The sequence below is a fragment of the Jannaschia sp. GRR-S6-38 genome, from assembly GCF_029853695.1.
GTDB classification, from domain to species: Bacteria; Pseudomonadota; Alphaproteobacteria; order Rhodobacterales; family Rhodobacteraceae; genus Jannaschia; species Jannaschia ovalis.
This window is the reverse complement of record NZ_CP122537.1, coordinates 445,935-498,256: the sequence shown is the minus strand read 5'-3', so window position 1 is coordinate 498,256 and position 52,322 is coordinate 445,935. Positions and strand designations below refer to the sequence as shown.

Sequence of the window (52,322 nt, the reverse complement as noted above, 5' to 3'; positions counted from 1 at the left end):
GCCGTGGGCGACCGCGTCGTGGCCAGTCAGAAGGCCGACATCAAGCCCGGCAACGCGATGCCCTTCCAGGGCATGCCGATCGGCACGATCGTCCACAACATCGAGCTCAAGCCCGGCAAGGGCGGCCAGATCGCGCGCGCCGCGGGCACCTATGCCCAGTTCGTCGGCCGTGACGGCGGCTACGCCCAGATCCGGCTTTCCTCGGGCGAGCTGCGGCTCGTGCGGCAGGAATGCATGGCGACGGTCGGTGCGGTCTCGAATCCGGACAACTCGAACCAGAACCTCGGCAAGGCCGGCCGCAACCGCCACAAGGGCATCCGCCCGAGCGTCCGCGGCGTGGTGATGAACCCGATCGACCACCCGCATGGCGGCGGCGAAGGCCGCACCTCGGGCGGCCGTCACCCGGTCACGCCCTGGGGCAAGCCCACCAAGGGCGCCCGCACCCGCAACAAGAACAAGGCGTCGCAGAAGCTGATCGTTCGCTCGCGTCACGCCCGCAAGAAAGGACGCTAATCCATGAGCCGTTCCGTCTGGAAAGGCCCCTTCGTGGACGCCTACGTCCTCAAGAAGGCCGAGAAGGCCCGCGACAGCGGGCGCAACGACGTGATCAAGATCTGGTCGCGCCGCTCCACCATCCTGCCCCAGTTCGTGGGCCTCACCTTCGGCGTCTACAACGGGCACAAGCACATCCCCGTCAACGTCTCCGAAGACATGATCGGTCAGAAGTTCGGTGAATACGCGCCGACGCGTACCTATTACGGGCACGCCGCCGACAAGAAAGCCAAGAGGAAGTAAGTCATGGGCAAGGACAAGAATCCCCGCCGCGTGGCTGACAACGAAGCCATGGCGAAGCTGCGGATGCTGCGCACCAGCCCGCAGAAGCTGAACCTCGTCGCCGCGATGATCCGCGGCAAGAAGGTCGATAAGGCGCTGGCCGACCTGACCTTCTCGAAGAAGCGGATCGCGATCGACGTGCGCAAATGCCTGCAATCGGCGATCGCGAATGCCGAGAACAACCACAGCCTGGATGTCGACGAGCTCGTCGTCGCCGAGGCCTGGGTGGGCAAGAACCTGACGATGAAGCGTGGCCGTCCGCGGGCGCGTGGACGGTTCGGCCGCATCATCAAGCCGTTCTCGGAACTCACGATCAAAGTGCGGCAGGTAGAGGAGCAAGCCTGATGGGACATAAGGTCAACCCGATCGGCATGCGGCTCCAGGTGAACCGCACCTGGGACAGCCGCTGGTACGCCGACACGAAGGACTACGGCAATCTGCTGCTCGAGGACCTGCGCATGCGCGAGTTCATCGAGGAGGAGTGCAAGCAGGCCGGCGTCAGCCGCGTGATCATCGAGCGTCCGCACAAGAAGTGCCGCGTCACGATCCACACCGCGCGTCCGGGCGTCATCATCGGCAAGAAGGGCGCCGATATCGAGGTGCTGCGCAAGAAGCTGGCCAAGATGACGGATAGCGAGCTGCATCTCAACATCGTGGAGGTCCGCAAGCCGGAGCTCGACGCCCAGCTGGTCGGCGAGAGCATCGCCCAGCAGCTCGAGCGTCGTGTCTCGTTCCGCCGCGCCATGAAGCGCTCGGTGCAGAACGCGATGCGCATGGGCGCCCAGGGCATCCGGATCAACATGGCCGGCCGCCTGGGCGGCGCCGAGATCGCGCGGACCGAGTGGTACCGCGAGGGTCGGGTTCCGCTGCACACGCTGCGCGCCGATATCGACTACGCCCATTCCGAGGCGAAGACGCCCTACGGCATCATCGGCATCAAGGTCTGGATCTTCAAAGGCGAGATCATGGAGCATGATCCCTCCGCCCGCGACCGCAAGGCCCAGGAACTGCAGGACGGCCCGGCCCCCCGTGGCGCCGGCGGCCGTCGCGACGACCGCGGTCCCCGCGGCCCGCGCCGGTAAGGAGTAGACGCAATGCTGCAACCGAAACGGACGAAGTTCCGCAAGCAACACAAGGGCCGCATCCACGGCGAGGCGAAGGGCGGGTCCGACCTGAACTTCGGCACCTACGGTCTGAAGGCCACCCAGCCCGAGCGGGTCACCGCCCGCCAGATCGAGGCCGCGCGCCGCGCCATGACGCGTCACATGAAGCGTCAGGGCCGCGTCTGGATCCGGATCTTCCCGGATCTGCCCGTGACCTCGAAGCCCACCGAAGTGCGGATGGGCAAGGGCAAGGGCTCGGTCGATTTCTGGGCCTGCAAGGTCAAGCCCGGCCGCGTGATGTTCGAGATCGACGGCGTCTCGGAGGAGGTCGCCCGCGAAGCGCTGCGCCTCGCCGCGATGAAGCTGCCGATCAAGACCCGCACCGTGGTGCGCGAGGACTGGTAAGCCCGGCCCTTCGGGGTTGGACAGGTTCGGAAAGGGCGGGGGCGACCCCGCCCTTTTCGCGTTTCCGGGCCCCGGGGGGAGAGGCCTACCGAAGCACGCCCGAGTAATGCAGCAGCCCCCAGGGCAGGAACGCCGCCTCGACCTTGGCCCAGAGCGCGCCGAAGCCCAGCGGGTCGAGCCCCGCGGCCGCCGCGATCTGCGTGAGCGAATGGCGGCCGTCTATGCCCGCGATCAGCGGCGCCGTCGAGGGCGGCAGGGAAAGCGGCATGGTCTCGCCCGCGATCGTCAGCGGGATCGGTTTCTCGCGCCGGACGGCCTCGGCCAGCGCCCGGGCTTTCACGCCCGACAGGTGCGGGATCAGCCCCATCGCCGTGCCGCGCGCCGGCCGGCGCGCCTGGCCCGCGGGGGCGGCATAGCCGACATGGGTCTTGATCGTGCCGCGCAGCTTCTCGGCCACGGCCATCGCCGCGAGCGGCGGCAGGTCATGGGCGGTGCCGGTGATCCGCTCGGGCTCGTAGAGGCCCGGCTGGCAGAAGGACACCAGGTCCCAGCCCGTCGCCGCCAGCACCTCCGACAGCGCGTTCACGTCGAAGGCCCGGTCCTGCCCGTGCAGCAACAGGTCGTAGAAGCCCGCATCGCCCGCCTCGTGATCGACGAGGTTGGGGTTGCGCTTGAACGGGTGGCCCTCCGGCACGCGGTCGAGGATGGCGCGCGCCCGCGCCAGCCGCTCCCGCGGCGGCAGCCCGTCGAGCAGCGCGCCGAACGCCTCCTGCAGCGGGTAGACGCCCGACCGGCCGTAGGGCGCGTAGACCATGAAGCCCATCCCGCCCTCCGGCGCGACGGCCTGGGCCAGGGCCGCGAAGCCCGCGGCGGGATCGGGCAGGTGGTGCAATACGCCGCAGCAATCGATGTAGTCGAAGGGGCCGTATTCGGCCGCGTCCAGCAGGCTGCCCGTCCGGAAGGTGATGCCGTCCAGCCCGCGCGCCGCGACCCGCGCCTCCGCCACCCTTCGCGCGCCCGGCGACAGGTCCAGATAGGTGATCGCATAGGGCCGCCCCGCCGCGGTCAGCAGCTGTGCCAGTTGCACGAGCCCGTCCCCCGAGCCGCCGCCCGCGACCAGCGCCTTCAGCGGCTTCGACCAGTCGTGCCGCCCGCCCCAGAGGAAATGGTCCATCTCGACGGGCCGCGAGGGCGAGCCGACGATCAGGCGCCGGGCCTCGTCGGCCGGATCGCGTTCGGGGTAGGGGTAGGTGTCGTAGTGATCCGTGATCGAGACCATGCCGCCATCCCGGCCGCGCCGGGCGCGGTTGCCCGGCCGTCGAGCGGCCTCTATCAGGCGAGTATGGCCATCCGTTCCCTCTTCGTCACCCGCCTCTATCGCGCCGCGCTCTCCGCGCACGGCCCTGCCATCGACCCGGGCGAGCTGGAGGCGTCCTGCCTCTCCGTCGCCGAGGATGACGAAGCGGGGCAGGACTGGTGCGAGGCGAACGCCTTTCCCGGCTACACCTCCTACGCTTCGCTGACGGACTTGCCCTGGCGGTTCCCGATCTTTGCGGATCTGGTGAAATCGCTCGACGCCCATGTCGCGGCCTTCGCCGGGGACCTCGCTTTCGATCTGGGCGAGCGGAAGCTGGAGCTCGAGGATCTTTGGATCAACATCCTGCCCGAGGGCGGGACGCATTCGGGGCACCTGCACCCGCATTCGGTGATCTCGGGCACGACCTATGTCGCCATGCCCGAAGGCACTTCGGCCATCCGCTTCGAGGATCCGCGCCTGCCGATGATGATGGCCGCGCCGACCCGCCGCAAGGACGCCCCCGAGGAGCTGCGGACCTTCCATTACGAGACCCCGGCGGTGGGCGACGTGGTGCTCTGGGAGAGCTGGCTGCGCCACGAGGTTCCGATGAACATGACCGAGGAGGACCGGATCTCGGTCAGCTTCAACTACCGGTGGGGATAGTCCCCGCGCGGGATCTCGGGCAGCGGCGGGCCGCCGGGCGATGCCGGCACGACCTCCGGGACGCGGGCGCGGCGGCGGCCGATCAGGATGGCCGACACGATCATGGCGTAGAGGGCGATCAGGTAGAGCGGATAGGCCTGGAGCACAGGCTCGGCCTCGCGGACGGAGGCCAGCCCGAACAGCGAGGCGGCAAGGAAGATCATCCAGACACCCACCGGCTCCGAACGGGGGCGGATCAGGGCCTTCACGGCGGTGAGCACGCCGCCGAGCAGGCTGATCGAGATTGTGATCGCGAGCGCATAGGCCGCGTTCGCCGTGGCCTGCCAGAGCGCCAGCCCGAGCGCGGCCGCGACCAGGACGAGCCAGTCGCCACGGCGCAGATAGGCGCCCCGCCCGAAAAGGGCGGCGAGACCGAACACGAAGATCGTGCCCCCGACCTGCGCGGCCGCGAAGACCAGCGACGTGGTCGCGCCCTCGCTGACCAGCGAGCTCAGCGCGATCGTTCCGAGGACGGACCAGATCAGCCAGCTGGCCCGGCAGGGCGCGATGCGACGGCGCAGCGTCTCGCGGATATAGGCGAGGTAGCCGAGGACGCTCAGACCGGCCGCGAGAAGGCCGACCGACGACACGAAACCCGACCCACCGTCACCCATCGCCGCACACCATCGAACTCGTTAAAATCGGGCAGCTGACCCTAGGTCAGGGTGGGGCGGGCGGGGCGCGTGCGGCAAGTCCGGGAAACCTTACCTCGCGGGCCGCGGGGGCAGCGCGCGTCAGATCGGCGGCGCCCCCGCCCGATTTTTCCGCCGATGGCACGGGCCGGCCTTGCGCTCGGGGCCCAACCCGTCTATGCGGCGCGCTCACCCGTTGATCTCCACCGGAATCGACCGTGACCCGCCCGCCGCGCGAGCGAGGGGCAGAGCGGCCCGGTGATGTTGAAAGGACAAAGGCGATGAACGCCGCAGAACTGCGTGACAAAACCCCGGATCAGCTCCGGGACCAGCTGACCCAGCTGAAGAAAGAGGCCTTCAACCTCCGCTTCCAGCAGGCCACCAGCCAGCTCGAGAACACCGCGCGCATGCGCGCCGTCAAGCGCGACACCGCGCGCGTGATGACGATCCTGAACGAAAAGGCGGCCGAAGCCGCTGCTCCGGAGGCCTGAGCCCATGCCGAAGCGTATCCTCCAGGGCGTCGTGACGTCCGACACGAACGCCCAGACGGTCACCGTCTCGATCGAACGCCGCTTCAAGCACCCGCTGCTGAAGAAGACGGTCCGGAAGTCGAAGAAGTACCGCGCCCATGACGAGGCCAACCAGTTCAAGGTCGGCGACGTCGTGCGCATCCAGGAATGCCCGCCCAAGTCCAAGACGAAGCGGTGGGAGGTGATCGCGGAATAAGCTGCGGTCGCCGGTCGCGCCCCGCCGGGGCGCGACGCCAGACGTAATGTCGAAACCCTGGGGACACGGGCACGCATCGCCCCCCCAAAGGTCGGGAGAAACCAATGATCCAGATGCAGACCAACCTGGATGTTGCTGACAACAGCGGCGCGCGCCGCGTTCAGTGCATCAAGGTCCTGGGCGGGTCCAAGCGGAAATACGCCTCCGTGGGCGACATCATCGTGGTGTCGGTCAAGGAAGCGATCCCGCGCGGACGCGTCAAGAAGGGCGACGTGCGCAAGGCCGTCGTCGTGCGCACCGCCAAGGAAGTGCGCCGCGAGGACGGCACCGCGATCCGCTTCGATCGCAACGCCGCCGTGATCCTCAACAACAACAACGAGCCGATCGGCACCCGCATCTTCGGGCCGGTGGTTCGCGAATTGCGCGCGAAGAACTTCATGAAGATCATCTCGCTCGCGCCGGAGGTGCTGTGATGGCTGCCAAACTCCGCAAGGGTGACAAGGTCGTCGTGCTGTCCGGCCGCGACAAGGGCAAGGAAGGCGAGATCGTCTCCGTCGATCCCAAGGCCGGCAAGGCCGTGGTCGAGGGCATTAACATGGCCATCCGCCACACCCGCCAGAGCCAGGCGTCGCAGGGCGGCCGCATCCCCAAGGCGCTGCCGATCGACCTGTCGAACCTCGCCATGATCGACGGAAACGGTCGCGCGACCCGTGTCGGCTTCCGCATGGAAGGCGACAAGAAGGTCCGCTTCGCCAAGACCACGGGAGACGTGATCTGATGCTCGACCAAGCCAACTACACGCCGCGGCTCCGCGCGCTTTATGACGAGACCGTCAAGAGCGCCCTGAAGGAGCAGTTCGGCTACGCCAACGACATGATGATCCCGCGCCTGGACAAGATCGTCCTGAATATCGGCGCCGGCGCCGAGGCGGTTCGCGACAGCAAGAAGGCCAAGAGCGCGCAGGACGACCTTAGCGCCATCGCCGGCCAGAAGGCCGTCGTGACCAAGGCCAAGAAGTCGATCGCCGGCTTCCGCGTCCGCGAGGGCATGCCGCTCGGTGCCAAGGTGACCCTGCGCGGCGCCCGGATGTACGAGTTTCTCGACCGCCTGGTGACCATCGCGCTGCCCCGCGTCCGCGACTTCCGCGGCGTGAACGGCAAGAGCTTCGACGGCCGCGGCAACTACGCCATGGGCCTCAAGGAGCACATCGTCTTCCCCGAGATCAATTTCGACAAGGTCGACGAAGTCTGGGGCATGGACATCATCATCTGCACCACCGCCAAGACGGACGCGGAGGCGAAGGCTCTTCTCAAGGGCTTCAACCTTCCGTTCAACAGCTGAGGACAAGACATGGCAAAAGTTTCCATGATCGAACGCCAGAAGAAGCGCGAGCGGCTGGTGAAGAAGTACGCCGACAAGCGCGCCTCTCTGAAAGAGATCGCGAATGACGAGTCGAAGGAGATGGAGGAGCGGTTCAAGGCCCGGCTCAAGCTGGCCCAGCTGCCCCGCAACTCCTCGCCCACCCGTCTCAACAACCGTTGCCAGCTGACCGGGCGTCCGCGTGCGTATTATCGCAAGCTGAAGCTGTCCCGCATCATGCTGCGCGAACTGGCCAGCCAGGGGAAGATCCCCGGCATGGTCAAGTCCAGCTGGTAAGGAGATCAGGATATGAATGATCCCATCGGCGATATGCTGACCCGCATCCGCAACGCGCAGATGCGCGGCAAGTCCACCGTCCTCACCCCGGCCTCGAAGCTGCGCGCCCGCGTGCTCGACGTGCTGGCCGACGAGGGCTATATCCGCGGCTACGAGGAAGGGCGCGACGAGCGCGGCCATCCGCAGATCGAGATCTCCCTCAAGTACTACGAGGGCACCCCGGTCATTCGCGAACTCAAGCGCGTCTCCAAGCCCGGCCGCCGTGTCTACATGGCCGTCAAGGATGTGCCCTCGGTCCGTCAGGGCCTGGGCGTGTCCATCGTCTCCACGTCGCGCGGCGTCATGTCCGACGCGGCCGCTCGCTCGGCCAATGTCGGCGGCGAAGTGCTCTGCACCGTATTCTGAGGAGGGTTGAAATGTCTCGTATCGGCAAGAAACCCGTCGACCTGCCCTCGGGCGTCGAAGCCTCTGTCTCGGGTCAGACGATCTCGGTGAAGGGGCCCAAGGGCACCCGCACGTTCACCGCGACCGACGACGTCACGCTCAGCGTGGCCGACAACACCGTGTCGGTCACGCCGCGCGGCAAGTCCAAGCGCGCCCGGCAGCAGTGGGGCATGTCGCGCACCATGGTCCAGAACCTGGTGACCGGCGTGACCACCGGCTTCAAGAAGGAGCTGGAGATCTCGGGCGTCGGCTACCGCGCGCAGATGCAGGGCAATACCCTGAAGCTGGCGCTGGGCTACAGCCACGACGTCAATTTCGAGGTGCCCGCGGGCGTCACCGTCACCGCGCCGAAGCAGACCGAAGTGGTCATCGAAGGCTCGGATGAACAGCTCGTCGGCCAGGTCGCGGCCAATATCCGCGAATGGCGTGCGCCGGAGCCCTACAAGGGAAAGGGCATCAAGTACAAAGACGAGTACATCTTCCGCAAGGAAGGCAAGAAGAAGTAAGGACCAGTCAGATGGCAAACAGCAAACGGGATCTGTTCCTCAAGCGCCGCCTGCGCGTCCGGAACAAGCTTCGCAAGATGGCCGCCGGGCGTCCGCGCCTGTCGGTGCACCGCTCGAACAAGAATATCTCCGTCCAGGTGATCGACGACGTGAACGGGGTGACCCTCGCCTCGGCGTCGACCATGGACAAGGATATCGGTCTGGCGGGCAAGAACAACGTCGAGGCGGCCGCCAAGATCGGCGCCGCCATCGCCGAGAAGGCCAAGAAGGCCGGCGTGGAAGAAGTCTATTTCGACCGCGGCGGCTTCCTCTTCCACGGGCGCGTGAAGGCTCTGGCCGACGCGGCGCGCGAGGGCGGCCTGAAGTTCTGAAGACGTGAAGGGCAGGGGGCGCGCGCCGCCCCCTCGATGATCAGGGGCCGGGTGACCCCAATTCGTGAGACCCCGGCCACCAGGATCGTACCAATTGGGGCGAGCCCCCGAAGACAGGAGATGCCGCATGGCAGGACGTGACGACAGCCGTGGACGGGGCCGAGGCCGCGATCGCGACGAAACCCCGGAATTCGCCGATCGCCTCGTGGCGATCAACCGCGTGTCCAAGACCGTCAAGGGCGGCAAGCGCTTCGGCTTCGCGGCGCTCGTCGTCGTGGGCGACCAGAAGGGCCGCGTGGGCTTCGGCAAGGGCAAGGCCAAGGAAGTGCCCGAGGCCATCCGCAAGGCCACCGAGCAGGCCAAGCGCCAGATGATCCGCGTGCCGCTGCGCGACGGCCGCACGCTGCACCACGACATCGCCGGCCGCCATGGCGCGGGCCGCGTCGTGATGCGCACTGCGCCCGAAGGCACCGGCATCATCGCCGGCGGCCCGATGCGCGCCGTGTTCGAGATGCTGGGCGTCAAGGACGTGGTGTCGAAGTCGATCGGCTCGCAGAACCCCTACAACATGATCCGTGCCACGCTGGACGGGCTGCGAAAGGAAAGCTCGCCCCGCTCGGTCGCGCAGCGCCGCGGCAAGAAGGTCGCGGACATCCTGCCCAAGCGGGACGAGGCCCCGGCCGAGTCCAGCCAAGTGTCCGAGGAGGCCTGACCCATGGCGAAGACCATCGTCGTCAAGCAGATCGGCTCGCCGATCCGCCGCCCCGCCGACCAGCGCGCGACGCTAATCGGGCTGGGCCTGAACAAGATGCACAAGACCCGCGAGCTGGAGGACACCCCCTCCGTCCGCGGCATGGTCGCGAAGATCCCCCACATGGTGGAGATCATCGAGGAGAAGGGCTGAACCGCCCCTTCCGCGACGTCGGAGATCAGAACGCGCCCCAGTCGGAAACGGCCGGGGCGTTTTCCGTTTTCGGGGGTCAGTCGTCGCCGGCTTCGGGCGAGGGAGCGGGAACGGGATCCGCGACGCCGCCGGGCGCGTCGTCCACGAACACCACCTGGCCTAGTTTCGTGTTGAGCAGCCGGTCGCGGTGCAGAAGCGTGCCATCGGCGATGTAGAGGTTGCGGACCTCGTAGGTCCCGACCGCTTCGGGCGTCGCGGGGTCGCGCAGCACGAGGGTCAGCTCGCCCGTCGCCTCGGGCGTGACCAGGGCGAAGCGGTCGGGATCGGCCCCGGCTTCCATATTGCGCAGGATGGCCTCGACCCGATCGCGGTCGGTGACGCGTTCGACCGCGAAATAGCAGGCGCCCTCGTAGCCGCCGAGCGCCACCGCCGTGACCGAGCCCGCGACGATGGTGACGGGCGCGGTGACGACCGCCGCCGCGCCGGCGAGGAGGCCCGACACGCCCGCAGCGAGCCCCGAGGCCGCCGCGCCGGCGCTGGAGGCGGCGGTCAGCAGGTTGCTGCCCTCCGGCCCGATCAGCGTGTAGCGCCCCGCCTGGACCGCCGCAGTGCCCACCGTGCCCGCGGCCTCCGAGGCGGCCATCGCCGAGATCAGGCGGCTGGGCTTGTAGTCGCAGAGCGAAGCCTGCGCGGGGCCGGCCGCAGTGAGAAGGGCTGTAACGAGGAGGAGGCGAGAGGGCATGGATGGGCTCCCTTTGGATCGGGGCAGAGGCACCACGCGCGCGGGCGGCTGTCCAGAGCGGGGGCGGCGGGGCGGCGGGCCCTTGCCGGTCGTCAGAGCGCGGTGCGCTCCACCCGCGTGAAGAACCGCTCCGTGTCGCCGCGCTGGCAGAGGCGCGTGCCCTCCTCCTGCACGGCGGAGGCGGCCGCGGCGGTGCCCCAGCAGCAGGCGGTCACCGCGTCCTCGCCGCGCGCGATGGACATGGCGAAGGCCGCGACGAAGCTGTCGCCCGCGCCGATCTTGGAATGCGGGATGACGACCGGCGGGCGCGTCAGGCCGCGCCAGTCGGGGCTCGCGATGACGGTACCCTGCGCGCCGGCGGCGATCATCACGATCTCGGCGGCCTGCGCCGCGCGCAGCTTCTCGGCCAGCGCGGCCATGTCGTCGAGACTGTTGAGGGTGCGGCCCGACAGCTCCTCCGCCTCGACCGTGTCCATGCGCAGCACGTAGAGCCCGGCGCGGGCCTCGGCCGCGCGTTCGAGCGCGGGACCCGAGGTGTCGATGATCATCCGCGCGCCGCGGCGCGCCAGCGCGGGCGCGAGGTCGAGGAAGAAATCGACCGGCAGGCCCGGCGGCAGCGAGCCCGAGGGGATCACCAGCGCGCCCTCGGTCACCGCGGCGAGGATCGCGGCGCGCGCGGCCGTCGCGTCCGCCTCGGTCCAGTCCGGGCCGGGCAGCATGAAGCGGTATTGCAGCCCGGTGGCGCGGTCGCGGACCGAGATGGATTGCCGGGTCGGATGCGTGACGCCCAGGGGCTCGGGCGTCAGGCCCTCGGCGCGGATCCGGGCGACCAGTTCGTCGCCCGTGGTGCCGCCATAGGCCACCAGCGCGCGCGACGTCCCGCCCAATCCGGCCACAGCGCGGCTGATATTCACACCGCCGCCACCGGGATGGATCAGCGGCGCGGTGCAGCGCAGCTTGCGGTCGGGGATGACGGCCTGCGCCTCGGTCGACAGGTCCAGCGCGGGGTTCGCGGTGACGGTGATGATATCGGTCATGAGCGTCTCCGGGGGTCGGTCGCGGGGGCGGCGCCGATCAGCGCGCAGCCCAGGGTCGCGCGCAGCGCCTCGACCAGCTCGTCCACGGTGTCGGTCGGCACGAACAGCCCGCCGGTCCAGTCGGACAGGCACTTGGCCACCGTGTCGCCCGCATATTCCTGCTGGTCGGGATTGTCCCAGGCGAAGAAGTCGCGCGTGGCCTTGAAGCCCACGACATGGATGGTGAGGTCGGCGGCCTCGGCCGAGAGCCGCCGGCCCAGCGCGCAGGGGCGCCCGCCGCAGGTCTCGTTGCCGTCGGTGACGAGCACAACGATGGCCTTCCGCTCGCGGAAGGCCAGAAGCTCGGCGGCGGCCTCGACGGAGGCGGCGAGCGGGGTCAGGCCTTCGGGACGCAGCGCCTCGATCTCGGCGGTGACGCGGGCGGCGGCGCGGTCGATGGGCGGGAAGCGTAGCGAGATGCCGGTGCAGGCATCCGCGCCGCCCGGACCGTAGGTCAGAAGGCCGATGCGGCGGTAGAGCTCGACCTCGGGCATGGCGCGGGCCATGGCGCGGCGCGCGTCCTCAATGCGGGTGGCGTCCTGGATATCGAAGCCGATCTCGGACATCGAGGCCGAGCCGTCGAAGACCAGCATCGCGTCGGTGGCGCAGGGCCCCTGCGCCTGCGCGGGCAGGGCGAGGGCGCAGATCAGGGCGGCGGAGGCGAGGCGCATGTGCCTGTCTCGCGCGGCTGCGCGGGAAGGGCAAGCCGCCGGGCCGCCCCGGGCGGGGGGCGGCACCTTGCGCGCGGGGCGCGGCCCTCCTATACGCGCCGGGTCCGTCCGCGGACACGAATCGAAACGCCGCGTTCGCTCCACATCGCTTCGGGGGCGCTTCCGGCAAGAGGAGAAGCGACATGAAACTCAACGATCTGCGCGACAAACCCGGCGCCACCCACAAGCCTAAGCGCGTCGGCCGGGGCCCCGGTTCGGGCATCGGCAAGACCGGCGGCCGCGGCATCAAGGGCCAGAAATCCCGCTCGGGCGTGGCGATCAACGGCTACGAGGGCGGCCAGATGCCGCTCTACCAGCGGCTGCCCAAGCGCGGCTTCAACAAGCCCAACCGCAAGTCCTTCGCCGTCGTGAACCTGGGCAAGCTCCAGGCCTTCATCGACGCGGGCAAGCTGGACGCGGCCAATGTCACCGAGGACGCGATGGTCGAGTCGGGCCTCGTGCGCCGCAAGCTCGACGGCATCCGGCTGCTGGGCAAGGGCGAGCTGACCGCGAAGGCCGCGATCACCTGCACCGGCGCCTCGAAGGGCGCGGTCGAGGCGGTCGAGAAGGCCGGCGGTTCGGTCACGGTTCCGCAAGCGGCCGAGTGAGCCGTCGCGGATCGGTTGTGGGCGGGCGCGGCGCCGCTTACATGGTCTGAAGTTTTCCCTGACGCCGCCCGCGGGAAAGCCCGCAGGGCGGCGTTTCAGCATCGAGAGGGGCTCTCATGGCATCAGCCGCAGAGCAGATGGCCGCAAACATGAGCTGGGGCGCGTTCGGCAAGGCCAAAGAGCTGCGCCAGCGCATCCTGTTCACGATCGGCCTGCTGATCATCTACCGCTTCGGCACCTATATCCCCGTGCCCGGGATCGACGCGGGCGCGCTGCGCGACTTCGTCGAGCAGGCGAGCGCGGGGCTGGGCGGTGTGCTGAACATGTTCACCGGCGGCGCGATCGGGCGCATGGGCGTCTTCGCGCTGGGGATCATGCCCTACATCTCGGCCAGCATCATCGTGCAGCTGATGACCGCGATGGTCCCGCAGCTCGAGCAGTTGAAGAAGGAAGGCGAGCAGGGCCGCAAGAAGATCAACCAGTACACGCGTTACGGCACCGTGGCGCTGGCGACGCTGCAGGCCTACGGGCTGGCCGTCTCGCTGGAATCGGGCGGTCTGGTCACCGATCCGGGCTGGTTCTTCCGCGCCGCCTGCGTGGTGACGCTGGTCGGCGGCACGATGTTCCTGATGTGGCTGGGCGAGCAGATCACCGCGCGCGGCATCGGCAACGGCATCTCGCTGATCATCTTCGTGGGCATCGTGGCCGAGCTGCCTGCCGCGCTGGCGCAGTTCTTCGAGAGCGGCCGCACCGGCGCGCTGTCGACGCCGGTCATCCTGGGCGTGGTGCTGATGCTGCTGGTGACGCTGCTCTTCGTGGTGTTCATGGAGCGGTCCCTGCGCAAGATCCACATCCAGTACCCGCGCCGCCAGGTCGGGATGAAGGTCTATGACGGCGGCTCCAGCCACCTGCCGATCAAGGTGAACCCGGCTGGCGTGATCCCGGCGATCTTCGCCTCGTCGCTGCTGCTGCTGCCGACGACGATCAGCACCTTCTCGGGCCAGAACTCGGGCCCGATCATGTCGACGATCCTGGCGTATTTCGGCCCCGGGCAGCCGCTTTACCTTCTGTTCTTCGCGGGCATGATCATCTTCTTCACGTATTTCTACACCCACAACGTCGCCTTCAAGACGGATGACGTGGCCGACAACCTGAAGAACCAGAACGGCTTCATCCCGGGCATCCGCCCCGGCAAGCGGACGTCGGAATACCTCGAATACGTCACCAACCGCATCCTCGTCCTCGGCGCGGGCTACCTGGCGCTGGTCTGCCTGATCCCCGAGATGGTGCGGCAGGAACTGGCCATCACGGCCTATTTCGGCGGCACCTCGATCCTGATCATCGTCTCGGTCGGGATGGACACGATCCAGCAGGTGCAGTCGCATCTGCTCGCCCATCAATACGAGGGCCTGATCGAGAAATCGCAACTGCGCGGCAAACGGCGCGGGCGGAACAAGGGGACAGCCAGACGATGAACATCATCCTGTTGGGACCGCCGGGCGCGGGCAAGGGAACCCAGGCGCGGCGGCTCGAGGCGGAGCGGGGCATGATCCAGCTCTCGACCGGCGACATGCTGCGCGAGGCGCGGTCCTCGGGCACGGCGATGGGCAACAAGGTCGCCGCCATCATGGATGCGGGCGAGCTGGTCACCGACGAGATCGTCATCGGGCTGATCGAGGAGAAGCTGCAGGGCGAGCATGGCGGCGGGTTCATCTTTGACGGCTTCCCGCGCACGCTGGGGCAGGCCGACGCGCTGGACGCGATCCTGGCCAAGCACGGCACCGGGCTCGACGCGGTGGTAGAGATGCGCGTCAACGACGCCGCGCTGGTCGAGCGGATCGTGGCGCGGTCGACCTGCGGCAGCTGCGGCGAGGTCTATAACGACATCACCAAGCCGATCCCCGAGAGCGGCGAGTGCAGCAACTGCGGCGGCACCGAGTTCAAGCGCCGGGCCGACGACAATGCCGAGGCGCTGAACACACGGCTGATGGAATACTACAAGAAGACCTCGCCCCTGATCGGCTATTACTACCACGCCGGAAAGCTGCGCCCCGTGGACGGGCTGGGCGAGATCGACGGGGTCGCGCGGGCGATTTCCGACGCCTTGTTCGAAAAGGCTTGACAGGCCGCCCCCGAGCGCTTGACGCGCCCGCCCGAAGCCCTTAGGTCGCAGGCTCCGCCGGGAATCGAACGGGTTCCCGGCCATCCGTATTTGCCCCCGTCGCACCGGCGCGGGCGTTGTGAAAAAAGGTTCTGGAACTACGGAACCGCAACGAAGAAGGAAGCTCCATTTGGCTCGTATCGCAGGCGTCAACATCCCCACGGGGAAGCGCGTTCCCGTCGCGCTGACTTACATCACGGGGATCGGTCCCTCGAAGGCGAAGGAAATTATCGACGCCGTGGGCATCGATAGCAGCCGCCGCATCAACGAACTCTCCGACCAGGAAGTGCTGTCGATCCGTGAATATATCGACGCCAACCTGACGGTCGAGGGCGACCTGCGCCGCGAGACGCAAATGAACGTCAAGCGCCTGATGGATCTCGGTTGCTACCGTGGCCTGCGCCACCGCCGCAACCTGCCGGTTCGCGGTCAGCGCACCCATACCAACGCACGCACGCGCAAGGGCCCCGCGAAGGCCATTGCCGGCAAGAAGAAGTAAGGGAGGGCAGGACCAATGGCACGTGATACCCGTCGTGGCGCGCCCAAGCGCAAGGAACGCAAGAACATCGCCGCCGGCGTTGCGCATGTGAACTCCTCGTTCAACAACACCAAGATCCTGATCTCGGACGTGCAGGGCAACGCGATCTCGTGGTCGTCGGCCGGCACCATGGGCTTCAAGGGCTCGCGCAAGTCGACCCCCTACGCCGCTCAGATGGCTGCCGAAGACGCCGCCAAGAAGGCGCAGGAGCACGGGCTCAAGACCCTCGAGGTCGAGGTCCAGGGCCCCGGTTCGGGCCGTGAGAGCGCCCTGCGCGCGCTGGCCGCGGTCGGCCTGCAGATCACCGCGATCCGCGACGTGACCCCGATCGCGCATAACGGCGTCCGCCCGCCGAAGCGCCGCCGCGTCTGACGATATTTCGACGACAGGGCAGGGGCCGCGACGCGCGGTCCCTGCCCACGCCGTTTCAACCTCGAGTGTCCACCCAACCGCCCCGGGGTGCGACGAGAATGGAGGGATTGGGCCCATGATCCACAAGAATTGGCAGGAACTCATCAAGCCGCAACAGCTTGACGTTCGTCCGGGGAACAACCCCGCCCGCCAGGCCACCGTCGTGGCCGAACCGCTGGAGCGGGGCTTCGGCCTGACGCTCGGCAACGCGCTGCGCCGCGTGCTGATGTCCTCGCTGCAGGGCGCGGCCATCACCAGCGTCCAGATCGACAACGTCCTGCACGAGTTCAGCTCGGTCTCGGGCGTGCGCGAGGACGTGACCGACATCATCCTCAACCTCAAGGGCGTCAGCCTGAAGATGGAAGTGGAAGGGCCCAAGCGCCTGTCGATCTCGGCCAAGGGTCCGATGGTCGTCACAGCCGGCGACATTTCCGAGTCTAACGGCATCGAGGTTCTGAACCGCGACCACGTCATCTGCCACCTCGACGACGGGGCCGAGCTCTACATGGAGCTGACGGTCAGCACCGGGAAGGGCTACGTCTCGGCCGACAAGAACAAGCCCGAGGATGCGCCCATCGGCCTGATCCCGATCGACGCGATTTACTCGCCGGTCAAGAAGGTCTCCTACGAGGTGCAGCCGACCCGCGAGGGCCAGGTGCTCGACTACGACAAGCTGACGCTGAAGCTGGAAACCGACGGCAGCCTCGCGCCCGACGACGCCGTGGCCTATGCCGCGCGCATTCTGCAGGACCAGCTTCAGGTCTTCGTCAACTTCGACGAGCCGGAAGCCGCCCGCGCCGATGGCGATGCCGACGATCTCGAGTTCAACCCGCTTCTGCTGAAGAAGGTTGACGAGCTGGAGCTGTCGGTGCGTTCGGCCAACTGCCTGAAGAACGACAACATCGTCTATATCGGCGACCTGATCCAGAAGACCGAAGCCGAGATGCTGCGCACCCCGAACTTCGGCCGCAAATCCCTCAACGAGATCAAGGAAGTGCTCTCGGGCATGGGCCTGCATCTGGGGATGGATATCGTCGACTGGCCGCCCGAGAACATCGAGGACCTGGCCAAGAAGTTCGAGGACAACTTCTGATCGCTTTCCCGCCCCGGGCCACGGTCCGGGGCGGGGCAATGCCCGCCTGATGCGGGGAATACTCGGGCCTAACGGCCCCAAGGTGAGGGTCCCGCCACGCATGGGACCCCGGACAAAGCATAAGCATACGGAGATAGACCCATGCGTCACGCCCGCGGATACCGCCGCCTGAACCGGACCCACGAACACCGCAAGTCGCTGTTCAAGAACATGGCCGCCTCGCTGATCGAGCACGAGCAGATCAAGACGACGCTGCCCAAGGCGAAGGAGCTTCGGCCCATCGTCGAGAAGATGATCACGCTCGCCAAGCGCGGCGATCTGCACGCCCGCCGCCTGCTGGCCTCGCGCCTGCATGACGAGGCCGCGGTACAGAAGCTGATCGACGTCCTGGCCCCGCGCTACACGGACCGCCAGGGCGGCTATGCGCGCGTGCTCAAGGCGGGCTTCCGCTACGGCGACATGGCGCCCATGGCCATCATCGAGCTGGTCGACCGCGATGTCGACGCCAAGGGCGCGGGCGACCGTGCACGGCTCGAGGCCGAGGACGCGCTGGAGGGCTGAGCCTCCCGCCGCCAGGCACCCGACGATCCGAAAGCCCCGCCCCCTCGGCGGGGCTTTTTTCGTTGACACCTCAGGGGCTTCCGGGCGGCACCGTTTAGGCTTTGTTAACCCCCCGGGGCGTCTAGTCTGGTTAACCCTCCTTCGTTGAGCAGATCGACACCCATGCCCGAGAGACGCCGCCTCATGGTTCGCTACCTGCAGCGTCTCGATGACCTCGGGCCGGCGGGCTACACGGTCGGGGCGCATATTCGCTTCGCCACGCCCCTGTTCATGCGCAGCACCTACCCGGCCGATTGGCAGGAGCTCTACCGGTCGCGCTCCTTCGCGCTGCGCGATCCGCTGGTCTTCTGGGGCATCAGCCGCACTGGCGCGATCCGCTGGTCCGAGATCGACCTGCCCGACCCGTTCGGCATCATGCGCCAGGCGGCGGAGCACGGGCTGCGCTTCGGTGCGGTCGCCGCGGCGGGCAAGATCACCTCCCGCACCATCGTGGGCGTCGCCCGCCGCGACCGCGAGCTGACCGATCCCGAGATCGAGGCGCTGGCCGAGATCGCCGAGGGGCTGCACGAGGTCGCGGGGCTTCCGCCGCGCCTGACGCAGGACGAGCTCGACGCCCTGCGGCTGATCGATGCGGGCGCGGAGAAGCCGGACGCGGCGCTCGAACTGGGAATTACGGAGGCCGCGCTCGAAGCGCGGCTTTCGACCGTCCGGGCCAGCCTGGGCGCAGAAACCACGGCCGAGGCACTGAGAATGGCAAGAGAATACGGGCTGATCTGAACCCGACCCCACATCGCGAGCAACCCCGGTCCCCTGGTGTCATCGACAACCCGGCAGAGGAAGAATTGCCCCATGCAAGTCACGACCCTTTCCATCCAGAACATCCACAACCATGGCGAGCTGTTCGCCGAGCTGCTGCGCGCGCGCCACCGGACCTTCATCGAGCAGGCGCAGTGGGACCTGCCGCAGGCGGACGGGATGGAATTCGACCAGTACGACACGCCCGCCAGCCGGTGGGTCGCCGTGCACGAATTCGGCCGCGTCCTGGCGGGCGTCCGGCTGACGCCCACGACGCATCGCTGCGGCATCTACAGCTACATGATCCGCGACGCGCAGCGCTGCCTGCTCGACGACATTCCCCCGGGGATCATCGACCGGCCCGCCCCTGTGGCGCCGCATATCTGGGAGTCGAGCCGCGTCTTCGTCAGCGACGAGGTGCCCGCGAAGATGCGGATGCGGGTGCAGATGCAGCTGATCGGCGAGATGGTGAAATCGGCGCGCGCCCTGGGCGCGACCTCGGTCCTGGGCCTGATCCCGGCCAGCTCGCCCCGCCTCGCGCGGCGCGTGGGGCTCGATTGCCGGCCCGCGGGCCCGGTCACCTGGATCGGGGGCGCGAACGCGGTCTGCGTCGATATCCCGATGGCGACGAAGATGCACTGACCCCCCGGCGCCGCCGCAAGCCGGGCGTGTCTTCCCGCGCGGCGGCGCCGCCTCTATATCGGGGGGATGGCCGATCTCTTCGACATGGGCGCGCAGGCGCCGCGCAGCGAAACGCCCGCGCGCCCCGGCCCGCTGGCCGACCGGCTGCGCCCGGCGACGCTGGACCAGGTGGTCGGGCAGGGGCACCTGCTGGGCCCGGACGGGGCGCTGACGGCGATGCTCTCGGGCACCCTTCCGAGCCTGATCCTCTGGGGGCCGCCGGGCGTGGGCAAGACCACCATCGCGCGGCTTCTGGCGGACCGGGCCGACCTGCATTTCGTGCAGATCAGCGCGATCTTCACCGGCGTGGCCGACCTGCGGAAGGTGTTCGAGACGGCGCGCAACCGGCGGGCCAACGGCACCGGCACGCTGCTCTTCGTCGACGAGATCCACCGCTTCAACAAGGCGCAGCAGGACGGCTTCCTGCCGCATATGGAGGACGGGACCATCACGCTGGTGGGCGCCACGACCGAGAACCCCTCCTTCGAGCTCAACGCGGCGCTGATGAGCCGCGCGCAGGTCCTGACGCTGAAGCGGCTGGAGCTGCGGGACATGGAGCTGCTGACCCAGCGGGCCGAGAAAGAGCTGGGCGCGAAGTTGCCCCTCGACGGGCCCGCCCGCGCGGCCCTGCAGGAGATGGCCGATGGTGACGGCCGGGCGCTCCTGAACCTCGTCGAGCAGGTCCATGGCTGGGGGGCGACGGACCGGATCGACCGCGAGACGCTGGCCGCGCGGCTGCAGAAGCGTGCGGCGCAATACGACAAGTCGGGGGACGCGCATTACAACCTGATCTCGGCGCTGCACAAATCGGTGCGCGGCTCGGACCCGGACGCGGCGCTCTACTGGCTGGCGCGGATGTTGAAGGGCGGCGAGGACCCGCGCTACCTGGCCCGCCGGGTGACCCGCATGGCGGTCGAGGATATCGGCCTGGCCGATCCGCAGGCGCAGACGGTCTGCCTGCAGGCCTGGGAGACCTATGAGCGGCTGGGCTCGCCCGAGGGCGAGCTCGCCATCGCCAACGCGGTCGTCTACCTCGCGCTCGCGCCGAAATCGAATGCCGGCTACGCGGCCTACAAGGCGGCGATGAAGGGCGCGGGCCAGACCGGGTCCGAGCCGCCGCCCAAGCATATCCTGAACGCGCCCACCAAGTTCATGAAGGGCGAGGGCTACGGCGAGGGCTACGCCTACGATCACGACCAGGCGGACGGCTTCTCGGGGCAGAATTACTTCCCCGACGGGATGAAGCGGCCGGTCTACTACGTGCCCGTCGATCGCGGCTTCGAGCGCGAGCTGGGCCGCCGCCTCGACTGGTTCGTCGAGCAGCGCGCCAAGCGGGCCAAGGGTTGACAGTCTCGCGCCGCGGGTGGAGACGCCCGCGATGATTTCGACAACGCTTCAAGTCGCTTTGGGCGGCGCGCTGGGTGCGGCGCTGCGCTTCCTCCTGGGCACGGCGCTGCTGCGGCCCGGTTTCCCGATTGGCATCCTCAGCGTCAACGTGATCGGCTCGTTCCTGATGGGGCTGCTGGTCGTGTGGCTGCACCAGCGGGGGCTGGCCGGCTGGCAGCCTTTCCTGATGACCGGAGTGCTGGGCGGCTTCACCACCTTCTCGGCCTTCTCGCTCGAAACGATGACGCTGATCGAACGCGGGGCGGCGGCGCAGGCGCTGGCCTATGTCGCGCTCTCGGTCGGGCTGGCGGTGGGTGCGCTGGCGCTGGGCGTCTGGCTGGCGCGGGCCACGGCATGAGCGGCGTGCAGACGATCACCGTAGGCGCGGGCGAGGGCGATCAGCGCCTGGACCGCTGGCTCAAGCGGCGCTTTCCGCAGGTCACGCAGGGCTTCGTCGAGAAGGGCTGCCGCAAGGGCGAGATCCGCGTCGATGGCGGCCGGGTGAAGGCCAGCACCCGCGTGGGCGAGGGCCAGGCCGTGCGCGTGCCGCCGATGCCCGAGGGGCAGGCGCCGGCAGCGCCGCGCCGCGACAAGGTCGCCCGCGCCGATGCCGAGATGATCCGGTCCTGCGTGATCTATCGCGACGACCATATCCTGGCCCTCAACAAGCCGCCGGGGCTGGCTTCGCAGGGCGGGTCGGGCCAGACGCGCCATGTCGACGGGCTGGGCGACGCGCTGCGCTTCGACGCCGAGGAGCAGCCACGGCTGGTGCACCGTCTGGACAAGGACACGTCGGGCATCCTGATCATGGCGCGCAACCGGCTGACGGCGGCGGCCCTGTCCGAGGCGTTCCGCGACCGTGACACGCGCAAGATCTACTGGGCCGTCGTCGCGGGCGTGCCGCATCCGCGCATGGGAACCATCCGCTACGGGCTGGTGAAGGCCGGCGGCGGCGGGGACGGGGGCGAGAAGATGCGCGCCATTCATCCCTCCGAGGTGCCGGAGGTGAAGGGCGCGAAGAACGCGACCACCGATTACGCGGTGCTCGAGGCGCTGGGCACGCGCGCGGCCTGGGTGGCGCTGGTGCCGGTGACGGGCCGCACCCATCAGTTGCGCGCGCATATGGCCGAGCTGGGCCACCCGATCGTGGGCGACGGCAAATATGGCGGCTCGGGGCAGGAGAACCTGGGCGACGGCTGGGGCGCGCAGCTGGGCGGCGAGGTCAGCCGCAAGCTGCATCTGCACGCCCGCTCGCTCAGCCTGACGCATCCGGTCACGGGCGCGCGGCTGCAGCTGGCCGCGCCGCTGCCCAAGCACATGGCCGAGACCTGGGCGATGCTGGGCTGGGATGCCGCCGAGGTGCCCGACGACCCCTTCGCCGAGGAGGACGCGTCATGAGCGAGTGGAAGGCCCGCCGCTTCTGGACCGCCGCCACCGTCGAGGAGGTCGCGGGCGGCTACACTGTCCGCCTGGACGGCCGCCCGGTGAAGAGCCCGTCCAAGACCGAACTCATCATGCCGTCGCGCGCGCTGGCCGGGGGCGTCGCCGCGGAATGGGACGCCCAGGCGGAGGTGATCGACCCGCTGTCGATGCCGCTCACGCGGGCGGTGAACAGCACGCTCGACAAGGTCATGCCGCAGGCGGAGGCCGTCGCCGCGCATCTGGCGGAATATGGCGGCTCGGACCTCTTGTCCTACCGCGCCGCCGGCCCGGCCGAGCTGGTCGCGCGCCAGTGCGCGGCCTGGGACCCGATGCTCGACTGGGCCGCCGAGGCGCTGGGCGCGCGGCTGGCGGTGACCGAAGGCGTCATGCCGGCCGCCCAGCCCGCCAACGCGACCGAGGCGCTCCACGCGCGGGTCGCGGCGCTGTCGGCCTGGGAGCTGACGGCGCTGAGCGAATTCGTCACGCTTTCGGGCAGCCTCGTCCTCGGGCTGGCCGCGATGGCGGAGCAGGATATCGAGACGCTCTGGCGGGCCTCGCGCATCGACGAGGATTGGCAAATCGAGCAATGGGGCCCCGACGAGGAGGAGCAGAAGCTGACCGCCTCGCGCCGGGCCGCCTTCCTGCAGGCCGCGCGCTACCTCGAGCTTCTGCGCGCGGGCTGATGCGCCGGCCGCCGCCTTGGCAGGCAGCACCGGGGGCAGGCTGACGCTTTCCGAGGCGTCTGCCCCTTAATGCGGCATCGTCCCTTGACCTTCCCAGCCCCATCTGGCCTCTTTCGCGGCAGTGAGGGGGATGAACATCCTCACGTCAGAACTGCCGGTCCCGATGCATCGGGGGTCGGCGCCGCGCCTTCGGGGAGAGGGCGCGGTCCATCAGGAAGAGGTAACTAATGAAGAAATCCGTATTTCTCGGCACCGTGGCCTTCGCCGGTCTGGCTGCCGCGGCCGCCTCGGCTGCGACTCTGGACGACGTCAAGGCCCGCGGGACGCTGAACTGCGGCGTGACGACCGGTGTCCCGGGCTTCGCCGAGCCCGACGCCAATGGCGAATGGCAGGGCTTCGACGTGGCCGTCTGCCGCGCCGTCGCCGCCGCGGTCCTGGGCGACGCGACCGCCGTGACCTTCGTGCCGACCACCGGCAAAACGCGCTTCACGTCGCTCGCCTCGGGCGAAATCGACATGCTGGCCCGGAACACCACCTGGACCTTCTCGCGCGACACCGACCTGAAGTTCGACTTCACCGGCATCAACTACTATGACGGCCAGGGCTTCATGGTCCCGGCCGCGCTGGGCGTGTCCTCGGCCACCGAGCTCGACGGCGCGACGGTCTGCATCCAGACCGGCACGACGACCGAGCTGAACCTCGCGGACTACTTCCGCGTGAACGGCATGTCCTACGAGCCCGTTCCGATCGAGACCGGCGCCGAGGCCGTTCAGCAGTACCTGGCCGGTGCCTGCGACGTCTACACCACCGACCGCTCGGCCCTGGCCGCGCAGCGCGCGGGCTTCGAGAACCCCGCCGACAGCGTGATCCTGCCCGAGGTCGTTTCCAAGGAGCCGCTGGGCCCGCTGGTCCGTCACGGCGACTCGGAGTGGTTCGACATCGTCAAGTGGACGCTCAACGCCCTGATCGCCGCCGAAGAGTACGGCGTGACCAGTGAGAACGTCGAGGAGCTGGCCGCCGCGCCGGGCGACAACCCCGAGGTGAACCGCCTGCTGGGCACCGAGGGCGAGCTGGGCGCCATGATGGGTCTCGACAATGAGTGGGCCCGTCGCGCCATCGCCGCCGTCGGCAACTACGGCGAGGTCTTCTCGACCAATATCGGCGAGGAAACGGCGATCGGCCTCTCGCGCGGCCTGAACGCGCAGTACACCGAGGGCGGGCTGCTCTACTCGCCGCCCTTCCGGTAAGACGATTTCGGTCAGGGGCGCGGTCATGCCGCGCCCCTTTCCACAGCTGAAACGATAATCTCTCGGGGATCCGAGGGGCGGCAAACGTCCCCGGCATCGGCGGCCCAAGCGGCCGCTCCGCCCGACGGGAACACGGGGAAAACAGATGACGATCATGACCGATCCGCCGCGGGACGACGGATTCCGCCTCGGCAAGCTGATCAGCGACACGCGCTATCGTTCGATCACCTTCCAGGTCATCACGCTGGTGCTTCTCGTGCTCGGGATCGGGTATCTGATCTCGAACCTGCTCGCGAACCTCGCCGATCTGGGCCAGGACCTGAGCTACGACTTCCTCGCGGCGCCTTCGGGCTACGACATCAACCAGCAGCCCATTCCCTATGACAGCCAGTCGACGCATCTGCGGGCGACCATCGTGGGGGCGCTGAACACGCTGATCGTGGCCTTCCTGGCCTGCGTGACCGCGACGGTGCTGGGCGTGATCGCGGGCGTGCTGCGCCTGTCGAAGAACTGGATCATCTCCAAGCTGATGGCCGTCTATGTCGAGGCCTTCCGCAACATTCCGGTCCTCATCTGGATCATCATCATCTTCACCGTCGTCGCGAACGTCTTCCCGCAGCCGCGGGACTTCCGGGGCGAGGAGGCGACGGCCTCGCCGCTCTTCGGGGTGATCGCGGCGACGAACCGCGGCGTCTACGTGCCGCGCCCCTATTTCACCAACGGCTTCGGCCTGACCGACGAAGAGGCGCTGTCGCAGGGCGCCACCGACGCGGATGCGTTCGAGCTGGCCGCAACGCAGGGGGCGCTGCTGGACTGGCTGGTGATCCTGGCCGTCCTGGCCGGGTCCTTCTTCGCGGCGCGCGCGATCCTGAACTGGGCCAACCGCACGCAGGAGGCGACCGGCAAACGGCCGGCGACGTTCTGGCCGACGCTGGCCGTCTGGATCGTGCCGATCACCTTGGTCTGCTGGTTCATGGGCCTGTCCTGGGAGGTCCCGGAACTGCGCGGCTTCAACTTCCAGGGCGGCATCCTGATGCGCGGATCGCTGATCGCGCTGTGGTTGGCGCTGTCGATCTACACCGGCGCCTTCATCGCCGAGAACGTGCGCGCGGGCATCCTGGCCATCTCGAAGGGCCAGACCGAGGCCGCGGCCGCTCTGGGCCTGCGCCCGCGGCGGATCATGAACCTGGTGGTTCTGCCGCAAGCGCTGCGAGTCATCATCCCGCCGCTGATCTCGCAATATCTCAACATCACGAAGAACTCCTCGCTGGCCATCGCCGTGGGCTACATGGACCTGACGGCGACCCTGGGGGGCATTACGCTGAACCAGACGGGGCGGGCGATCGAGTCCATCCTGCTCTTGATGCTCTTCTACCTGACGATCAGCCTGCTGATCTCGTTCTTCATGAACATCTACAACAACTCCGTCCGGCTGAAGGAGCGCTGAGATGAGCGATACGCACGCCCAATCCGTCGCCTTCGTCCGCGAGACCGAGATCCCGCCCGCGCCGCCCCCGGTCACCGAGACCGGCGCGGTGAAATGGGTTCGCGAGAACCTATTCTCGGGCCCGTTCAACACGATCATGACGCTGCTGGGGCTCTACGTGGTCTACTGGCTGCTGTCGGGCCTGATCCCCTGGATCGTCAACGGCACCTGGGAGGGCTCGTCGATCCGCGATTGCCGTGAGATTATCGGCGACACCGGCGGCGGCTGCTTCGCGGTGCTGGGCGAGCGCTGGAACCAGCTTCTCTTCGGGTTCGAATACCCGTCCGAGCTCTACTGGCGGCCGACGCTGGCCTTCGTGCTGCTCTTCATCGCGGTGCCGCAGGTCCTGTTCATCAATCTGCCGCGCAAGCTGCTGATCCTGACCGCGCTCTATCCGTTCCTGGCCTATTGGCTGATCTGGGGCGGCTCGCTGCTGATCCCGACCTTCGCGCTCTTGGGACTGGCCGTCGGCTACCTGGCCTTCCAGCGCGGCGAGCACGTGAACTTCGCCGCGGGCCTCGCCGCCTTCGTGGTGGGCGCCGCCGCGACCTGGTGGCTGGGCGGCTTCGTCACCGCGGCCTTCCCGAACCTGCTGGCGCTCGAGCCGGTGGAGAGCCGGAACATGGGCGGCTTCATGCTGAACCTGATCCTCGGCATCGTCTGCGTGTCCCTGTCGCTGCCCATCGGCATCCTCCTGGCGCTGGGCCGGCAGTCGCGCATGCCGCTTATCAAATATGTCTGCGTGATCTTCATCGAGTTCGTGCGCGGCGTGCCGCTGATCACGCTGCTCTTCGTGGCGAACGTGGTGCTGGCCTACTTCCTGCCGCCGGGGACGAATTTCGACCTGATCCTGCGGGTGATCATCATGATCACGCTCTTCGCATCGGCCTATATCGCCGAGGTGATCCGCGGCGGCCTGGCCGCGCTACCGAAGGGTCAGTACGAGGCCGCCGACAGCCTCGGGCTCGACTATGCGCAGGCGATGCAGCTCGTGATCCTGCCGCAGGCGCTGAAGATCTCGATCCCGGGCATCGTCAACGTGGCGGTGGGTCTGTTCAAGGACACCACGCTGGTCTCGATCATTTCGATGTTCGACCTCGTGGGGATGATCCGCGGACCGATCCTGTCCTCGACCGACTGGGTGGGCGTCTACTGGGAGCTGTGGGCCGCGGCCTGCGTTCTGTTCTTCGTCGTCTGCTACGGCATTTCGCAATACTCGCAGTGGCTCGAACGCCAGCTGCAGACCGACCATCACTGAGGGGGCCTGAACCATGGCTATGGCTGACACCAATCCGCAGGGCATGACCGTCTCCGACGAGGTGGCCATCGAAATCAAGAACATGAACAAGTGGTACGGGTCGTTCCACGTGCTGCGCGATATCGACCTGACCGTGCAGCGGGGCGAGCGGATCGTGATCTGCGGGCCCTCGGGCTCGGGCAAGTCGACGCTGATCCGCTGCATCAACGCGCTCGAGGAGCACCAGCAGGGGTCGATCGTCGTCGACGGCACCCCGCTATCGTCGGATCTCAAGAACATCGACCGGATCCGCTCCGAAGTCGGGATGTGCTTCCAGCACTTCAACCTCTTCCCGCACCTGACGATCATGGAGAACTGCACGCTGGCCCCGATCTGGGTCCGCAAGATCCCTAAGCGGGAGGCGGAAGAGACGGCGATGCACTTCCTCGAGAAGGTCAAGATCCCCGAGCAGGCTGACAAGTATCCCGGCCAACTCTCGGGCGGTCAGCAGCAGCGGGTCGCCATCGCGCGAAGCCTCTGCATGCGGCCCCGCATCATGCTGTTCGACGAGCCGACCTCGGCCCTCGACCCCGAGATGATCAAGGAGGTGCTGGATACGATGATCCAGCTCGCCGAGGAGGGGATGACGATGCTCTGCGTGACCCACGAGATGGGCTTCGCGCGCCAGGTCGCCAACCGCGTCATCTTCATGGATGCCGGCCAGATCGTCGAACAGAACGAGCCGGAATCCTTCTTCAAGAACCCGCAGAACGAGCGCACCAAGCTGTTCCTGAGCCAGATCCTCGGACACTGAGGCGCACGGGCTTCGCCACGGCGTCGGGGCGGTCCTTCGGGGCCGCCCCGCTGCGTTCCGGGGCCTCGCAACAATGATGCGCGCTTTATGACATCCTTTCCCCTAGGGTAACTTAGGGGCCGGTCGAATCCGGTCTCCAACAGCCTCCGCCGCCTCTCGAAGGGGCGAAAGCGGACAGGAGAGAGGACAGTCATGACAACAAAGCTCGTGGTGGGCCTGGACGGCCACGCATCGGGAGAACGGGCGCTGGCGCATGCCAGGCACCTGGCCGAGTTGATCGGCGACTGCGAATTGATCGTGGTCTATGTCGTCGAATGGTCGCCGTTTTCGTTCCAGACCCCGGAGGAGAATGCCGAGCGTCACAAGCGCCGGGAGGAGGAGCTGAAGCTCGCCCATGACCGGATCATCGACCCGGCGGTCAAGAAGCTCACCGATGGCGGCATGAAAGCCGAAGGGATCGTGCGGCACGGCGACGTGGCGCAGACCCTCAATCGCGTCTGCAAGGACAAGGGCGCCTCGCAAATCGTCGTCGCCCGCTCCTCCGAAGGCGGCTTCGCGCAGCGCGTCTTCGGCAGCTCCACTTCCAACCTGGTCATGAGCGCTTCGGTGCCCGTGACCGTCGTGGCGTGAAGGAACATCGCATGGACATCTTCAAGAAACTCGCGGGCGCACCGCTCGCATTGACGCTCATGACCGCTGCCGCCCGCGCGCAGGAGGCGACGACCCCGTCGGAGGCTCTGACGCTGGACCAGCAGGTCAACGAGATCTTCGCCAGCGCGACGGGCCCCTTCGTCAGCCTGATCTTCGCACCCTTCCCGGGTACGGAATTCCCGTGGATCGTGATGTGGCTGGTGGTCGCGGCGACGGTCTTCACGCTCTATTTCGGCTTCGTGCAGTTCCGCTTCTTCGGCCATTCCATCGCGCTGGTGAAGGGCGACTACTCCGATCCCGACGACGCGGGCGAGGTCAGCCACTTCCAAGCGCTTGCGACCGCCCTGTCGGGCACCGTGGGCTTGGGCAACATCGCGGGCGTCGCGGTGGCCGTCGGCATCGGCGGGCCGGGGGCCACGTTCTGGATGATCCTCGCAGGCCTGCTGGGCATGGCGTCGAAATTCACCGAGTGCACGCTGGGCGTGAAATACCGCAACGAGTATCCCGACGGCACCGTCTCGGGCGGGCCGATGTATTACATGCAGAAGGGCTTCGACGAGCTGGGCCTGCCGGGCGGCCGGATCCTCGCGATCCTGTTCTCGGTCTTCTGCATCCTGGGCGCGCTGGGCGGGGGCAACATGTTCCAGGCCAACCAGGCGCATGCGCAGATCTCGGGGATCGTGGGCGATTTTCCGGGCTGGATCACCGGCCTTGTCTTCGCCGCGGTGGTCTTCGCGGTGATCGTCGGCGGCATCAAGTCCATCGCCAAGGTGACCGAGAAGGTCGTGCCGTTCATGGGCATCATGTATGTCGGCGCGGCCCTCATCATCCTGATCGTGAACTACGACATGATCGGCGCGGCCTTCGGCCAGATCTTCGCGGGCGCCTTCACCGGCCTCGGCGTGGCAGGCGGCTTCGTCGGCGCGCTGATCCAGGGCTTCAAGCGGGCGGCCTTCTCGAACGAGGCGGGCGTCGGCTCGGCGGCCATCGCCCACTCGGCGGTGCGCACCAAGGAGCCGATCACCGAGGGCTTCGTCTCGCTGCTCGAGCCGCTGATCGACACGGTCGTCATCTGCACGATGACGGCGCTTGTCATCACCATCTCGGGCCAGCTCATCATGGACGAGGCGACGGGCAACTTCCTGCTCAACGAGGCGGGCACGGCCATCGCGACGGTGGGCGACACGTCCGGCGTGGCGCTGACCTCGGCGGCCTTCGGGTCCTCGATCTCGTGGTTCCCCTACGTGCTGGCCATTGCGGTGATCCTCTTCGCCTTCTCGACGATGATCTCGTGGAGCTATTATGGGCTGAAGGCTTGGACCTATCTCTTCGGCGAGGGGAAGACGACGGAGCTTGTCTTCAAGCTGATCTTCTGCGTCTTCATCGTGATCGGCGCGGCGGCGAGCCTCGGGCCGGTGATCGACTTCTCGGACGCGGCGATCTTCGCCATGGCCGTGGTCAACATCTTCGCGCTCTACTTCCTGATGAAGCTGGTTCGCATCGAGCTGACCTCCTACGGCGCGCGGCTGAAGGCCGGAGAGATCCGCAAATACGCCACCGCCTGAGAGCGGCGGCCTCGGCAGACAGGAAGGGCGCCTCGCGGGGCGCCCTTTCGCTTTTGGGACGGGTCTGGTTAGTCCTCGGCCTCGGCCAGCAGCGCCTCGACGTCGAGCCAGTCATTGACCATCTCGAGTTCGCCATCGGCGTCGCGCGGCCAGTCCCCGGGCGCGCGGTCGCGGTAGAGCTCGACCCCGTTGCCGTCCGGATCGTCGAGATAGACCGCCTCGCTGACGCCGTGATCGGCGGCGCCGGTCAGCGCCACCCCGGCCGCCTTCGCCCGCTTGACCGCCGCGCCGAGCGCCGCGCGGTCGGGATAGAGGAAGGCCGTGTGGTAGAGACCGGGATGGCCCTTCGGGCCGGGTTCGGCGCCGCGGCTTTCCCAGACGTTGAGGCCCAGGTGATGGTGGTAGCCGTCCCCCGAGAGGAAGGCCGCGCCGCGCCCGTAGCGCTGCGTCACCTGCAGGCCGACCACGTCGCGGTAGAAGGCGATCGACCGGTCGAGATCGGCGACCTTCAGATGCACGTGCCCGAGGGTCGGGGCGGTCATCGCCGCACGCCCATCAGCGCCGCGGCGCGCTCCTCCCGGCTGAGCACGGTGGGGTCGACGACCGGGTTGCCATCCGCGTCGAAGAAGGGCGTCTCGCGCCATTTGCCCGACAGGTTATGCGCCGCGACGCGCTTGGCCATGCGCGCGATCATGCGGCCCGCGCCCTTGTGGCGCTGCTTTCCATTGTCGCCGGGGATGAAGGCCTCGGCCTGCACGGGGCCGGCGGCGGTCGGGTCTTCCAGCCGGTCGGTATTCACCCCGACATGCACGAGGCGGGGCTTGAGCGGCGTATAGAACAGCGGCGTGTCGCAGCAGGTCGCGTACCAGCGCAGCGCACCGCGCGGGCTGTGGCGGAAGACCCGCAGATTCTCGCCGCCCTGCGTGATGCGGATGCGGTCCTGCGCGGTCTGCAGGATGCCCACCTTCTCAGGATCGGCGAGGCCGAGATGCGTGTAGGCCGCGCGGCAATCATGGCAGTGGCAGACGATATTCGTCATGTCCGCGGGCGACACGTCCGCGATTTCGCCCCGAAGGGTTCCACAGCGGCAGGCGAAGCCCAGCGTGGCCATCAGACAGGCAGGTGGCCGGTCTCGTCCGGCTGCGCGAGATGCACGGGCGTGGGCGTCTTGCGCGTCTTGCGGCGCGGCTTGGGCCCTTCGCTGTTCGCGTCGATGAAGTCGAGCACCAGCGGGCGGATGTTGCGCCGCCACGAGCCGCCGGCGAAGATGCCGTAATGGCCGGCCTCCGGCTCGATATAGCTCGCCTTCTTCTCGTCGGGCAGGCCGGTCAGCAGTGCCAGCGCGGCAACGCATTGGCCGGGCGCCGAGATGTCGTCCTTGCCGCCTTCGACCGTCTTCACGGCGACGTTGGTGATCTTGCCGAAATCGACTTGGTGGCCGTCGACGACGAACTCGTTCTTCGCGATCTCGAGTCCCTTGAAGATCCGCTCGACCGTCGAGAGGTAGAACTCGGCGGTCATGTCCATCACGGCGAGGTATTCGTCGTAGAACTTGTTGTGCTTGTCGTGGTCGGAGGCCGTGCCCTCGGCCACGCGGAGCATCTGGCTCCAGAAGGCGCGGCTGTGGGTCTCGGCGTTCATCGACACGAAGGACGCGAGCTGCAGCAGGCCCGGATAGACCATCCGGCCGGCGCCCTCGTATTTGAAGCCCACGCGCTGGATCATCGACTGCTCGAGCTGGCCCATCGTCACACGGCGTCCGAAATCGGTCACGTCGGTGGCGGCGGCGTCGGGGTCGATCGGCCCGCCGATCAGCGTCAGCGTGCGCGGCTGCGCCTCGGGCTCCTGCTCGGCCAGCAGCGCGGTGGCGGCAAGGGTGAGCGGCGCGGGCTGGCAGATGGCGATGACGTTCAGGTCGGGACCGAGCTTGCGCATGAAATCGGTCAGGTAGAGCGTGTAATCCTCGATATCGAACTTGCCGGCGCTGACCGGAATGTCGCGCGCATTGTGCCAATCGGTCACGAAGACGTCGGCATCGGGCAGCAGCGAGACCACGGTGGAGCGCAGAAGCGTCGCGTAATGCCCCGACATCGGCGCCACCAGCAGGATGCGGCGGGCCTGCGGCGGCCGGCCCTGCACGTTGAAGCGGACGAGGTCGCCGAAGGGCTTCTCGACGACGGTCTCGGGGGTGACGATCATGTCGCGCCCGTTCTCGTCGGCGATGGGCAGGATGTTCCAGTCGGGCTTGACGATCATCCGGTCGAAGCTGCGCTCGGTCACCTCGCCCCAGGCCGCCATCATCGAGATGGCGGGGTTCGGGATCAGCGAAAAGGCCGGGTATCCCGCCATGGTGCGGGCGGTCGCCCCCAGCCAGGCATTGGTGTTCCGGGCGGCTTCCATGAGGTCATAGGCGACCATGTAGCGCATGGGTCTTCTCCTTGGCGGAGGGGCGGGCGGGCCCGCGCCGTTCGCGCAAGGGCCGTTGGGTCGCCGCCGCCGCTATGCTAGGCATTATTGACCAAGCAGTTGCAGCATGGCGGAGAGAAGTCCAGCGATGAGCGATAAAGACGACGCGAAGACCGGTGAGCGTGACACGACGGATGCAGGCCCGGAAGCGCTGTCCCGGCTGAACGCGAATCTCGCGAAGATCGACGAGCTGTCGAAGCGCCTCGTTGCTGCACTTGCAAACAAGCGCCGTGCCGATCCGGGCCTCCAGGGGCCGGGGCCGGAGCTCTATGCAAAGGCGATGGCGGCCTACTGGACCGAGATGGCCAACAATCCCGGGAAGCTGATCGAACGGCAGGTCGGCTATTGGGGCGAGGCGCTGAAACACGCGGTCGAGGCGCAATCCGCGCTAACGCAGGGCAAGACCGTCGCGCCCGAGGATCCGCAGCCCAAGGACCGCCGCTTCGCCAGCCCGATCTGGCAGGAGCACCCCTATTACAATTTTCTCAAGCAGCAGTACCAGATCAGCGCCTCGGCGATCCGCGACACGGTGAAGGAGCTGGGCGGGCTGGATCCGCGCGACAAGCAGCGGGTCGAGTTCTTCAGCCAGCAGATCGTCGATCTGTTCGCGCCCACGAACTTCCTGGCCACCAATCCCGAGGCGATGGCCCGCGCCGTCGAGACCGAGGGCGACAGCCTGGTGAAGGGACTGGAAAACCTCGTCCGCGATATTGAGGCGAACAAGGGCGACCTTCTGGTCACGCTGTCGGATCCGGACGCCTTCGAACTGGGCGGCAATATCGCGGCGACCGAGGGCTCGGTCGTGTTCCGCAACCGCATGTTCGAGCTGATCCAGTACAAGCCCACGACCGAGAAGGTGCATGCCCGACCGATCGTCCTGTTCCCGCCCTGGATCAACAAGTTCTACGTGCTGGACCTGAAGCCGCAGAACAGCTTCGTGAAATGGGTCGTGGACCAGGGCTACACGCTGTTCGTCGTCAGCTGGGTGAACCCGGATGCGAGCTACGCCGATGTTGGTCTCAAGGACTATATCGAGGACGGCTACCTGACCGCGATCGACGTCGCGAAGGAGATCACCGGCGAGGACCGCGTCAACGCCATCGGCTATTGCATTGCGGGCACCACGCTCTCGATCGTGCTGGCGTTGATGGCGCGTCGCAAGGACACGTCGATCGAGACGGCGACCTTCTTCACCACGCTGGCCGATTTCAGCGACCCGGGCGAGATGGGTGTCTTCCTCGACAAGGATTTCGTCGACGGGATCGAGCGCGAGGCGGCGGTGAAGGGCTATCTCGACCGGTTCTTCATGGGGCGGACCTTCAGCTATCTGCGCTCCAACGACCTGGTCTACGGGCCGGCGATCAAATCCTACATGCTGGGCGAGGCGCCCCCGGCTTTCGACCTGCTCTATTGGAACGGCGACGGCACGAACCTGCCCGGGCCGATGGTGACGGAATACCTGCGCAAGCTCTGCATCGCCAACGAGCTCTGCGAGGGCGGGTTCGACATCATGGGCGAGCGCGGCCTGAAGCTTTCGGATATCGAGACGCCGCTCTGCGCGATCGCCTGCGAGACCGACCATATCGCCCAGTGGAAGGGCGCGTGGTCCACCGTCCGGCAGATGGGATCGGAGGACAAGACCTTCATCCTGTCCGAGTCGGGCCATATCGCCGGGATCGTGAACCCGCCCTCGAAGAAGAAATACGGCCATTACACCAATGACGGCCATGTCGATTTCGACACGGCCGAGGCCTGGCTGGAGGCGGCGACGAAATACGAGGGCTCCTGGTGGCCGCGCTGGGAGAAATGGCTGCGCCCGCATTCCGGCAAGAAGGTCCCTGCCCGCGAGCCGGGCACCGCGACGCATCCCGTCCTCGAAGCGGCACCGGGGACTTACGTATTGCCGAAGGACTCGGCCGCCTGAACCGATTCAAGTCGGGTTTCCCCCACTGACGCGCTTCGGCGCGTCCGTGGGATCCTCTGCGGATATCGCAATTCGCAAGAGAGGGAGCTGACATGAGCAAGGCAATGGAACCGGCCCATCACGGCATGATGACGGGCGTCACGATGGCGATGCACGCGGCCTGCGACGGGGTCGAGCAGGGCACCCAGAGCCTGGGCCGCCCGCATGAGGGATCGGCGGAGCGCAGCTTCGGACGGCTCTTCGATCGGCAGGCGGCGCAGCCAGACGCCGCCGATCTGCGCGCGCTGGCGCAGCGGATGGCCGAGGGCCCCGACGATCCGAAGGACGGCCCGGCCGATGCCGGCACGGCCTTCTTCGGCCAGTTCATCGACCACGACCTGACGCTGGACGCCACGACGCGGTTGGGCGTCGCCTCGGGCAATGTCGCGGAGATCGAGAACTTCCGCACCCCGCGCCTGGATCTCGACAGCGTCTACGGCGCGGGGCCCGAGGTCGATCCCTGGCTCTACGGCCAGGAGGACGAGCCGCTGGCCTTGGCCTTCGGGCGCGGCTGGTCGGCGGGCACCAAGGGCAATCCGCTCGACCTGCAGCGCAACTGCAACGACCGCGCCCTGATCGGCGATCCGCGCAACGACGAGAACCTGTTCATCAGCCAGCTGCACGGCCGCCAGTTCGTGGCGCGCCACAACGAGCTTCTGGCACAGCAGGCCGGCGATGACGCGCACCGGTTCGAGGCCGCCCGCGCGGCGCTCCGGCGCGAGTACCAGACCCGCGTGATCGAGGAGTTCCTGCCCGCCGTCGTGGCCGAGGACGTGCTGCGCCCGCTGGTCGACGGCGCGCGGGCCGGGGCGATGCCCGGGCCGATCGACTGGGACAGCGCGCCGGACATGCCGATCGAATTCGCCGCCGCGGCGTTCCGGTTCGGCCATTCGATGATCCGGCAGAGCTATGCGCTCAACGACGCCTTCCCGGAGGAGGAGATCTTCTCGCCGGTCAACGCGGGCTTCGCGCCGGTGTCGCGGGCGCACAACCTCGAGATGGGTCGGTTCTTCGGGGCCGGCGCGCAGAGGTCGCGGCCGATCAACACCAAGATCGTCGCCGACCTGATCGCGCTGCCGCCGACGGTCGTGCCCGACACCCCGAACCTGGCCGAGCGCAACATGATCCGCGGGCAGCACACCTTCTGCCTGCCCACCGGCGAGGCGCTGGCCGAGGCCTGCGGCTGGACCCCGCTCGACGCGCATCCCGACATCGCCGATCTGGGGCTGACCGGGCAGACGCCCCTGTGGTTCTACATCCTGTGGGAAGCGGAATGCGTGGGCGGCAAGCTGGGCCAGCTGGGCGGCACGCTGGTCGCGGGCACCATCCTGAACCTGATGCTGCGGGACCCGGAATCGATCCTGAACGCGCAGGCGGAGATGGCCGTCGCCTGACGGCGGAGCACCGCCGATCGGCGGGGCGCCCGGAGGGGTGCCCCGCCTTCCATCGTCGCGAACCCCTTGCGAAAATGGGTTGTCCGGGCCGGGCGGCCCGCGCGTTGCCGTTGGGGAAATTTTATGCTGCAGTGCAGAAACGGGCTTGATTTGCCGCGCTGCAGCATGTATCTCATTCGCAGACGCAGAACAAAGCGGCCCGGCGGTTCGGGCCCTGCGACGAGAGACACGCGAGGAGCGACGAAATGATGGCCAAGACGCAAGACTTCACCAAGTACATGAACGACATGCTGGGCATGATGCCGATGGATGCGCACGCGATGGGCGAAGCGTTCAAGAGCCAGGCTGCCTATGCCGAGAAGCTGTCGAAGGTTGCCCTGGGCGCCGCCGAGCAGTCGGCCGAGATCACCCACAAGTTCACCCGCGAGACCCTGTCGAAGATGGCGCCCGTCACCTCCGTCAAGGACGAGCCGGCCGACTACACGAAGGCGATGACCGATTTCGCCTCGGCCTATGCCGAAGTGGCCGCCGAGAACATGGCCGCCTTCGCCGAAGTCGCCAAGAAGGTCCAGATGGACACCGTCGAGATCATGATGGCCGCGGGCAAGGAAGCCCAGGAAGACGCGACCGCCGCCGTCAAGAAGGCGACTGCCGAGACGACCGCCGCGACCAAGAAGGCCGCCGCGAAATAATCCGGCCGGCCTGACGGCCAACCGACTTCCGAAGGGCAGGGCGCATCCGCGTCCTGCCCTTTTTCTATGCGCTTTTCGTTTGCGCCCCCGTGCTTCTGCGTTACCCTCGCCGCACCGCAACACGAAAGGGTCGCGCCATGGCGGACGAAACGAAGCCGCTCCTGATCAAGCGCTACGCCAGCCGGCGGCTCTACAACACCGAGACCAGCGACTATGTCACGCTGGACGACATCGCGGGCTTCATCCGCGCCGGGCGCGAGGTGAAGATCGTCGACCTGAAATCCGGCGACGACCTGACCCGCTCCTACCTTCTGCAGATCATCGCCGAGCACGAGTCGAAGGGCGAAAGCGTCCTGCCGCTCGCCGTGCTGACCGATCTCGTCCGCTCCTACACGGGCGCGGCGCAATCGGTCGTGCCGGAATTCCTCGCGCATAGCTTCGAGATGCTGCGCTCGGGCCAGTCGAAGCTGGTCGAGAACATGACCGCGATGAACCCGATGTCGCAGATGCCCGGCTTCAAGGCGATGCAGGAGCAGCAGGCCGCGTTCTTCAAGGCGATGACGGGTGGCTTGAAGCCCCCCACCGGCGGCGAGGCCGCGCCCGAGACGGGCGAGGCGGCGCCCGACCGCTCCGCCGAGGAGCTCGACGACATCCGCAAGCAGCTGGCGCAGATGCAGGCGATGCTGGCCAAGATGAACAAGTAGGCCCGCGCCTTCCAGGTCCCCGCGTCACTGCGCAGGCACGAAGCGCTCCATCACCAGACGCACCGGCCCCTCGCCCTCGCCGACGAGGCGCAGCGCGAGAATGTAGCGCCCCGCGGGCAGCCGCGAGACGAGTTGGCTGTCGAGCCCGTCCTGCGCGTCGTCGTTGAACCCGATGCGTCGGCCCGCGCGGTCGAAGAGCGTCACCGCCGGGTCCAGCCCGCCGCCCAGCGCTTCGGTCAGGATCAGCCCGCCGGCCGGCAGGTCGAAGGCGAACCAGCTTGCCCGCGCACCGGCGGTCACGTCGCTAAGCAGCACCGTCTCCAGCGCCCCGAGTTCGCCGATCGCCACGTCGTCGGACGGGGTGGGCGCGATCTCGGCATCGTCGAGCCTCTGGCGCCGCGCGGCGGCGGGGTCGAAGGCCGAGACGGTGACCGTGATCGGGTTGTCCGAGCCGTTCAGATCGCCGATTTCGAGGCAGATCTCGCCCGGGCCCACCGGCCGCTCCAGGTCGACGCGGCTGTTGAGCCCGTCGAAATCGTCGTTCTCGGCGAGGAGCTCCCCATCGGCGTCCCGCACGGTCAGGATGGGATCGCCGGTCTCGCTGATGGCGGTGATCGACAGGGCCGTCGCCTCGGCCAGCCCCAGGCCCCAGGCCGGTGTTTCGCCCTGCGTCGCGGTGGCCGAGAGCCCGCCTTCGAGCCCCGCGCGGTCGAGCCCGTCGCCCAGCCGCGCGAGGTCGGGCGTGCCGCAGCCGCCGGTCGCGGGCTCGGAGGGCAGGGCGGAGGCCGCGCCGCCGCCATTCGTCATCGCGGCCATCTCGGTCCGGCCGACGCGGATCGCGACATCGGTCACGCCACTCTCGTAGCTGCGCGCGGCCAAGCAATAGGTGCCCGGCGCCAGCGCCATCTCGGCCCGCGCGGCGAAATCACCGCCGCTGTCGTCGTCGCCGCCCACCTCGGCCCCCGCCGAATCGAAGACGGTCACGTAGGGGTCGCCCGCGGGCTCCGCCGCGACCTCGATGCGGATCTCGGCACGCTCGGACAGGGTGAACATGCGCACCAGATGCCCGGCGATGGGCACTCGGCCCGTCAGGTCGAACGGCGCCTCGGCCGTGGCAAGGTCGGAGGCCGCCTCGCTTCCGCCGACCCATTCGCCCACGAGGCTGATGCCGCCGCAGATCGGCGCCTGCGCCCAGGCCGGACTGCCCGCGATCCCGACCGCGAGCGCGGCCCATGCCAGATATCGTGCCATCGCCCGTCCTCCCGTTTCGGGGGTCAGGCTAGGCCCCGCCACCGGTCCCGGCAAGCGTCAGGCGAGACCGGCGAAGACCTCGTCCAGGGCGCCGCCCAGCTTGTCGAACATCTCGTCCATCTGCGCGTCGGTCATGATGAAGGGCGGGCAGAGCACGATCGATTGTCCCAGCGGGCGGCAGATCAGCCCATGATCGGTGCAGGTGTTGGCGATGCGCTCGCTGACCGAGAGATGGCTGTCCCAGGGCGTCTTCGTCGCCTTGTCCTTCACCGCCTCCAGCGCGCCCATCAGCCCGCGCCCGCGCCATTCGCCGATATGCGGATGCGCGGCCAGCTTCGCGAGGCCGGCCTCGAACCGGGGGGTCAGGCGGCGGACATCGTCGAGCAGCCCGCCGCGCACCAGTTCGATCGCCTTGAGCGCGATGGCGCAGCCGACCGGATGGCCCGAGGCGGTGAAGCCATGCGGAAACTCCTCGATCGCGTCGACGGCCCGGCTCATGCGGTCCGACAGCTCGGGCCCCAGGATGACGGCGCCCATCGGGAAGAACCCGGCGGTCAGCGCCTTCGACGAGATGATGGCGTCCGGCACGAAGCCGTAGCTCTCGCAGCCCCAGAGCTCGCCCGTACGCCCGAAGCCCGTGATGACCTCGTCGGCGATGACCGGGATGCCGTGCGCCCGCAGGACCGGCAGGATCGCGTCGAAATAGCCCTCGGACGGGGGGATCACGCCGCCCGCCCCCTGCACCGGCTCGGCGAAGAAGCCTGCGATCGTGTCGGCGCCTTCGCGGGCGATGACCTCTTCCAGCTCGGCGGCGAGGCGCGCGGTGAACGCGGCCTCGCTCTCGCCGTCGCGGCCCTCGCGCCAGAAATGCGGACAGGTCAGGTGGATGAAGCCCGGCAGGGGCAGGCCGAAGACGGAATTGTAGGGCTTGCCGGTCATCGAGGCCGAGACGACGGTGACCCCGTGATAGGCATTGCCGCGGGTCAGGATCTTGCGGGCCTGCGGGCGCCCTTCGGCGGCGTGCAGGAACCACAGCATCTTGACCATGGTGTCGTTCGCCTCGGACCCGGAATTGGTGTAGAACACCTTCGCATCCTCGAAGGGCGCGACCTCGGCCAGTGTCTCGGACAGCTCGACCGTGGTGTCGGCCATGCGGCCGAAGAAGGCGTGGTAGCCCGGGAAGCGCGCGTATTGCGCCTGCGCGGTCGCGATCAGCTCGGGATGGTCGAATCCCGCGATCATGTTCCAGAGGCCCGAATTCGCATCGAGGTAGCGGCGGCCCTCGGTGTCGATGACATAGGGCCCCTCGCCGCGGGTCAAGACGACCGTCCCGCGCTCAGCGATTGAGGGCAGGTCGGTGAAGCCGAAGAAGCTGTGCCGCTTGGCGCGGGCGTCCCAGTCGTCGGGCAAAACGGTGTCGGGCATGGCGTGACCTCTCGCGGCTCTGGCGTCTTGCTACGCCCGCCCGGGGGCGCCGTCCATCCGCGACCGAAAGGCATCACCCGGCGCGATTTCGCCATGCGCGGCTTTCCCCGCGCGCGCCGCCCCGGCACCATTTGCCGCAGGGGGATCTGCAATGCCCGAGACGTTCTTCGGCGCCATCGCCGACGATTTCACCGGCGCGACCGACCTTGCTGCGATGCTGTCGCGCGCGGGCGTCCCGGTCACGCTGCGCATCGGCCTGCCGGGCCCCGGGGCCGTGCCCGCGCCCTTCGAGGTGATCGCGCTGAAGATCCGCACCACCCCGCCCGAGGACGCCGTGTCCGAGGCCCGCGCGGCGCTGCGCTGGCTGCGCAAGCAGGGCGCGCAGCGGCTGTTCTGGAAATACTGCTCGACCTTCGACAGCACGCCGCAGGGCAATATCGGCCCCGTGGCCGATGCGCTGATGAACGATCTGGGCGTCGAGCGCACGGTGCATTGCCCGGCCTTCCCCGAGAATGGCCGCCGCGTCTTCATGGGCAAGCTCTTCGTCGGCGAGGAGCTTCTGAGCGAGAGCCCGATGAAGGATCACCCGCTGACGCCAATGCGCGATTCCGACCTACAGCGCCTTCTGGCCCCGCAGGTCCGGCGCGAGACGGCGCTGGTCGCGCTGCCGGTGGTGCGCGCGGGGGCCGCGGCGATTGCGGAGGCGATCGCGGCACGGCGCGGGCATGTCGTGGTCGATGCCGTCGAGACCGAGGACTTGGCCGCCATCGCCGCGGCCGTGGCCGAGATGCCGCTTGTCTGCGGCGGATCGGCCATCGCGCAGCCCTTGCCCGCGCTCTGGCGCGCGGCGGGGGCGGTCGCGCGGGCGGACGCGACGCTTCCCGTGCCGGCGCCGGGGCAGGTCGTGCTGTCGGGCTCCTGCTCGGCGATGACGCGCAAGCAGGTGGGCCGCTACCTGGACGCGGGCGCGACCGGCTACCGGCTCGACCCGCTGGAATTGGCGAAGGGCCAGCTGACCCATGCGCGCGAATGGCTGGCGGCGCAGGACCCGGCCGCGCCGAAGATCATCTTCGCCACCGCCGAGCCCAAATCCGTGGCTGCCGCGCAGGAGGCGCTGGGCGTCACCCGTGCCGGCGCGCTGGTCGAGGAGGCGCTGGCGCAGCTGGCCCAGGACGCCCGCGCGATGGGAATCGCCCGCATCGTCGTCGCGGGGGGCGAGACCTCGGGCGCGGTGACCCGCGCGCTGGGCGTCGAGAGCCTGACGCTCGGGCCGGAGATCGCGCCGGGCGTGCCCTGGTGCTTCACCGGGGACGGCGCCGCACTGGCCCTGAAATCAGGGAATTTCGGCGCCGAGACCTTCTTCACCGACGCCTTCGCGCTGCTGGGCGACGGGCCTTCCGCCGCGGCGTCCTGAGGGTATCGTGGCGGGAATGGAACGCTCCAACTGTCCCAATTGCGGCGCCGCGCTGCCGCCGATCCTGGCCTTCGCGCGGATGGTGAATTGCGAATTCTGCGGCTCGGCCGTGCTGCTGGACGGCGAGGTCGTGCGGAAGACGGGCGAGGCGGGCGCGATGCTCGATGCGCCCGAGCTGATCTATCTGGGCCGGTCCGTGCGCCTGGCGGGTCAGGTCTTCGAGCCGCAGGGCCATGTCCGCTACGATTACGGGCGGGGCCATTGGGACGAGTATTTCGGCAGCCTCGCCGGCGAGGGCGTCTGGGTCTCGGTCGACGAGGGCGACGTCGCGATCCAGCGCCCGGCCGATCCCCCGCCGCCGGGCGGGCGCGAGCTGTTCCGCGTGGGCGCCACGGTCGACCATGCGGGACTGCGTTGGACCTGCACCGAGGTGGACGACGCCGTGGCCACCGCGTTCCGTGGCCAGCTGCCCGAGCCCGTATCCATCGGCGACCGGCATCTCTACGCCAATTTCGCGGGCCATGGCGGCGCGATCCTCTCGGGCGAGATCTGGTCCGAGGGCGGCCGCGACCGCGCCGCGTGGTTCTTCGGCCACTGGGTCGATCCCTTCGAGGTGGAGGAGGCATGACCGACGCCGCCCGCGCCATCGACTGTCCGAATTGCGGCGCCGGCCTGCCGGTGCTGGGCGGCGGGCGCGTGGTGATGCAGGTCTGCTCCTATTGCGGGGCGGCGCTCGACGCGCTGGACGACTGGCGCGTGATGAAGGTCTTCGGCGACATGCCGCGCCCCGAGAGTCCGTTCCGGCTGGGGATGGAGGGCCGCATCGAGGGCGTGCCCTTCACCATCATCGGCACGCTGGGCCAGTCCGAGACCTATGAGGGCCGGACCTGGCGCTGGACCGATCACATGCTGTTCTCGCCCACCCACGGCTATGCCTGGCTGACCGTCGAGGACGGCCATACCCTGCTGACGCGCAAGCAGCGCGACTGGCCGGGCGGCGGGTTCCTGACCTCGGCCGTCGTCGAGCGGTCGGAGCAGCGGCCCAGCCGGGCCTGGCGGGGACGGACCTATCGCTATTACGCGACCTCGAACTGGCGCACCGATTTCGTCGAGGGCGCCTTCAACTGGCGGCCCGCCAAGGACGCGCGCGGAACGACCGTGTCGATGATGCCGAACGGTCGGGCCCTCGACATGCTGGCCTTCGTCGAGGGGCGGGCCGGGCAGGGCGTCGAGCGCGAGGTCGAGCGCACGACCTATTGGCCCGAGGCCGCCGCGGCCTTCGGGGCCACGCCGCCGGTGCCGCAGGGCACGCATCCGCTCCAGCCTTGGAAGGCCGAGCAGCATCGCGGATACTACCTCGCGCTGTTCGGCGGCCTGACGGCCGCGGCGCTGGTCGCGGTGCTGGCGATGCTGTCGATGCGCGGCGAGGGGCGGCTGGTCTGGGATGCCCCGCCGCGCGAGCTGTCGGCGCCGCTGGCGATCGAGATCACGAATGCCGATCGGCCGGTGATGCTGCGGCTCGACCAGCGCCTGCGAAACGACTGGGCCGTCTACGGCATCGCGCTGACCGGGCCCGACGGTGCGCCGCTGGCCGATACCGAGCGCGCGATCAGCTACTATTCGGGCACAGAGGGCGGCGAAAGCTGGACCGAGGGCAGCCGTAGCGTCACTCTGGGCTTTCAGCCGCCGGCGCCGGGCCGCTACGAACTGGCGCTGTCGCAGCTCGAGGCGGGCAGCCGCGACGCGGGCCGCGTACCGCTGCGCGTCACCGCCCACGAGGGACGCACCAACATCACCTGGCTGACCGTCGCCCTGGCGGGCTTTGCGCTGGCGCTGGCCTGGGTGGCCTCGGCCCCCTACCGTCACCGCATGGCCCGCTGGAAGGGCGGCGACTGGAGCGACGACTGAGATGGGCCGATTGCTGATCACCTTGCTGTCGCTGGCCATCCTGGCCGGCGCGGGCTGGGCCTCCTGGACGGGGGTGGGCGTGGCCAGCCGCGACACCGGCGCGACCAGCATCCGGACCGGCTCGGCCGGAGTGGGCGGCGTGGGCCGTATCCGCGTGAAATGACCAAAGGGAGCACGACATGACCGCCTTCGACGGCATCCTCTTCTCCGAGATCGTCGCGACGATCTTCTACACCTTCTTCGGGCTGTTCCTGCTGCTCGGCTCGTGGTGGCTGATCGAGGCGCTGACGCCCTTCAGCCTGCGCAAGGAGCTGGAGGAGGATCAGAACACCGCCATCGCCATCGTCATGGGCGCCATGTTCATCGCGCTGGCGATCATCATCGCCGCGGTGATGCGCGCTTGAGCGAGGCCGCCCGCCCCAACCGGGGCGCCGAGATCTGGCTGCTGGCGACGACGCTCGTGGTGGCCGTGGCGGGCCTGATCTACGAGCTGATCGCCGCCACGGTGTCGAGCTACCTTCTGGGCGATTCGATCCGGCAGTTCAGCTTCGTCATCGGCGTGTTCCTCGCCGCGATGGGCGTCGGCGCCTGGGCGTCGCGCTGGGTGATCGACGCGGTGACGGGCTTCGTGCGCGCGCAGATTGGGCTGGGGCTGATCGGCGGCTTCGCGGCGCTGGTCACCTTCGCCAGCTACGCGGCGACGGGGGCGGTGGCGCTGCCGCTCTACGGGGCGCTGGTGGCCGTGGGCCTGCTCTCGGGGATGGAGATCCCGCTTCTCGCCCGCATCCTGGCCGAGATCGGCGCCGGCCGCTTCCGGTTCGAGAACGTCCTCTCCGTCGATTATCTGGGCGCGCTGGTCGCGTCGCTGGCCTTCCCGGTGCTGATCGTACCGCATCTGGGCCTGGTGGCGGCGGGGCTGGGTTTCGGGCTGATGAACCTCGCCGTCGCGGGCGGAACGCTCTGGCTCTTCCGCGCGCGGCTCGGGGCGGGGGACTGGCTCGGCTGGTTCGCCGCCGTGCTGGCCGTGGCCGCGGCCCTGGTCTGGTCGGGCCCGATCGCAGCGGCGCTCGACGCGCGCCTCTACGCCGAGGAGATCGTGCTGAACGAGCGCTCCGCCTACCAGCAGATCACCGTGACGCGGCACCGCGAGCGCACGCGCCTGCATCTCGACGGCGCGATCCAGTTCGACACGATCGACGAGCATCGCTACCACGAGGCGCTGGTCCATCCGGCCATGGCGCAGGCGCCGCGCCGGGCCCGCGTGCTGATCCTGGGCGGCGGCGACGGAATGGCCGCGCGCGAGGTGCTGCGCTGGGATCCCGAGGCGGTCGTGCTGGTCGATCTGGACCCGGCGGTGACAGGCCTGTTCCGCGACCGCGCCGACCTCGCGGCGCTCAATGACGGCGCGCTGCGCGACGACCGCGTTACGGTCGTGAACGCCGATGCCTTCACCTGGGTGCGGGACGGCGCGGACCGGTTCGACGTCGCGATCCTCGACCTTCCGGATCCGAAGAACCTATCGCTTTCAAGGCTCTACAGCGCGGAGTTCTACCGGCTTCTGGCGGCCCGGATGTCGGCGCAGGGCGTGGTCGTCACGCAGGCGGGCTCGCCCATGTTCGCGCCCGAGGCGTTCTGGATCGTGGCGCGGACCCTGCGGACGGAATGGTCGGTGACGCCTTACCAAGCCTATGTGCCCAGCTTCGGCCTCTGGGGCTTCGTTCTGGCCGTCCCTGTGAGGATGCGGCCGCGCCAGGCGCCCTATCCGCAAGACCTGCGCTGGCTCACGCCCGCGGTCTGGTCCGCCGCGCAGGTCTTCGACGCCGAGACCGGGCCGCGCGAGGGGCCGGTCAACACGCTGCGGACCCATCCGCTGCCGCGGGCCTACACCGCCGGCTGGGACAGATGGTTCCAGTAGAATCAGGGTTTTACGCGTCGATCTTCATAGAGGGCCGCAACGCCCCGCGCACCAGGATCCGCCGGTCCGACCGGCGCGGGCGCAGGGCTTCGTCCAGCGCGTCGGCGGCGGCTTCGACATCGGCCGTGCCGCACATGAAGAGATCGAGCGCCGCGTAGTCGTGCTCGGGCCAGGTGTGCACGGAGATGTGGCTTTCGGCGAGCAGCAGCACGCCGGTCACGCCGCCGCCCTCGAAGGGATGGAACTGCGCCGAAAGGACATGCGCGCCGCCGGCGCGGGCGGCCTCGCGCATCGCGGCCTCCAGCACGGCCTCGCCCATCAGCCCGCCCCAGTGCTCCAGGATCAGATGTCGCCCGATCATCTCAGCGCTCCATCTGGATCGTCACGGGGCCGTCATTGACCAGGTGGACCGCCATGTCGGCGCCGAAGCGGCCGGTCTCGACCGCGAGGCCCGCATCCCGCAGGGCCGCGCAGAAATGCGCGTAGAGACGCTCGCCTTCTTCGGGCGGGGCGGCTGCGGAAAAGCCGGGCCGGTTGCCGCGCGAGGTGTCGGCTGCCAGCGTGAACTGGCTGACCACCAGCGCCGCGCCGCCGGCCTCCAGCACCGAGCGGTTCATCCGCCCCTCCGCATCGCGGAACACGCGCAGCTTGGCGATGCGCGCGGCGAGCGCCTCGGCATTGGCTTCGGTGTCGCCGGCCATGGCGCAGACCAGGATCATCATGCCCGGCCCGCAGCGCCCGACCACGGCGCCGTCGATCTCGACCCGCGCCTCGGAGACGCGTTGCAGGACGGCGCGCAACGGCTCAATCCCCGCCGGCGGCGTCCGCCGCCTCCAGCTCGCGGGCCCAGGGCGGGTTGGCGCCTGCCCGGCTGACGGTGACGGCCGCGGCGCGGCTGCCCAGATCGAGCGCGTCGCGCAGGATGTCGTCCGCGGGCGCCGCCTCCGGCAGCCCGGCCAGCGCGCCCGCGCGGTGCAGCCCCGCCAGGAAGCCCGCGTTGAACGTGTCGCCCGCGCCGACGGTGTCGACGACCGTCACCTTCTGCGCCTTGACCCGCACCGTGCCGCGCCGCGTCACGGCGACCACGCCCTTCGCGCCCTCGGTCACGCAGAGCACCTTGGCCCCGTGATCCAGCACATCCTCGGGCGTCATCTTGAGCCAGGCCATGTCCTCGTCCGACAGTTTCACGATGTCGGCGGCATGCAGCAAACGCTCGAGCCGGGCGCGGAAGGCGGCCTCATGGGCGATGAAATTCGGGCGGATGTTCGGGTCGATCATCATCGGCAGGTGCTGATGCCCGATGGCGAGCCCCTCATAGGCGCGGGCGCAGGGCTCGGTCGCGAGGGAAATCCCGCCGATGAATAGCGCCTCGATCCCCTTCATCGACGGCGCATCCGCGAGGCCCAGCATCCGGCCCGCCGTTCCCTCGTCGTAGAAGGCGTATTGCGCGTGCCCGTCGGTGAGCGTCACGAAGGCCAGCGTCGTGGGTCGATCCGACAGCGCGGCGCGGTTCTCGACGTCGCTATCCGCCATCGCCTGCGCCAGCTTCCGGCCGAAGAGGTCGCGGCTGAGCCCGGTATGCAGCGCGACCGGCGCGCCGAGCCGGCCCAGCGCGATCGCGGTGTTGAAGACGGCGCCGCCCGGTACCGGCAGGAAAGCGTCGCCATCCGGCGTCTCGCGCGGCAGCATGTCGATCAGGGCTTCGCCCGCGCAGAGGATCATGGCGTCTTCCTTCGGCTTCTCATTGCGCCCCGGCATAAAGCGCCGCGGCGATGGCCGCCACCACCAGCGCCGCCAGGACCGCCAGCGCGATCTTGACGGCCGACCACGGGCGTTCGCCCTGCACCCGGCCGGTCTGGCCGTTGACGACGAAACGGTAGCTGGTGCCGCGATACTTGTAGGCGGCGATCCAGACCGGCAGCAGGACATGCTTGAAGGTCACGTCCGACAGCCGCGTGTCGATCGCTTCGATCCGCTGCTGGTCGCCGCCGATCGCCATGCGCACGTCGCGCGCGATGGCTGCGTCCATCCGCGCCCGCGCCTCGCGCAGGCCGTCGGCCAGCTCGATCCGGTAGGCCTCGGCACGGAATCCCGCGAGGAATTGCGGCGCGTAGGGGGCCAGCGCGGACATGTCCCAAGGCTCGAGCGCGTCGGTATGGGTCTTTGGCAGCGACGTCGAGGCGAGGATCGTGACGTCGTCGAAGAACCGCCGGGTGCGGCCGCGACGCGGCGTCCAGCGGATCTTGGGCACTTGCACCTGCACGGGCTTGCCGTCGCGCATGACGGTCCGGGTCACGTAATAGGTGTCGCCGCGCTGACCGCGCCAGTCGCTCTCGCTCTGCGCGTCGAAGGTCCAGAAGGGGACGTAGATGCCCGACATCTTGCGGCCCTTGCGGGCGTATTTCTGCAAGCCGTTCGGGGCGAACCACAGCCCGCCCAGCCAGGCGTTCATCGCGTCATGGGCCTGCCGCTCCTCCAGTGCGAAGGGGATCAGCGCGGCGGGCTTGATATGGCGGTTGGTGCCGGTGTCGGTGACCACGGGCGTGGCGCAGAACGGGCATTCGGCGGCGTGGATGGCCGGGTCGAACTCGACCTGCGCGCCGCAATTGGAGCAGGCGAGGACGCGCGTCTCCTCGATCTCGGCGTCGGATGCGGCGGCGAGGCCCGTCTCGATGTCGATCTCGCGGATCGCGGCCGGGGCGCTGCGGCCCAACGCTTCGACATTGCCGCAATGGTCGCAGACCATGCGGTCGCCGCCGGGATCGAAGCGCATGTCTCCGCCGCAGGCGTCGCAGGGGAAGCGATGCTCCTCGGTCTTCGGGACCTCGGGCGGGCGCGGCGGCTCGCGGGAGACGGAGGGCACCTTCACAGGAAGCGGTGCAACACGCGGGGCGCCATGATCCGCAGCGCGTTGTCGCGCAGGCGCAGATGGCGCCAGATGTGGAAGGCGGCGTGGAAGGCGACGATGCCGCCCAGGATGTAGAACTCGATCGTGTGCAGCGTGCCGACCCAGCGGTTCGCCTCGGGCAGGCCCATCGGGGGCGCGATGGGCAGGATGCCGCCCGCGAACAGGATGCGGCTGGCCGTGAGCCCGATCAGGAAGCCGGTCAGCGCCACGCCGAACAGCCCCCAGATGATCGTCAGGTGCAGCGGCCGGTGGATCGCGCGCGCCGCGCCGCGCAGCTTCGGTCCCGGGCGCGAGGCGAGGCCGCGCCAGAGCAGATCGCCCGTCCAGACCAGCGCCATGGTCACGAAGATCAGCCCGAAGACCGAGTGCAGCTGCACCGCCCAGGATCCGATCCGCGCCACGTCGCCGGGCGTGACGATCAGGAACCAGAGGAAGAAGGGCACCATCGTCCAGTGAAGGGCCTTGAGCCAGGTGCGGCGGCTGGGCAGGCGGCGGCGGATCGCGTCGGGCAGCGCCATGGCTCAGGCTCCCGTGATCGCGCGGGGCAGCATGGCGCGGAAGGCGCCGTCGCCCAGGACCGAGGCGCGCCAGAGGTTGAAGACGCCGTGCAGCGCCGCCGCGCCGAGCAGTGCGAGGAGAAGCGGGCGCGCAGCCGGCGGGTCAATCAGCGTCCAGACGGCCGCGGCGGCGAAGGTGGCGAGCATCAACCCATGCGCCGGGCGCACCAGCGCGCGCAGCCGAGGCGCGAGCTTCGGGCCGGGCCGGCGAAGGCCGCGGACCGCCGTCAGCGCGATCCAGGCTGTGGCGAGCGCAACCATCAGCAAACCCGTGGCCGGGCCGGGACGGGCCAACGCGGCCACGAGCGACGGCAGCGCCGCCCAGTGCAGCGCCATCGCCAGACCGTCTATCGCGCGCCGGCCGGTCATGTCATCCCGCGGGCGGCGGCGGCGGGGGCATCACCGTGAAGAGCTGGGCCAGCTCGTCCACGTCATCGGCGGTCTTCCAGCCGTCCTGGCCCTGCGTCCAGACCAGCGTCTCGCGCGTGACCTCGCCCTCGCTCACCATCCGGCCCAGCCGCGCCTTCGAGAATGGGCCCTTGGTCTGGCCGTTCTCGGCGATGTGCCAGACATGCTCGACCGGCGGGGGCGGCGGCGGCGGGGCCGCCTGGACGGGGGCCTGGCCCCAGGGACCGGCTTGCGCCATCATGTTGCCCATCGCCATGCCCATGCCGGCGCCGAGGCCCATGCCCATTCCGGAATTCGGCGTCCCCGCGGCGTCCTGCATCGCCTCGGCGGTAGCGAATTGCTGGTACTTGGCGAGATCGCCGATCACGCCCATCGAGGTGCGCTTATCGAGCGCCGCCTCGACCGCGGGCGGCAGCGAGATATTCTCGACATAGAGCTCGGGCACCACGAGGCCGTATTCCTTGGTCGTGGCCGAGATCTGCTCGGCCACGATGCGGCCCAGCTCGTCGGTATTGGCGGCCATGTCGAGCACGGGGATCCGGCTGGCCGCCAGCGCGCGGGATGCGGATTGCACGATCATGTTGCGGATCTGGAACTGGATCTCGTCGCGGGTGAACTCGCCATCGGTGCCGACGATCTCGGTCATGAAGCGGGCGGGATCGGCCACCTTGATCGCGTAGGTCCCGAAGGCGCGCAGGCGGACGGGGCCGAATTCCGGGTCGCGCAGGGTGATCGGGTTCTTGGTGCCCCATTTCAGGTCGGTCATGCGCGTGGTCGAGACGAAGTAGATCTCGGACTTGAACGGCGATTTGAACCCGTGGTCCCAGTGCTGCAGCGTCGTCATGACGGGCATGTTGTTGGTCTCGAGCATGTAGAGACCGGGCATGAAGACATCGGCCAGCTGGCCCTCGTGGATGAAGACCGCGGCCTGCCCCTCGCGCACCGTCAGCTTGGCGCCGTACTTGATCTCGTGGCCGTGCCGCTCGAACCGGTAGACCAGCGTGTCGCGGGTGTCGTCGGTCCACTCGATGACGTCGATGAACTGGCCGGACAGGAAGTCGAAGATGGGCATGGAGTTTAACCTTTCTTCGGCTTTTGAATGGAGGAGGTTGCCCGCGGAAGCTTCGACGGCGGTCCGCTTGGCTTCGATGAAGTCCCGCCTGCCTGAAGACCGCGCTTGGCAGTATCTTGCCGGACGGGTTTTGCCGAATAGCCTTCTACCAGAAGGCGTCGATCATCACGTGCCATTCTCATCTCCTTCAGGATCGAGAAACTCGATCGAACGAACTCGCGACAGACTTATCAGCGCAGAACGGCCGGGGGATTGCTCTATCATCTGATCATCCTGATCGACCGAATATACGCGCTCCAAGAACAGATCACTACGGTCAGGATCCGTCGAAGCCAAAGAGCATTCGCCGAACCATCCCCTGACGATGGTCCCGTCTTCGTAGGTAACTATTACGAAACATGGGTCGCGATCCTGCCCGAACGCGAAATCATGCCCTCTCTGAACGGGATGTGTGACAGGTAGCGAAAGACGGCGCAGGATCGCCCTATTCCAGCCGTTCGAGAGGTTCCAGCCGAGCAAGGCGCCAAGCAACGCCGGCCAGACGAGAACGTTAAGAAGAAGATCGACACGGGCTGGAAATTTTGCGGGGACGAAACCGACAAGTGATACTAGCCATGCTCCTGCTTCGACGAGAACCTGAATGATGAGGCTAAAAATGATTGCCTCGACAACAAGTTCTGCAGGTTTGGGCCGAAGGCCCGCAACGAAGCGCGACCGGACGATGATGACGACATAGCCGGCCAATAGATACCGAGCGAAGAACTCGAAAGTATCCGGCGATAAGAGCTGTCCCATCGGTCAGGCGGGGCCGGTGCCGAGCAGCTCGGCAGCGAGGCGGCGGACGATGGGACGGGCCTGCTCGGCGGTCATGCCGACGCGCAGGCGGTCGTCGTAGAGAATGCGGAGCAGGAACTCGTCCTGCGTCGTCAGGAGCGCGAATTCCTCGTCGTCGTTGAAGATCGACGGCCGCGCGGAGGGGCTGTCATTGGCGAGACCGAGGCCTTGCGCGATCTCCTCGTGATAGCAGCTCTGGCGCATCAGGTCGGGATGCTCCGACCGGATCAGGGCCACCGCAGAGACGTAGGAATTGGGCCGCGCGGCGGTGGAGGAGGCGTAGACCGCGCAATAGGTGTTGCGGCCGAGCTGGGAGATCTCGCGCAGGGTGGACCGGCTCAGGCCGGGCTCGACCCGGGCGATGGCCGGGCCGAGGGCGCGCTGCTCGTCCACCGAGGCCACGAAGACGTGGAAATTGCCGCCCGAGGAGACGACGCTGATCGGATGCGCGGTCAGGCGGCGCAGGCGCGAGGCGAAGGCCTCGACGCGTAGCCGGTCCTGCAGGCGCATATTCGCATCCACCGAGTCCCCGAAATGCATCTGGATGCGGACCGGGCCCTCCCAGCGGCGCAGTTGCGCCCGGCTCTGCTGCGCGACGTAGCGCCCGCCGACCTGCACGTATTCCGAGAACAGCGCGATGCGTTCGAAGTTTCGCGCCAGGTCCTGCGGGCCGAAGGCGGTGTCCGGCCCGCCGCCGTCGCGGCGCAAGAGACCCTGCGACAGAAGCCGCTGCTCGATCCGGCGGTAGTATCGCGCGAGCTCCCGGCTCTCGGCCGAGGGGCCCACCTCCCGGACGGGCACCGCGGGGCGCTGCGCGGGCACGGGCGAGGGATCGACCGGGGCCTGCACGGGCTGGCAGGCCGCCAGCGCCACGGCGCAGAGCGCCGCCAGCCATCTCGGGCCCGAAGGCCTCACGTCGCGGGCACCGCCGTGCCGGCATTGTCGCCCGTCCCGTCGCCGCGCGCCTTGGCCGAGGCCAGCGTCTCGCGCAGCTCCCGCTCCATCTTCTCGAGCTCCTTCTCGGCCTCGGCGCGGCGCGCCTTGCCCTCGTCGGCGATTTGCAGGCTTTCGTTGATCGTGGCGACGAGGTCGTCATTGGCCTGGCGGACGGCCTCGATGTCGAAGACGCCGCGCTCCATCTCGGTGCGCACGACGGCATTGGCCTCGCGCAGGTTCTTGGCGTTGGCGGTCAGAAGCTCGTTGGTGAGGTCGTTGGCATCGCGCACCGCCTCGGCCGCTTCACGTGAACGTTGGATCGTAACCGCCTGGGCAAGCTGGGTTTCCCAAAGCGGGACGGTGTTGACCAGCGTCGAGTTGATCTTAGTGACGAGGCTCTTGTCGTTCTCCTGGACCAGGCGGATCGAGGGCAGCGATTGCATCGTGACCTGCCGCGTCAGCTTCAGGTCGTGGACGCGGCGCTCCAGATCGTCGCGCGCGGCGCGCAGGTCGCGCAGTTCCTGGCTGCCGATCATCTTGTCGTCCTCGGGCAGCGCCGCGACCGCCGCCTCCTTCGCGGGGATCGTGTCGCGGTCGAGCTCGGCCAGCTTGGCCTCGCCCGCGGCGATGTAGAGGCCCAGCTCCTCGTAGAAATCGAGCGTCTTCTCGTAGAGCTTGTCGAGCGACTTGATGTCCTTGAGGAGCACATGCTCGTGCTTCAGAAGGTCGCCCGTCACGCGGTCGATCTGGCCCTGGACGTCCTCGAAGCGCGAGACGAATTTCGAGAAGGGCGCCGCGCGGCCCAGCAGCTTTTCCCACAGCGAGCGCTTGCGGCGCACGTCCAGCTCGGAGACCGAGAAGCCGCGGATCGTCGAGACGATGGAGCGCAGGGAATCCCCCGCGGGACCCACATCCTTGTTCTTCACATCCGCCAGCATCGCCTGGCTGATCTGCTGCAGCTCGGCCTGCGCGGCGGAGCCGAAGGCGATGATCGACTGCGTGTCGGTCATGTCGAGCTCGTCCATGCG

66 protein-coding genes (2 of these 66 cut by a window edge) are annotated in these 52,322 nt (G+C 68.5%); 46 read left to right on the top strand and 20 right to left on the bottom strand.

Annotation, left to right across the window (positions count from 1 at the left end):
- The 5 genes in view from rplB to rplP are tightly spaced (at most 12 nt apart) and all read left to right on the top strand, a layout consistent with a single transcriptional unit that may run on beyond the window.
- On the top strand, positions 1-513 hold the 3' portion of the coding sequence (gene rplB, locus P8627_RS02515) for a 50S ribosomal protein L2 (protein ID WP_279965934.1). Its footprint begins 330 nt before the window's first position; only the last 513 of its 843 coding nucleotides appear in the window; the start codon falls outside the window, past its left edge; the stop codon is at positions 511-513.
- 3 nt (positions 514-516) lie between these two features.
- Positions 517-795 (top strand): 30S ribosomal protein S19, encoded by a 279-nt coding sequence (gene rpsS, locus P8627_RS02510; RefSeq protein WP_279965933.1) that lies wholly within the window; start codon positions 517-519, stop codon positions 793-795.
- Positions 796-798: 3 nt separating this feature from the next.
- Entirely contained in the window at positions 799-1,179 is a 381-nt protein-coding gene (gene rplV, locus P8627_RS02505) for a 50S ribosomal protein L22 (RefSeq protein WP_279965932.1), read from the top strand.
- Positions 1,179-1,916 (top strand): 30S ribosomal protein S3, encoded by a 738-nt coding sequence (rpsC, locus tag P8627_RS02500; RefSeq protein WP_279965930.1) that lies wholly within the window; start codon positions 1,179-1,181, stop codon positions 1,914-1,916. Before rplV ends, rpsC begins: the two co-directional genes overlap by 1 nt.
- A gap of 12 nt (positions 1,917-1,928) precedes the next feature.
- Positions 1,929-2,342 carry a 50S ribosomal protein L16 gene (gene rplP / locus P8627_RS02495; RefSeq protein ID WP_279965928.1) on the top strand — a complete coding sequence of 138 codons (414 nt, stop codon included), beginning with the start codon at positions 1,929-1,931 and terminating at the stop codon, positions 2,340-2,342.
- Positions 2,343-2,427: 85 nt separating this feature from the next.
- On the opposite strand, the gene P8627_RS02490 is transcribed toward rplP, so the two are convergent.
- Positions 2,428-3,621 carry a class I SAM-dependent methyltransferase gene (locus P8627_RS02490; RefSeq protein WP_279965926.1) on the bottom strand — a complete coding sequence of 398 codons (1,194 nt, stop codon included), beginning with the start codon at positions 3,619-3,621 and terminating at the stop codon, positions 2,428-2,430.
- 63 nt (positions 3,622-3,684) lie between these two features.
- Here P8627_RS02490 and P8627_RS02485 point away from each other — a divergent pair, with 63 nt between their 5' ends.
- On the top strand, positions 3,685-4,302 hold the full coding sequence (locus P8627_RS02485) for a 2OG-Fe(II) oxygenase family protein (protein WP_279965925.1): 618 nt from the start codon (positions 3,685-3,687) through the stop codon (positions 4,300-4,302).
- On the opposite strand, the gene P8627_RS02480 is transcribed toward P8627_RS02485, so the two are convergent.
- Positions 4,287-4,955, bottom strand: a complete 669-nt coding sequence (locus P8627_RS02480; RefSeq protein WP_279965924.1) for a hypothetical protein — start codon at positions 4,953-4,955, stop codon at positions 4,287-4,289. The genes P8627_RS02485 and P8627_RS02480 overlap by 16 nt on opposite strands.
- 299 nt (positions 4,956-5,254) lie before the next feature.
- On the opposite strand from P8627_RS02480, the gene rpmC reads away from it, so the two are divergent.
- The 11 genes from rpmC to rpmD all read left to right on the top strand — a co-directional run bounded on the left by rpmC (position 5,255) and on the right by rpmD (position 9,580).
- Positions 5,255-5,464: a 50S ribosomal protein L29 gene (gene rpmC / locus P8627_RS02475; RefSeq protein WP_279965923.1), complete on the top strand. Its 210-nt coding sequence runs from the start codon at positions 5,255-5,257 to the stop codon at positions 5,462-5,464.
- A 4-nt stretch (positions 5,465-5,468) separates the two neighbouring features.
- Complete coding sequence (gene rpsQ, locus P8627_RS02470) at positions 5,469-5,699, top strand: 30S ribosomal protein S17 (RefSeq protein ID WP_279965922.1); 231 nt, start codon at positions 5,469-5,471, stop codon at positions 5,697-5,699.
- Positions 5,700-5,803: 104 nt separating this feature from the next.
- Entirely contained in the window at positions 5,804-6,172 is a 369-nt protein-coding gene (rplN, locus tag P8627_RS02465) for a 50S ribosomal protein L14 (RefSeq protein ID WP_011567679.1), read from the top strand.
- Complete coding sequence (gene rplX, locus P8627_RS02460; protein WP_279965916.1) at positions 6,172-6,477, top strand: 50S ribosomal protein L24; 306 nt, start codon at positions 6,172-6,174, stop codon at positions 6,475-6,477. Before rplN ends, rplX begins: the two co-directional genes overlap by 1 nt.
- Positions 6,477-7,040 carry a 50S ribosomal protein L5 gene (gene rplE, locus P8627_RS02455; protein WP_279965915.1) on the top strand — a complete coding sequence of 188 codons (564 nt, stop codon included), beginning with the start codon at positions 6,477-6,479 and terminating at the stop codon, positions 7,038-7,040. The genes rplX and rplE overlap by 1 nt, the downstream gene beginning before the upstream one ends.
- Before the next feature lie 9 nt (positions 7,041-7,049).
- On the top strand, positions 7,050-7,355 hold the full coding sequence (rpsN, locus tag P8627_RS02450; protein WP_279965914.1) for a 30S ribosomal protein S14: 306 nt from the start codon (positions 7,050-7,052) through the stop codon (positions 7,353-7,355).
- Between the two features lie 12 nt (positions 7,356-7,367).
- A complete protein-coding gene (gene rpsH / locus P8627_RS02445) occupies positions 7,368-7,760 on the top strand; it encodes a 30S ribosomal protein S8 (protein ID WP_279965913.1) in 393 nt (130 codons plus the stop codon).
- A gap of 11 nt (positions 7,761-7,771) precedes the next feature.
- Positions 7,772-8,305 (top strand): 50S ribosomal protein L6, encoded by a 534-nt coding sequence (rplF, locus tag P8627_RS02440; protein WP_279965912.1) that lies wholly within the window; start codon positions 7,772-7,774, stop codon positions 8,303-8,305.
- A gap of 11 nt (positions 8,306-8,316) precedes the next feature.
- Complete coding sequence (gene rplR, locus P8627_RS02435; protein WP_279965911.1) at positions 8,317-8,676, top strand: 50S ribosomal protein L18; 360 nt, start codon at positions 8,317-8,319, stop codon at positions 8,674-8,676.
- A 127-nt stretch (positions 8,677-8,803) separates the two neighbouring features.
- Positions 8,804-9,388, top strand: a complete 585-nt coding sequence (gene rpsE, locus P8627_RS02430) for a 30S ribosomal protein S5 (RefSeq protein WP_279965910.1) — start codon at positions 8,804-8,806, stop codon at positions 9,386-9,388.
- 3 nt (positions 9,389-9,391) lie between these two features.
- A complete protein-coding gene (rpmD, locus tag P8627_RS02425; RefSeq protein ID WP_279965909.1) occupies positions 9,392-9,580 on the top strand; it encodes a 50S ribosomal protein L30 in 189 nt (62 codons plus the stop codon).
- 76 nt (positions 9,581-9,656) lie between these two features.
- Here the strand turns inward: rpmD and P8627_RS02420 are convergent, their stop codons facing one another.
- From P8627_RS02420 to P8627_RS02410, 3 genes are all read right to left on the bottom strand, one after another.
- Positions 9,657-10,322 (bottom strand): hypothetical protein, encoded by a 666-nt coding sequence (locus P8627_RS02420; RefSeq protein ID WP_279965908.1) that lies wholly within the window; start codon positions 10,320-10,322, stop codon positions 9,657-9,659.
- Positions 10,323-10,414: 92 nt separating this feature from the next.
- Positions 10,415-11,359 (bottom strand): 1-phosphofructokinase family hexose kinase, encoded by a 945-nt coding sequence (locus P8627_RS02415; RefSeq protein WP_279965907.1) that lies wholly within the window; start codon positions 11,357-11,359, stop codon positions 10,415-10,417.
- Positions 11,356-12,069 carry a vWA domain-containing protein gene (locus P8627_RS02410; RefSeq protein WP_279965906.1) on the bottom strand — a complete coding sequence of 238 codons (714 nt, stop codon included), beginning with the start codon at positions 12,067-12,069 and terminating at the stop codon, positions 11,356-11,358. The genes P8627_RS02415 and P8627_RS02410 overlap by 4 nt, the downstream gene beginning before the upstream one ends.
- Positions 12,070-12,251: 182 nt before the next feature.
- On the opposite strand from P8627_RS02410, the gene rplO reads away from it, so the two are divergent.
- From rplO to P8627_RS02315, 19 genes are all read left to right on the top strand, one after another.
- Positions 12,252-12,716 carry a 50S ribosomal protein L15 gene (gene rplO, locus P8627_RS02405; RefSeq protein ID WP_279965905.1) on the top strand — a complete coding sequence of 155 codons (465 nt, stop codon included), beginning with the start codon at positions 12,252-12,254 and terminating at the stop codon, positions 12,714-12,716.
- A gap of 116 nt (positions 12,717-12,832) precedes the next feature.
- Positions 12,833-14,191 (top strand): preprotein translocase subunit SecY, encoded by a 1,359-nt coding sequence (gene secY, locus P8627_RS02400; RefSeq protein ID WP_279965904.1) that lies wholly within the window; start codon positions 12,833-12,835, stop codon positions 14,189-14,191.
- Positions 14,188-14,838 (top strand): adenylate kinase, encoded by a 651-nt coding sequence (locus P8627_RS02395; RefSeq protein ID WP_279965903.1) that lies wholly within the window; start codon positions 14,188-14,190, stop codon positions 14,836-14,838. Before secY ends, P8627_RS02395 begins: the two co-directional genes overlap by 4 nt.
- Positions 14,839-15,007: 169 nt before the next feature.
- Positions 15,008-15,376, top strand: coding sequence for a 30S ribosomal protein S13 (rpsM, locus tag P8627_RS02390; protein ID WP_279965902.1), 369 nt, complete (start codon positions 15,008-15,010; stop codon positions 15,374-15,376).
- A 15-nt stretch (positions 15,377-15,391) separates the two neighbouring features.
- Complete coding sequence (gene rpsK / locus P8627_RS02385) at positions 15,392-15,787, top strand: 30S ribosomal protein S11 (RefSeq protein ID WP_279965901.1); 396 nt, start codon at positions 15,392-15,394, stop codon at positions 15,785-15,787.
- A 115-nt stretch (positions 15,788-15,902) separates the two neighbouring features.
- Positions 15,903-16,919 carry a DNA-directed RNA polymerase subunit alpha gene (locus tag P8627_RS02380; protein ID WP_279965900.1) on the top strand — a complete coding sequence of 339 codons (1,017 nt, stop codon included), beginning with the start codon at positions 15,903-15,905 and terminating at the stop codon, positions 16,917-16,919.
- A 141-nt stretch (positions 16,920-17,060) separates the two neighbouring features.
- Entirely contained in the window at positions 17,061-17,480 is a 420-nt protein-coding gene (rplQ, locus tag P8627_RS02375) for a 50S ribosomal protein L17 (RefSeq protein WP_279965899.1), read from the top strand.
- Between the two features lie 183 nt (positions 17,481-17,663).
- A complete protein-coding gene (locus P8627_RS02370) occupies positions 17,664-18,257 on the top strand; it encodes an autoinducer binding domain-containing protein (RefSeq protein WP_279965898.1) in 594 nt (197 codons plus the stop codon).
- Between the two features lie 72 nt (positions 18,258-18,329).
- On the top strand, positions 18,330-18,917 hold the full coding sequence (locus P8627_RS02365; protein ID WP_279965897.1) for an acyl-homoserine-lactone synthase: 588 nt from the start codon (positions 18,330-18,332) through the stop codon (positions 18,915-18,917).
- Positions 18,918-18,983: 66 nt separating this feature from the next.
- Positions 18,984-20,303: a replication-associated recombination protein A gene (locus P8627_RS02360; RefSeq protein WP_279965896.1), complete on the top strand. Its 1,320-nt coding sequence runs from the start codon at positions 18,984-18,986 to the stop codon at positions 20,301-20,303.
- Positions 20,304-20,334: 31 nt separating this feature from the next.
- The gene (gene crcB, locus P8627_RS02355) at positions 20,335-20,700 is read left to right on the top strand and encodes a fluoride efflux transporter CrcB (RefSeq protein WP_279965895.1); all 366 of its coding nucleotides are present in this window, start codon (positions 20,335-20,337) and stop codon (positions 20,698-20,700) included.
- Positions 20,697-21,740: an RluA family pseudouridine synthase gene (locus tag P8627_RS02350; RefSeq protein WP_279965894.1), complete on the top strand. Its 1,044-nt coding sequence runs from the start codon at positions 20,697-20,699 to the stop codon at positions 21,738-21,740. The genes crcB and P8627_RS02350 overlap by 4 nt, the downstream gene beginning before the upstream one ends.
- On the top strand, positions 21,737-22,447 hold the full coding sequence (locus tag P8627_RS02345; RefSeq protein WP_279965893.1) for an ATP12 family chaperone protein: 711 nt from the start codon (positions 21,737-21,739) through the stop codon (positions 22,445-22,447). Before P8627_RS02350 ends, P8627_RS02345 begins: the two co-directional genes overlap by 4 nt.
- Positions 22,448-22,674: 227 nt before the next feature.
- The gene (locus P8627_RS02340) at positions 22,675-23,694 is read left to right on the top strand and encodes an amino acid ABC transporter substrate-binding protein (RefSeq protein WP_279965892.1); all 1,020 of its coding nucleotides are present in this window, start codon (positions 22,675-22,677) and stop codon (positions 23,692-23,694) included.
- Between the two features lie 145 nt (positions 23,695-23,839).
- Entirely contained in the window at positions 23,840-25,141 is a 1,302-nt protein-coding gene (locus tag P8627_RS02335; RefSeq protein WP_279965891.1) for an amino acid ABC transporter permease, read from the top strand.
- 1 nt (position 25,142) lies between these two features.
- Positions 25,143-26,438 (top strand): amino acid ABC transporter permease, encoded by a 1,296-nt coding sequence (locus P8627_RS02330; RefSeq protein WP_279965890.1) that lies wholly within the window; start codon positions 25,143-25,145, stop codon positions 26,436-26,438.
- Positions 26,439-26,451: 13 nt separating this feature from the next.
- Entirely contained in the window at positions 26,452-27,231 is a 780-nt protein-coding gene (locus P8627_RS02325; protein WP_407932961.1) for an amino acid ABC transporter ATP-binding protein, read from the top strand.
- Between the two features lie 192 nt (positions 27,232-27,423).
- A complete protein-coding gene (locus tag P8627_RS02320; RefSeq protein WP_279965889.1) occupies positions 27,424-27,861 on the top strand; it encodes a universal stress protein in 438 nt (145 codons plus the stop codon).
- Between the two features lie 59 nt (positions 27,862-27,920).
- Positions 27,921-29,447, top strand: a complete 1,527-nt coding sequence (locus tag P8627_RS02315) for an alanine/glycine:cation symporter family protein (RefSeq protein ID WP_279967529.1) — start codon at positions 27,921-27,923, stop codon at positions 29,445-29,447.
- 68 nt (positions 29,448-29,515) lie between these two features.
- Here the strand turns inward: P8627_RS02315 and P8627_RS02310 are convergent, their stop codons facing one another.
- The 3 genes from P8627_RS02310 to phaZ all read right to left on the bottom strand — a co-directional run bounded on the left by P8627_RS02310 (position 29,516) and on the right by phaZ (position 31,874).
- A complete protein-coding gene (locus P8627_RS02310) occupies positions 29,516-29,989 on the bottom strand; it encodes a VOC family protein (protein ID WP_279965888.1) in 474 nt (157 codons plus the stop codon).
- Entirely contained in the window at positions 29,986-30,486 is a 501-nt protein-coding gene (locus P8627_RS02305; protein ID WP_279965887.1) for a DUF6151 family protein, read from the bottom strand. Before P8627_RS02305 ends, P8627_RS02310 begins: the two co-directional genes overlap by 4 nt.
- A 71-nt stretch (positions 30,487-30,557) precedes the next feature.
- Positions 30,558-31,874 (bottom strand): polyhydroxyalkanoate depolymerase, encoded by a 1,317-nt coding sequence (gene phaZ, locus P8627_RS02300; RefSeq protein ID WP_279965886.1) that lies wholly within the window; start codon positions 31,872-31,874, stop codon positions 30,558-30,560.
- Between the two features lie 127 nt (positions 31,875-32,001).
- On the opposite strand from phaZ, the gene phaC reads away from it, so the two are divergent.
- From phaC to phaR, 4 genes are all read left to right on the top strand, one after another.
- Complete coding sequence (gene phaC / locus P8627_RS02295; protein WP_279965885.1) at positions 32,002-33,837, top strand: class I poly(R)-hydroxyalkanoic acid synthase; 1,836 nt, start codon at positions 32,002-32,004, stop codon at positions 33,835-33,837.
- Positions 33,838-33,929: 92 nt separating this feature from the next.
- Positions 33,930-35,270: a peroxidase family protein gene (locus P8627_RS02290; protein WP_279965884.1), complete on the top strand. Its 1,341-nt coding sequence runs from the start codon at positions 33,930-33,932 to the stop codon at positions 35,268-35,270.
- Positions 35,271-35,518: 248 nt separating this feature from the next.
- Positions 35,519-35,962 (top strand): Phasin, encoded by a 444-nt coding sequence (locus P8627_RS02285; RefSeq protein WP_279965883.1) that lies wholly within the window; start codon positions 35,519-35,521, stop codon positions 35,960-35,962.
- 137 nt (positions 35,963-36,099) lie between these two features.
- Positions 36,100-36,666 (top strand): polyhydroxyalkanoate synthesis repressor PhaR, encoded by a 567-nt coding sequence (phaR, locus tag P8627_RS02280; RefSeq protein ID WP_279965882.1) that lies wholly within the window; start codon positions 36,100-36,102, stop codon positions 36,664-36,666.
- A gap of 24 nt (positions 36,667-36,690) precedes the next feature.
- Here phaR and P8627_RS02275 read toward each other — a convergent pair whose 3' ends face one another.
- Positions 36,691-37,917, bottom strand: a complete 1,227-nt coding sequence (locus P8627_RS02275; RefSeq protein ID WP_279965881.1) for a hypothetical protein — start codon at positions 37,915-37,917, stop codon at positions 36,691-36,693.
- A gap of 57 nt (positions 37,918-37,974) precedes the next feature.
- Complete coding sequence (locus tag P8627_RS02270) at positions 37,975-39,342, bottom strand: aminotransferase (RefSeq protein ID WP_279965880.1); 1,368 nt, start codon at positions 39,340-39,342, stop codon at positions 37,975-37,977.
- A 151-nt stretch (positions 39,343-39,493) separates the two neighbouring features.
- On the opposite strand from P8627_RS02270, the gene otnK reads away from it, so the two are divergent.
- From otnK to P8627_RS02240, 6 genes are read left to right on the top strand one after another with little or no spacing between them, the layout of a single operon-like run.
- The gene (gene otnK / locus P8627_RS02265; protein ID WP_279965879.1) at positions 39,494-40,756 is read left to right on the top strand and encodes a 3-oxo-tetronate kinase; all 1,263 of its coding nucleotides are present in this window, start codon (positions 39,494-39,496) and stop codon (positions 40,754-40,756) included.
- A gap of 16 nt (positions 40,757-40,772) precedes the next feature.
- A complete protein-coding gene (locus P8627_RS02260) occupies positions 40,773-41,384 on the top strand; it encodes a DUF4178 domain-containing protein (RefSeq protein WP_279965878.1) in 612 nt (203 codons plus the stop codon).
- A complete protein-coding gene (locus P8627_RS02255) occupies positions 41,381-42,664 on the top strand; it encodes a DUF4178 domain-containing protein (RefSeq protein WP_279965877.1) in 1,284 nt (427 codons plus the stop codon). The genes P8627_RS02260 and P8627_RS02255 overlap by 4 nt, the downstream gene beginning before the upstream one ends.
- 1 nt (position 42,665) lies before the next feature.
- Entirely contained in the window at positions 42,666-42,827 is a 162-nt protein-coding gene (locus tag P8627_RS02250; protein WP_279965876.1) for a hypothetical protein, read from the top strand.
- Positions 42,828-42,843: 16 nt separating this feature from the next.
- Positions 42,844-43,068 carry a DUF350 domain-containing protein gene (locus P8627_RS02245; protein WP_279965875.1) on the top strand — a complete coding sequence of 75 codons (225 nt, stop codon included), beginning with the start codon at positions 42,844-42,846 and terminating at the stop codon, positions 43,066-43,068.
- Positions 43,065-44,579: a polyamine aminopropyltransferase gene (locus P8627_RS02240; RefSeq protein WP_279965873.1), complete on the top strand. Its 1,515-nt coding sequence runs from the start codon at positions 43,065-43,067 to the stop codon at positions 44,577-44,579. Before P8627_RS02245 ends, P8627_RS02240 begins: the two co-directional genes overlap by 4 nt.
- Before the next feature lie 10 nt (positions 44,580-44,589).
- Here the strand turns inward: P8627_RS02240 and speD are convergent, their stop codons facing one another.
- From speD to P8627_RS02190, 10 genes are all read right to left on the bottom strand, one after another.
- Entirely contained in the window at positions 44,590-44,940 is a 351-nt protein-coding gene (speD, locus tag P8627_RS02235; RefSeq protein WP_279965872.1) for an adenosylmethionine decarboxylase, read from the bottom strand.
- A 1-nt stretch (position 44,941) separates the two neighbouring features.
- Positions 44,942-45,379 (bottom strand): D-aminoacyl-tRNA deacylase, encoded by a 438-nt coding sequence (dtd, locus tag P8627_RS02230; protein ID WP_279965871.1) that lies wholly within the window; start codon positions 45,377-45,379, stop codon positions 44,942-44,944.
- 4 nt (positions 45,380-45,383) lie between these two features.
- Positions 45,384-46,301: a carbohydrate kinase family protein gene (locus tag P8627_RS02225; RefSeq protein WP_279965870.1), complete on the bottom strand. Its 918-nt coding sequence runs from the start codon at positions 46,299-46,301 to the stop codon at positions 45,384-45,386.
- Between the two features lie 19 nt (positions 46,302-46,320).
- Positions 46,321-47,442 (bottom strand): primosomal protein N' (replication factor Y) - superfamily II helicase, encoded by a 1,122-nt coding sequence (locus P8627_RS02220; RefSeq protein WP_407932960.1) that lies wholly within the window; start codon positions 47,440-47,442, stop codon positions 46,321-46,323.
- Positions 47,443-47,444: 2 nt separating this feature from the next.
- Complete coding sequence (locus tag P8627_RS02215; protein ID WP_279965869.1) at positions 47,445-48,005, bottom strand: cytochrome b/b6 domain-containing protein; 561 nt, start codon at positions 48,003-48,005, stop codon at positions 47,445-47,447.
- Positions 48,006-48,008: 3 nt separating this feature from the next.
- Positions 48,009-48,413, bottom strand: a complete 405-nt coding sequence (locus P8627_RS02210) for a hypothetical protein (RefSeq protein ID WP_279965868.1) — start codon at positions 48,411-48,413, stop codon at positions 48,009-48,011.
- 1 nt (position 48,414) lies between these two features.
- Positions 48,415-49,524, bottom strand: coding sequence for an SPFH domain-containing protein (locus P8627_RS02205; protein WP_279965867.1), 1,110 nt, complete (start codon positions 49,522-49,524; stop codon positions 48,415-48,417).
- A gap of 165 nt (positions 49,525-49,689) precedes the next feature.
- Complete coding sequence (locus P8627_RS02200; protein WP_279965866.1) at positions 49,690-50,319, bottom strand: DUF6338 family protein; 630 nt, start codon at positions 50,317-50,319, stop codon at positions 49,690-49,692.
- Positions 50,320-50,322: 3 nt separating this feature from the next.
- Positions 50,323-51,273 (bottom strand): DUF2927 domain-containing protein, encoded by a 951-nt coding sequence (locus P8627_RS02195; protein WP_279965865.1) that lies wholly within the window; start codon positions 51,271-51,273, stop codon positions 50,323-50,325.
- Positions 51,270-52,322, bottom strand: partial view of a toxic anion resistance protein gene (locus P8627_RS02190; RefSeq protein ID WP_279965864.1) — the 3' portion only. It continues 141 nt past the right edge of the window; 1,053 of the gene's 1,194 nt are visible here — the last part of the coding sequence; its start codon lies beyond the right edge, outside the window; its stop codon occupies positions 51,270-51,272. The genes P8627_RS02195 and P8627_RS02190 overlap by 4 nt, the downstream gene beginning before the upstream one ends.

Excerpts from the sequence above, each read along its gene's own strand:
- rpsS (WP_279965933.1), top strand. The coding sequence starts at position 517 with ATGAGCCGTTCCGTCTGGAAAGGCCCCTTCGTGGACGCCTACGTCCTC.
- rplV (WP_279965932.1), top strand. The coding sequence starts at position 799 with ATGGGCAAGGACAAGAATCCCCGCCGCGTGGCTGACAACGAAGCCATG.
- rpsC (WP_279965930.1), top strand. The coding sequence starts at position 1,179 with ATGGGACATAAGGTCAACCCGATCGGCATGCGGCTCCAGGTGAACCGC.
- rplP (WP_279965928.1), top strand. The coding sequence starts at position 1,929 with ATGCTGCAACCGAAACGGACGAAGTTCCGCAAGCAACACAAGGGCCGC.
- P8627_RS02490 (WP_279965926.1), bottom strand. The coding sequence starts at position 3,621 with ATGGTCTCGATCACGGATCACTACGACACCTACCCCTACCCCGAACGC.
- P8627_RS02485 (WP_279965925.1), top strand. The coding sequence starts at position 3,685 with ATGGCCATCCGTTCCCTCTTCGTCACCCGCCTCTATCGCGCCGCGCTC.
- P8627_RS02480 (WP_279965924.1), bottom strand. The coding sequence starts at position 4,955 with ATGGGTGACGGTGGGTCGGGTTTCGTGTCGTCGGTCGGCCTTCTCGCG.
- rpmC (WP_279965923.1), top strand. The coding sequence starts at position 5,255 with ATGAACGCCGCAGAACTGCGTGACAAAACCCCGGATCAGCTCCGGGAC.
- rpsQ (WP_279965922.1), top strand. The coding sequence starts at position 5,469 with ATGCCGAAGCGTATCCTCCAGGGCGTCGTGACGTCCGACACGAACGCC.
- rplN (WP_011567679.1), top strand. The coding sequence starts at position 5,804 with ATGATCCAGATGCAGACCAACCTGGATGTTGCTGACAACAGCGGCGCG.
- rplX (WP_279965916.1), top strand. The coding sequence starts at position 6,172 with ATGGCTGCCAAACTCCGCAAGGGTGACAAGGTCGTCGTGCTGTCCGGC.
- rplE (WP_279965915.1), top strand. The coding sequence starts at position 6,477 with ATGCTCGACCAAGCCAACTACACGCCGCGGCTCCGCGCGCTTTATGAC.
- rpsN (WP_279965914.1), top strand. The coding sequence starts at position 7,050 with ATGGCAAAAGTTTCCATGATCGAACGCCAGAAGAAGCGCGAGCGGCTG.
- rpsH (WP_279965913.1), top strand. The coding sequence starts at position 7,368 with ATGAATGATCCCATCGGCGATATGCTGACCCGCATCCGCAACGCGCAG.
- rplF (WP_279965912.1), top strand. The coding sequence starts at position 7,772 with ATGTCTCGTATCGGCAAGAAACCCGTCGACCTGCCCTCGGGCGTCGAA.
- rplR (WP_279965911.1), top strand. The coding sequence starts at position 8,317 with ATGGCAAACAGCAAACGGGATCTGTTCCTCAAGCGCCGCCTGCGCGTC.
- rpsE (WP_279965910.1), top strand. The coding sequence starts at position 8,804 with ATGGCAGGACGTGACGACAGCCGTGGACGGGGCCGAGGCCGCGATCGC.
- rpmD (WP_279965909.1), top strand. The coding sequence starts at position 9,392 with ATGGCGAAGACCATCGTCGTCAAGCAGATCGGCTCGCCGATCCGCCGC.
- P8627_RS02420 (WP_279965908.1), bottom strand. The coding sequence starts at position 10,322 with ATGCCCTCTCGCCTCCTCCTCGTTACAGCCCTTCTCACTGCGGCCGGC.
- P8627_RS02415 (WP_279965907.1), bottom strand. The coding sequence starts at position 11,359 with ATGACCGATATCATCACCGTCACCGCGAACCCCGCGCTGGACCTGTCG.
- P8627_RS02410 (WP_279965906.1), bottom strand. The coding sequence starts at position 12,069 with ATGCGCCTCGCCTCCGCCGCCCTGATCTGCGCCCTCGCCCTGCCCGCG.
- rplO (WP_279965905.1), top strand. The coding sequence starts at position 12,252 with ATGAAACTCAACGATCTGCGCGACAAACCCGGCGCCACCCACAAGCCT.
- secY (WP_279965904.1), top strand. The coding sequence starts at position 12,833 with ATGGCATCAGCCGCAGAGCAGATGGCCGCAAACATGAGCTGGGGCGCG.
- P8627_RS02395 (WP_279965903.1), top strand. The coding sequence starts at position 14,188 with ATGAACATCATCCTGTTGGGACCGCCGGGCGCGGGCAAGGGAACCCAG.
- rpsK (WP_279965901.1), top strand. The coding sequence starts at position 15,392 with ATGGCACGTGATACCCGTCGTGGCGCGCCCAAGCGCAAGGAACGCAAG.
- P8627_RS02380 (WP_279965900.1), top strand. The coding sequence starts at position 15,903 with ATGATCCACAAGAATTGGCAGGAACTCATCAAGCCGCAACAGCTTGAC.
- rplQ (WP_279965899.1), top strand. The coding sequence starts at position 17,061 with ATGCGTCACGCCCGCGGATACCGCCGCCTGAACCGGACCCACGAACAC.
- P8627_RS02370 (WP_279965898.1), top strand. The coding sequence starts at position 17,664 with ATGGTTCGCTACCTGCAGCGTCTCGATGACCTCGGGCCGGCGGGCTAC.
- P8627_RS02365 (WP_279965897.1), top strand. The coding sequence starts at position 18,330 with ATGCAAGTCACGACCCTTTCCATCCAGAACATCCACAACCATGGCGAG.
- P8627_RS02360 (WP_279965896.1), top strand. The coding sequence starts at position 18,984 with ATGGCCGATCTCTTCGACATGGGCGCGCAGGCGCCGCGCAGCGAAACG.
- crcB (WP_279965895.1), top strand. The coding sequence starts at position 20,335 with ATGATTTCGACAACGCTTCAAGTCGCTTTGGGCGGCGCGCTGGGTGCG.
- P8627_RS02350 (WP_279965894.1), top strand. The coding sequence starts at position 20,697 with ATGAGCGGCGTGCAGACGATCACCGTAGGCGCGGGCGAGGGCGATCAG.
- P8627_RS02345 (WP_279965893.1), top strand. The coding sequence starts at position 21,737 with ATGAGCGAGTGGAAGGCCCGCCGCTTCTGGACCGCCGCCACCGTCGAG.
- P8627_RS02340 (WP_279965892.1), top strand. The coding sequence starts at position 22,675 with ATGAAGAAATCCGTATTTCTCGGCACCGTGGCCTTCGCCGGTCTGGCT.
- P8627_RS02335 (WP_279965891.1), top strand. The coding sequence starts at position 23,840 with ATGACGATCATGACCGATCCGCCGCGGGACGACGGATTCCGCCTCGGC.
- P8627_RS02330 (WP_279965890.1), top strand. The coding sequence starts at position 25,143 with ATGAGCGATACGCACGCCCAATCCGTCGCCTTCGTCCGCGAGACCGAG.
- P8627_RS02325 (WP_407932961.1), top strand. The coding sequence starts at position 26,452 with ATGGCTATGGCTGACACCAATCCGCAGGGCATGACCGTCTCCGACGAG.
- P8627_RS02320 (WP_279965889.1), top strand. The coding sequence starts at position 27,424 with ATGACAACAAAGCTCGTGGTGGGCCTGGACGGCCACGCATCGGGAGAA.
- P8627_RS02315 (WP_279967529.1), top strand. The coding sequence starts at position 27,921 with ATGACCGCTGCCGCCCGCGCGCAGGAGGCGACGACCCCGTCGGAGGCT.
- P8627_RS02310 (WP_279965888.1), bottom strand. The coding sequence starts at position 29,989 with ATGACCGCCCCGACCCTCGGGCACGTGCATCTGAAGGTCGCCGATCTC.
- P8627_RS02305 (WP_279965887.1), bottom strand. The coding sequence starts at position 30,486 with ATGACGAATATCGTCTGCCACTGCCATGATTGCCGCGCGGCCTACACG.
- phaZ (WP_279965886.1), bottom strand. The coding sequence starts at position 31,874 with ATGCGCTACATGGTCGCCTATGACCTCATGGAAGCCGCCCGGAACACC.
- phaC (WP_279965885.1), top strand. The coding sequence starts at position 32,002 with ATGAGCGATAAAGACGACGCGAAGACCGGTGAGCGTGACACGACGGAT.
- P8627_RS02290 (WP_279965884.1), top strand. The coding sequence starts at position 33,930 with ATGAGCAAGGCAATGGAACCGGCCCATCACGGCATGATGACGGGCGTC.
- P8627_RS02285 (WP_279965883.1), top strand. The coding sequence starts at position 35,519 with ATGGCCAAGACGCAAGACTTCACCAAGTACATGAACGACATGCTGGGC.
- phaR (WP_279965882.1), top strand. The coding sequence starts at position 36,100 with ATGGCGGACGAAACGAAGCCGCTCCTGATCAAGCGCTACGCCAGCCGG.
- P8627_RS02275 (WP_279965881.1), bottom strand. The coding sequence starts at position 37,917 with ATGGCACGATATCTGGCATGGGCCGCGCTCGCGGTCGGGATCGCGGGC.
- P8627_RS02270 (WP_279965880.1), bottom strand. The coding sequence starts at position 39,342 with ATGCCCGACACCGTTTTGCCCGACGACTGGGACGCCCGCGCCAAGCGG.
- otnK (WP_279965879.1), top strand. The coding sequence starts at position 39,494 with ATGCCCGAGACGTTCTTCGGCGCCATCGCCGACGATTTCACCGGCGCG.
- P8627_RS02260 (WP_279965878.1), top strand. The coding sequence starts at position 40,773 with ATGGAACGCTCCAACTGTCCCAATTGCGGCGCCGCGCTGCCGCCGATC.
- P8627_RS02255 (WP_279965877.1), top strand. The coding sequence starts at position 41,381 with ATGACCGACGCCGCCCGCGCCATCGACTGTCCGAATTGCGGCGCCGGC.
- P8627_RS02250 (WP_279965876.1), top strand. The coding sequence starts at position 42,666 with ATGGGCCGATTGCTGATCACCTTGCTGTCGCTGGCCATCCTGGCCGGC.
- P8627_RS02245 (WP_279965875.1), top strand. The coding sequence starts at position 42,844 with ATGACCGCCTTCGACGGCATCCTCTTCTCCGAGATCGTCGCGACGATC.
- speD (WP_279965872.1), bottom strand. The coding sequence starts at position 44,940 with ATGATCGGGCGACATCTGATCCTGGAGCACTGGGGCGGGCTGATGGGC.
- P8627_RS02225 (WP_279965870.1), bottom strand. The coding sequence starts at position 46,301 with ATGATCCTCTGCGCGGGCGAAGCCCTGATCGACATGCTGCCGCGCGAG.
- P8627_RS02215 (WP_279965869.1), bottom strand. The coding sequence starts at position 48,005 with ATGGCGCTGCCCGACGCGATCCGCCGCCGCCTGCCCAGCCGCCGCACC.
- P8627_RS02210 (WP_279965868.1), bottom strand. The coding sequence starts at position 48,413 with ATGACCGGCCGGCGCGCGATAGACGGTCTGGCGATGGCGCTGCACTGG.
- P8627_RS02205 (WP_279965867.1), bottom strand. The coding sequence starts at position 49,524 with ATGCCCATCTTCGACTTCCTGTCCGGCCAGTTCATCGACGTCATCGAG.
- P8627_RS02200 (WP_279965866.1), bottom strand. The coding sequence starts at position 50,319 with ATGGGACAGCTCTTATCGCCGGATACTTTCGAGTTCTTCGCTCGGTAT.